Source organism: Kitasatospora phosalacinea (genome assembly GCF_000716545.1).
Lineage (GTDB): Bacteria > Actinomycetota > Actinomycetes > Streptomycetales > Streptomycetaceae > Kitasatospora > Kitasatospora phosalacinea.
In genome coordinates this window covers 1-53,741 of sequence record NZ_JNWZ01000027.1, presented here as the reverse complement: position 1 = coordinate 53,741, position 53,741 = coordinate 1, and the positions used below count along the sequence as shown (strand labels likewise).

61 protein-coding genes, 1 pseudogene and 1 riboswitch (1 of these 63 running past the window's edge) are annotated in these 53,741 nt (G+C 74.8%); of the genes and pseudogenes, 28 read left to right on the top strand and 34 right to left on the bottom strand.

Going from position 1 to position 53,741, the window contains the following annotated elements:
• The 5 genes from OO48_RS15780 to OO48_RS15760 all read right to left on the bottom strand — a co-directional run.
• Window positions 1-296: the 5' portion of a hypothetical protein gene (locus OO48_RS15780; protein WP_033216515.1), read on the bottom strand. Its footprint begins 13 nt before the window's first position; the window shows 296 of its 309 coding nt (coding positions 1-296); its start codon is at window positions 294-296; its stop codon lies off the left edge, out of view.
• Between the two features lie 25 nt (window positions 297-321).
• Window positions 322-528 carry a hypothetical protein gene (locus OO48_RS15775; RefSeq protein ID WP_033216513.1) on the bottom strand — a complete coding sequence of 69 codons (207 nt, stop codon included), beginning with the start codon at window positions 526-528 and terminating at the stop codon, window positions 322-324.
• 45 nt (window positions 529-573) lie between these two features.
• Window positions 574-966 (bottom strand): DUF302 domain-containing protein, encoded by a 393-nt coding sequence (locus OO48_RS15770; protein ID WP_033216511.1) that lies wholly within the window; start codon window positions 964-966, stop codon window positions 574-576.
• 439 nt (window positions 967-1,405) lie between these two features.
• On the bottom strand, window positions 1,406-2,794 hold the full coding sequence (locus OO48_RS15765; protein ID WP_033216509.1) for an FAD-dependent oxidoreductase: 1,389 nt from the start codon (window positions 2,792-2,794) through the stop codon (window positions 1,406-1,408).
• Between the two features lie 213 nt (window positions 2,795-3,007).
• Window positions 3,008-3,256 (bottom strand): SCO4226 family nickel-binding protein, encoded by a 249-nt coding sequence (locus OO48_RS15760; RefSeq protein ID WP_033216507.1) that lies wholly within the window; start codon window positions 3,254-3,256, stop codon window positions 3,008-3,010.
• Between the two features lie 149 nt (window positions 3,257-3,405).
• A riboswitch (FMN riboswitch) is annotated at window positions 3,406-3,533 on the top strand.
• Window positions 3,534-3,714: 181 nt separating this feature from the next.
• On the opposite strand from OO48_RS15760, the gene OO48_RS15755 reads away from it, so the two are divergent.
• The 9 genes from OO48_RS15755 (at window position 3,715) to OO48_RS15715 (ending at window position 11,182) form a co-directional block, all read left to right on the top strand.
• Window positions 3,715-4,374, top strand: coding sequence for a riboflavin synthase (locus OO48_RS15755; protein ID WP_033216505.1), 660 nt, complete (start codon window positions 3,715-3,717; stop codon window positions 4,372-4,374).
• The gene (locus OO48_RS15750; protein WP_033216503.1) at window positions 4,371-5,012 is read left to right on the top strand and encodes a nicotinamide mononucleotide transporter family protein; all 642 of its coding nucleotides are present in this window, start codon (window positions 4,371-4,373) and stop codon (window positions 5,010-5,012) included. Before OO48_RS15755 ends, OO48_RS15750 begins: the two co-directional genes overlap by 4 nt.
• Window positions 5,009-6,292, top strand: coding sequence for a bifunctional 3,4-dihydroxy-2-butanone-4-phosphate synthase/GTP cyclohydrolase II (locus tag OO48_RS15745; protein WP_033216501.1), 1,284 nt, complete (start codon window positions 5,009-5,011; stop codon window positions 6,290-6,292). Before OO48_RS15750 ends, OO48_RS15745 begins: the two co-directional genes overlap by 4 nt.
• A gap of 49 nt (window positions 6,293-6,341) precedes the next feature.
• The gene (ribH, locus tag OO48_RS15740) at window positions 6,342-6,833 is read left to right on the top strand and encodes a 6,7-dimethyl-8-ribityllumazine synthase (RefSeq protein ID WP_033216499.1); all 492 of its coding nucleotides are present in this window, start codon (window positions 6,342-6,344) and stop codon (window positions 6,831-6,833) included.
• Between the two features lie 83 nt (window positions 6,834-6,916).
• A complete protein-coding gene (locus tag OO48_RS15735; protein WP_033216497.1) occupies window positions 6,917-7,189 on the top strand; it encodes a phosphoribosyl-ATP diphosphatase in 273 nt (90 codons plus the stop codon).
• A 41-nt stretch (window positions 7,190-7,230) separates the two neighbouring features.
• On the top strand, window positions 7,231-8,079 hold the full coding sequence (hisG, locus tag OO48_RS15730; protein WP_033216495.1) for an ATP phosphoribosyltransferase: 849 nt from the start codon (window positions 7,231-7,233) through the stop codon (window positions 8,077-8,079).
• A 55-nt stretch (window positions 8,080-8,134) separates the two neighbouring features.
• Window positions 8,135-8,590, top strand: coding sequence for a PH domain-containing protein (locus OO48_RS15725; protein WP_425338545.1), 456 nt, complete (start codon window positions 8,135-8,137; stop codon window positions 8,588-8,590).
• 208 nt (window positions 8,591-8,798) lie between these two features.
• The gene (locus tag OO48_RS15720) at window positions 8,799-10,136 is read left to right on the top strand and encodes a hemolysin family protein (RefSeq protein WP_033216493.1); all 1,338 of its coding nucleotides are present in this window, start codon (window positions 8,799-8,801) and stop codon (window positions 10,134-10,136) included.
• A complete protein-coding gene (locus OO48_RS15715; protein WP_033216492.1) occupies window positions 10,133-11,182 on the top strand; it encodes a hemolysin family protein in 1,050 nt (349 codons plus the stop codon). The genes OO48_RS15720 and OO48_RS15715 overlap by 4 nt, the downstream gene beginning before the upstream one ends.
• A 43-nt stretch (window positions 11,183-11,225) precedes the next feature.
• On the opposite strand, the gene OO48_RS15710 is transcribed toward OO48_RS15715, so the two are convergent.
• The 4 genes from OO48_RS15710 to OO48_RS15695 all read right to left on the bottom strand — a co-directional run bounded on the left by OO48_RS15710 (window position 11,226) and on the right by OO48_RS15695 (window position 15,319).
• Window positions 11,226-12,002 carry a DUF4230 domain-containing protein gene (locus tag OO48_RS15710; RefSeq protein ID WP_081952153.1) on the bottom strand — a complete coding sequence of 259 codons (777 nt, stop codon included), beginning with the start codon at window positions 12,000-12,002 and terminating at the stop codon, window positions 11,226-11,228.
• Entirely contained in the window at window positions 11,999-13,837 is a 1,839-nt protein-coding gene (locus OO48_RS15705) for an AAA family ATPase (protein ID WP_106970334.1), read from the bottom strand. The genes OO48_RS15710 and OO48_RS15705 overlap by 4 nt, the downstream gene beginning before the upstream one ends.
• Window positions 13,838-14,143: 306 nt before the next feature.
• Complete coding sequence (locus OO48_RS15700; RefSeq protein WP_051732175.1) at window positions 14,144-14,803, bottom strand: uridine kinase family protein; 660 nt, start codon at window positions 14,801-14,803, stop codon at window positions 14,144-14,146.
• Window positions 14,804-14,926: 123 nt separating this feature from the next.
• Window positions 14,927-15,319: a hypothetical protein gene (locus OO48_RS15695; protein WP_033216491.1), complete on the bottom strand. Its 393-nt coding sequence runs from the start codon at window positions 15,317-15,319 to the stop codon at window positions 14,927-14,929.
• A gap of 209 nt (window positions 15,320-15,528) precedes the next feature.
• Here OO48_RS15695 and OO48_RS15690 point away from each other — a divergent pair, with 209 nt between their 5' ends.
• On the top strand, window positions 15,529-15,969 hold the full coding sequence (locus tag OO48_RS15690; RefSeq protein WP_033216490.1) for an Lrp/AsnC family transcriptional regulator: 441 nt from the start codon (window positions 15,529-15,531) through the stop codon (window positions 15,967-15,969).
• A 31-nt stretch (window positions 15,970-16,000) separates the two neighbouring features.
• Window positions 16,001-17,614: an amidohydrolase gene (locus OO48_RS15685; RefSeq protein ID WP_033216489.1), complete on the top strand. Its 1,614-nt coding sequence runs from the start codon at window positions 16,001-16,003 to the stop codon at window positions 17,612-17,614.
• 59 nt (window positions 17,615-17,673) lie between these two features.
• Here OO48_RS15685 and OO48_RS15680 read toward each other — a convergent pair whose 3' ends face one another.
• Entirely contained in the window at window positions 17,674-18,891 is a 1,218-nt protein-coding gene (locus OO48_RS15680; protein ID WP_051732174.1) for a serine hydrolase domain-containing protein, read from the bottom strand.
• Window positions 18,892-19,528: 637 nt separating this feature from the next.
• On the opposite strand from OO48_RS15680, the gene lnt reads away from it, so the two are divergent.
• Window positions 19,529-21,172 (top strand): apolipoprotein N-acyltransferase, encoded by a 1,644-nt coding sequence (lnt, locus tag OO48_RS15675; protein ID WP_051732173.1) that lies wholly within the window; start codon window positions 19,529-19,531, stop codon window positions 21,170-21,172.
• A 150-nt stretch (window positions 21,173-21,322) separates the two neighbouring features.
• Window positions 21,323-21,901 (top strand): FxsA family membrane protein, encoded by a 579-nt coding sequence (gene fxsA / locus OO48_RS15670; protein WP_245194663.1) that lies wholly within the window; start codon window positions 21,323-21,325, stop codon window positions 21,899-21,901.
• A gap of 102 nt (window positions 21,902-22,003) precedes the next feature.
• Here the strand turns inward: fxsA and OO48_RS15665 are convergent, their stop codons facing one another.
• The 3 genes from OO48_RS15665 to OO48_RS15655 form a co-directional block, all read right to left on the bottom strand.
• On the bottom strand, window positions 22,004-22,378 hold the full coding sequence (locus OO48_RS15665; RefSeq protein ID WP_014134296.1) for an RNA polymerase-binding protein RbpA: 375 nt from the start codon (window positions 22,376-22,378) through the stop codon (window positions 22,004-22,006).
• A 233-nt stretch (window positions 22,379-22,611) separates the two neighbouring features.
• Window positions 22,612-24,219 (bottom strand): FtsK/SpoIIIE domain-containing protein, encoded by a 1,608-nt coding sequence (locus OO48_RS15660; protein WP_033216483.1) that lies wholly within the window; start codon window positions 24,217-24,219, stop codon window positions 22,612-22,614.
• A 133-nt stretch (window positions 24,220-24,352) separates the two neighbouring features.
• Window positions 24,353-24,547 (bottom strand): hypothetical protein, encoded by a 195-nt coding sequence (locus OO48_RS15655; RefSeq protein ID WP_014134294.1) that lies wholly within the window; start codon window positions 24,545-24,547, stop codon window positions 24,353-24,355.
• A gap of 426 nt (window positions 24,548-24,973) precedes the next feature.
• Between OO48_RS15655 and OO48_RS15650 the strand changes: the two genes are divergently transcribed.
• The 5 genes from OO48_RS15650 (at window position 24,974) to OO48_RS15630 (ending at window position 29,551) form a co-directional block, all read left to right on the top strand.
• The gene (locus tag OO48_RS15650; RefSeq protein WP_051732171.1) at window positions 24,974-25,393 is read left to right on the top strand and encodes an ankyrin repeat domain-containing protein; all 420 of its coding nucleotides are present in this window, start codon (window positions 24,974-24,976) and stop codon (window positions 25,391-25,393) included.
• A gap of 107 nt (window positions 25,394-25,500) precedes the next feature.
• The gene (locus OO48_RS15645; RefSeq protein WP_033216480.1) at window positions 25,501-26,019 is read left to right on the top strand and encodes a GNAT family N-acetyltransferase; all 519 of its coding nucleotides are present in this window, start codon (window positions 25,501-25,503) and stop codon (window positions 26,017-26,019) included.
• A gap of 241 nt (window positions 26,020-26,260) precedes the next feature.
• Complete coding sequence (locus OO48_RS15640; RefSeq protein WP_033216478.1) at window positions 26,261-27,709, top strand: glycoside hydrolase family 10 protein; 1,449 nt, start codon at window positions 26,261-26,263, stop codon at window positions 27,707-27,709.
• Window positions 27,710-27,963: 254 nt separating this feature from the next.
• Window positions 27,964-28,824, top strand: coding sequence for a DUF4037 domain-containing protein (locus OO48_RS15635; RefSeq protein ID WP_245194662.1), 861 nt, complete (start codon window positions 27,964-27,966; stop codon window positions 28,822-28,824).
• A gap of 193 nt (window positions 28,825-29,017) precedes the next feature.
• Window positions 29,018-29,551: a GNAT family N-acetyltransferase gene (locus OO48_RS15630; RefSeq protein ID WP_033216476.1), complete on the top strand. Its 534-nt coding sequence runs from the start codon at window positions 29,018-29,020 to the stop codon at window positions 29,549-29,551.
• A 4-nt stretch (window positions 29,552-29,555) separates the two neighbouring features.
• Here the strand turns inward: OO48_RS15630 and OO48_RS15625 are convergent, their stop codons facing one another.
• Together OO48_RS15625 and OO48_RS15620 are read right to left on the bottom strand one after the other, a co-directional pair.
• Window positions 29,556-30,344, bottom strand: coding sequence for an alpha/beta fold hydrolase (locus OO48_RS15625; protein WP_081952152.1), 789 nt, complete (start codon window positions 30,342-30,344; stop codon window positions 29,556-29,558).
• Window positions 30,341-30,844, bottom strand: a complete 504-nt coding sequence (locus tag OO48_RS15620; RefSeq protein ID WP_051732170.1) for a MarR family winged helix-turn-helix transcriptional regulator — start codon at window positions 30,842-30,844, stop codon at window positions 30,341-30,343. The genes OO48_RS15625 and OO48_RS15620 overlap by 4 nt, the downstream gene beginning before the upstream one ends.
• Window positions 30,845-30,976: 132 nt before the next feature.
• On the opposite strand from OO48_RS15620, the gene OO48_RS15615 reads away from it, so the two are divergent.
• On the top strand, window positions 30,977-31,807 hold the full coding sequence (locus OO48_RS15615) for an SDR family NAD(P)-dependent oxidoreductase (RefSeq protein ID WP_033216474.1): 831 nt from the start codon (window positions 30,977-30,979) through the stop codon (window positions 31,805-31,807).
• Between the two features lie 83 nt (window positions 31,808-31,890).
• On the opposite strand, the gene OO48_RS15610 is transcribed toward OO48_RS15615, so the two are convergent.
• Window positions 31,891-32,661 (bottom strand): SDR family oxidoreductase, encoded by a 771-nt coding sequence (locus tag OO48_RS15610; RefSeq protein WP_051732169.1) that lies wholly within the window; start codon window positions 32,659-32,661, stop codon window positions 31,891-31,893.
• Between the two features lie 71 nt (window positions 32,662-32,732).
• Between OO48_RS15610 and OO48_RS15605 the strand changes: the two genes are divergently transcribed.
• Window positions 32,733-33,680 carry a LysR family transcriptional regulator gene (locus OO48_RS15605; protein WP_051732168.1) on the top strand — a complete coding sequence of 316 codons (948 nt, stop codon included), beginning with the start codon at window positions 32,733-32,735 and terminating at the stop codon, window positions 33,678-33,680.
• Between the two features lie 104 nt (window positions 33,681-33,784).
• On the opposite strand, the gene OO48_RS15600 is transcribed toward OO48_RS15605, so the two are convergent.
• From OO48_RS15600 to thrS, 4 genes are all read right to left on the bottom strand, one after another.
• A complete protein-coding gene (locus OO48_RS15600; protein WP_033216472.1) occupies window positions 33,785-34,387 on the bottom strand; it encodes a vitamin K epoxide reductase family protein in 603 nt (200 codons plus the stop codon).
• Between the two features lie 4 nt (window positions 34,388-34,391).
• Window positions 34,392-35,198: a DsbA family protein gene (locus OO48_RS15595; RefSeq protein ID WP_033216470.1), complete on the bottom strand. Its 807-nt coding sequence runs from the start codon at window positions 35,196-35,198 to the stop codon at window positions 34,392-34,394.
• Window positions 35,199-35,369: 171 nt separating this feature from the next.
• Window positions 35,370-36,008, bottom strand: coding sequence for a hypothetical protein (locus OO48_RS15590; RefSeq protein ID WP_033216468.1), 639 nt, complete (start codon window positions 36,006-36,008; stop codon window positions 35,370-35,372).
• A 200-nt stretch (window positions 36,009-36,208) separates the two neighbouring features.
• A complete protein-coding gene (gene thrS, locus OO48_RS15585; protein WP_081952151.1) occupies window positions 36,209-37,477 on the bottom strand; it encodes a threonine--tRNA ligase in 1,269 nt (422 codons plus the stop codon).
• A gap of 430 nt (window positions 37,478-37,907) precedes the next feature.
• Between thrS and OO48_RS15580 the strand changes: the two genes are divergently transcribed.
• Together OO48_RS15580 and OO48_RS15575 are read left to right on the top strand one after the other, a co-directional pair.
• The gene (locus OO48_RS15580) at window positions 37,908-39,191 is read left to right on the top strand and encodes a cytochrome P450 (protein WP_033216466.1); all 1,284 of its coding nucleotides are present in this window, start codon (window positions 37,908-37,910) and stop codon (window positions 39,189-39,191) included.
• Window positions 39,192-39,246: 55 nt separating this feature from the next.
• Complete coding sequence (locus OO48_RS15575; RefSeq protein ID WP_033216464.1) at window positions 39,247-40,023, top strand: SDR family oxidoreductase; 777 nt, start codon at window positions 39,247-39,249, stop codon at window positions 40,021-40,023.
• Between the two features lie 26 nt (window positions 40,024-40,049).
• Here the strand turns inward: OO48_RS15575 and OO48_RS15570 are convergent, their stop codons facing one another.
• The 3 genes from OO48_RS15570 to OO48_RS15560 form a co-directional block, all read right to left on the bottom strand.
• Window positions 40,050-40,778, bottom strand: coding sequence for a hypothetical protein (locus OO48_RS15570; protein WP_033216462.1), 729 nt, complete (start codon window positions 40,776-40,778; stop codon window positions 40,050-40,052).
• Window positions 40,779-40,907: 129 nt separating this feature from the next.
• Window positions 40,908-42,050, bottom strand: coding sequence for a Cmx/CmrA family chloramphenicol efflux MFS transporter (locus tag OO48_RS15565; protein WP_033216460.1), 1,143 nt, complete (start codon window positions 42,048-42,050; stop codon window positions 40,908-40,910).
• A 276-nt stretch (window positions 42,051-42,326) separates the two neighbouring features.
• A complete protein-coding gene (locus OO48_RS15560; RefSeq protein WP_033216458.1) occupies window positions 42,327-43,820 on the bottom strand; it encodes a SulP family inorganic anion transporter in 1,494 nt (497 codons plus the stop codon).
• Window positions 43,821-43,970: 150 nt separating this feature from the next.
• Here OO48_RS15560 and OO48_RS15555 point away from each other — a divergent pair, with 150 nt between their 5' ends.
• Window positions 43,971-44,375 (top strand): MerR family transcriptional regulator, encoded by a 405-nt coding sequence (locus OO48_RS15555; protein ID WP_033216558.1) that lies wholly within the window; start codon window positions 43,971-43,973, stop codon window positions 44,373-44,375.
• Window positions 44,376-44,511: 136 nt separating this feature from the next.
• On the opposite strand, the gene OO48_RS37440 is transcribed toward OO48_RS15555, so the two are convergent.
• The 8 genes and pseudogenes from OO48_RS37440 to OO48_RS15515 all read right to left on the bottom strand — a co-directional run.
• Window positions 44,512-44,841, bottom strand: a complete 330-nt coding sequence (locus OO48_RS37440) for a DnaJ family domain-containing protein (RefSeq protein WP_033216456.1) — start codon at window positions 44,839-44,841, stop codon at window positions 44,512-44,514.
• 161 nt (window positions 44,842-45,002) lie between these two features.
• The gene (locus OO48_RS15545; RefSeq protein ID WP_245194661.1) at window positions 45,003-45,374 is read right to left on the bottom strand and encodes a hypothetical protein; all 372 of its coding nucleotides are present in this window, start codon (window positions 45,372-45,374) and stop codon (window positions 45,003-45,005) included.
• 44 nt (window positions 45,375-45,418) lie between these two features.
• Window positions 45,419-45,793 (bottom strand): fluoride efflux transporter CrcB, encoded by a 375-nt coding sequence (gene crcB, locus OO48_RS15540; RefSeq protein WP_033216454.1) that lies wholly within the window; start codon window positions 45,791-45,793, stop codon window positions 45,419-45,421.
• The gene (locus OO48_RS15535) at window positions 45,790-46,143 is read right to left on the bottom strand and encodes a DUF190 domain-containing protein (protein ID WP_033216452.1); all 354 of its coding nucleotides are present in this window, start codon (window positions 46,141-46,143) and stop codon (window positions 45,790-45,792) included. The genes crcB (OO48_RS15540) and OO48_RS15535 overlap by 4 nt, the downstream gene beginning before the upstream one ends.
• Window positions 46,140-46,568, bottom strand: a complete 429-nt coding sequence (crcB, locus tag OO48_RS15530) for a fluoride efflux transporter CrcB (RefSeq protein WP_051732181.1) — start codon at window positions 46,566-46,568, stop codon at window positions 46,140-46,142. The genes OO48_RS15535 and crcB (OO48_RS15530) overlap by 4 nt, the downstream gene beginning before the upstream one ends.
• A gap of 327 nt (window positions 46,569-46,895) precedes the next feature.
• Window positions 46,896-47,861 carry a hypothetical protein gene (locus OO48_RS35170; protein WP_051732167.1) on the bottom strand — a complete coding sequence of 322 codons (966 nt, stop codon included), beginning with the start codon at window positions 47,859-47,861 and terminating at the stop codon, window positions 46,896-46,898.
• Complete coding sequence (locus OO48_RS15520; protein WP_033216450.1) at window positions 47,858-48,223, bottom strand: PadR family transcriptional regulator; 366 nt, start codon at window positions 48,221-48,223, stop codon at window positions 47,858-47,860. The genes OO48_RS35170 and OO48_RS15520 overlap by 4 nt, the downstream gene beginning before the upstream one ends.
• A 121-nt stretch (window positions 48,224-48,344) precedes the next feature.
• Window positions 48,345-48,836 (bottom strand): annotated as a pseudogene (locus OO48_RS15515) (M4 family metallopeptidase); the annotation flags it as partial.
• On the opposite strand from OO48_RS15515, the gene OO48_RS36290 reads away from it, so the two are divergent.
• The gene (locus OO48_RS36290) at window positions 48,761-48,994 is read left to right on the top strand and encodes a response regulator transcription factor (protein WP_425338546.1); all 234 of its coding nucleotides are present in this window, start codon (window positions 48,761-48,763) and stop codon (window positions 48,992-48,994) included. The pseudogene OO48_RS15515 and the gene OO48_RS36290 sit on opposite strands and share 76 nt — an antisense overlap.
• Here OO48_RS36290 and OO48_RS15510 read toward each other — a convergent pair.
• Both OO48_RS15510 and OO48_RS15505 read right to left on the bottom strand, forming a co-directional pair.
• Window positions 48,950-49,180 carry a DUF397 domain-containing protein gene (locus OO48_RS15510; RefSeq protein ID WP_051732166.1) on the bottom strand — a complete coding sequence of 77 codons (231 nt, stop codon included), beginning with the start codon at window positions 49,178-49,180 and terminating at the stop codon, window positions 48,950-48,952. The two genes, OO48_RS36290 and OO48_RS15510, sit on opposite strands and share 45 nt — an antisense overlap.
• A gap of 229 nt (window positions 49,181-49,409) precedes the next feature.
• Entirely contained in the window at window positions 49,410-50,408 is a 999-nt protein-coding gene (locus OO48_RS15505; protein WP_167346447.1) for a helix-turn-helix domain-containing protein, read from the bottom strand.
• A gap of 217 nt (window positions 50,409-50,625) precedes the next feature.
• Between OO48_RS15505 and OO48_RS15500 the strand changes: the two genes are divergently transcribed.
• The 4 genes from OO48_RS15500 (at window position 50,626) to OO48_RS38330 (ending at window position 52,236) form a co-directional block, all read left to right on the top strand.
• Window positions 50,626-50,994 (top strand): hypothetical protein, encoded by a 369-nt coding sequence (locus tag OO48_RS15500; RefSeq protein ID WP_033216446.1) that lies wholly within the window; start codon window positions 50,626-50,628, stop codon window positions 50,992-50,994.
• On the top strand, window positions 50,991-51,308 hold the full coding sequence (locus OO48_RS15495) for a hypothetical protein (protein WP_033216444.1): 318 nt from the start codon (window positions 50,991-50,993) through the stop codon (window positions 51,306-51,308). Before OO48_RS15500 ends, OO48_RS15495 begins: the two co-directional genes overlap by 4 nt.
• Window positions 51,301-51,780: an NUDIX domain-containing protein gene (locus OO48_RS15490; protein ID WP_051732164.1), complete on the top strand. Its 480-nt coding sequence runs from the start codon at window positions 51,301-51,303 to the stop codon at window positions 51,778-51,780. Before OO48_RS15495 ends, OO48_RS15490 begins: the two co-directional genes overlap by 8 nt.
• Window positions 51,781-51,978: 198 nt before the next feature.
• Window positions 51,979-52,236, top strand: a complete 258-nt coding sequence (locus tag OO48_RS38330) for a hypothetical protein (protein ID WP_081952154.1) — start codon at window positions 51,979-51,981, stop codon at window positions 52,234-52,236.
• Between the two features lie 61 nt (window positions 52,237-52,297).
• Here OO48_RS38330 and OO48_RS15485 read toward each other — a convergent pair whose 3' ends face one another.
• Window positions 52,298-53,323, bottom strand: a complete 1,026-nt coding sequence (locus OO48_RS15485; RefSeq protein WP_245194660.1) for an ROK family protein — start codon at window positions 53,321-53,323, stop codon at window positions 52,298-52,300.
• Window positions 53,324-53,741: the final 418 nt, after the last annotated feature.

Below are 53,741 nucleotides of genomic sequence, written 5' to 3'. Positions count from 1 at the left end.
CCGGTACCGGTCGTCGGGTTCGTCGGCGGACGCCTGCGCGAGGACCAGGTAGCGGGGACCACCCACTCGGTGAAGAACTCCTCGACGCCGTCGGCGATCCGCTCCAGGCGGCGGCCGGTGTACCGGACGAAGCCCTCCTCGGGGACCAGCCACACGCTGCCGTCGGTGCGGTCGTACGGCAGCGGGTCGTCCTGGACCAGGCCGAAGAGGTGGAGGTGCGAGGCGTCCGCGAGGGTGCCGCCGCCGGGGGCCGGCCCGTCGGTCAGCTCCAGCAGCGCCGCGACCGGCCCCGGCACCTCGGGACCGACCGACCCGGCGGCGTCAGTTCCGGCGCCACAGCCGGGAGAACCAGGAGCCGGATCCGGACCCGGCGGACCCGGCCGACCCGGACGCCTTCGCGGCTCCGGCGTCCGCCGCGCACGAGCAGCGCTGGGACTTCGGGACGCCGGCCAGGACCTGTTCGACGTGCATGCCGCAGCCGGCGAAACTCGGCCGGCCGCAGGACTTGCAGGTGACGCGACGACACATGGGGGCGGGTTCCTTCCGTGGTGGGGGTACGGGGTGCGGGGGCGGTCAGCCGGTCAGCGCGGCGAACGCCGCGCGCAGGCGGGCGGTCGCCGCGTCGGCGACGTCGGCGAGTTCGGGGCGCTCGGTGAACCGCACCATCAGCTCCGGGTCCATGGCCTCGACCAGGACGCCCTCGGGGACGGCGCGCAGCACCACGTTGCAGGGCAGCAGCAGGCCGATCCGGCGGTCCGCCTCCAGGGCGCGGTGGGCGAGCGGGGGGTTGCAGGCGCCGAGGACCAGGTAGTCCTCCAGCTCGACGCCGAGTTTGGCGCGCAGGGTGGCGGTCATGTCGATCTCGGTCAGGATGCCGAAGCCCTGCCCGGCGAGGGCCGCGCGGACCCGGTCGGCGGCCTCCGCGAAGGGGATGCCGGTCAGTGTGGCGGTAATGCCGTTCGCCATGTCCTCGAACCTCTCTCGCTGATACCCCCCTGGGTATTCAACCGTACGTCGGCTGCAACCCGGACGCCCGCAGGCGCATTCCCCGGCGCGGCGCGGGCCGCCCGTGACCTGCGTCGCCCCCGGTCCTCGGCGCCGTCGCCGGGGTGGCGATCAGTGGGAGGAGCGCGACCGGGAACCCGGCGACGGCGGGGGGCCATGGCGGGTGTCTCCGAGGCGGTGCCCGGCTCCTCGCCGAGCGGTTCGGCCGCGCCCGGCCGAGGGCCTGCCCCACGACCCGGTCGTCGCCCACGACCCGGTCGCCGACGCCGCCGGAGCGACCGTCGCGAGGTGAGGTGGAACCGGGAGCACGGGAACCCGCCCGGCCGAGGACGCGCCGCGGGACCGCGCGGGCAGTGCCCGGCGCGGTCCCGCGGTGCGTCCTCGGCCGTCTTCGGGCCCGCTACTGCGGGTTGCGCTCCGCCGCCCGGTCGCTGTGCGAGGCGTCGAGCATGCCCACGCGCTCGACGACCTTCACCCGCTCGCGGCCCTCGGCCGCACCGAGGGCCTTCTCGTGGGCGTCCAGGCGGTGCCACCCCTCCCAGGTGGTGAAGTCGACGCCGCGGGCGCGCAGGAAGTCGACGACCGCGTCCTCGGCGGGTTCGACGGCGGGGCGCAGCAGGCCGGCGGCGTGGTCGGCGACCAGGCAGGCGACGGTCTCGTTGGCGTCGCCCTTGGTGTGGCCGATCAGGCCGACCGGGCCGCGCTTGACCCAGCCGGTGACGTAGACGGAGGGCAGGTGGGTGCCGTTCTCCTGGACGCGGCCGGCCTGGTGCGGGACGGTCGCGGTGAGGGTGTCGAAGGGCAGCTTGGGCAGCTCGTCGGAGCGGTAGCCGACCGCCCGGTAGACCGCCTGGACGGGCCACTCGCGGAAGGTGCCGGTGCCCACGGTGTTGCCGGTGCCGTCGAGTTCGGTGCGCTCGGTGCGCAGCGCGACGACCTTGCCGTCCTCGCCGAGCACCTCCACCGGGTTCTCGAAGAAGTGCAGGTGGATGCGGTGCGGCCGGTCGCCGACGTCGCGGATGGCCCAGTTCTCCAGGGTGGAGGCGACCATGTCGGCCTGCTTGTTGGCGCGCCGGGTGGCGATCGAGCCCTCGTCGTAGTCGATGTCCTCGGGGTCGACGATCACCTCGATGGTGGGGGAGTGGTCGAGCTCGCGCAGCTCCATCGGGGAGAACTTGGCCTGGGCGGGCCCGCGCCGCCCGAACACGTGCACCTCGACGGCCCGGTTCGCGGCCAGGCCCTCGTACACGTTCGGCGGGATCTCGGTGGGCAGCAGCTCGTCCGCGGTCTTGGCGAGGACGCGGGCGACGTCGAGCGCGACGTTGCCGACGCCGAGGACGGCGACCTGCTCGGCCTCCAGCGGCCAGGTCCGCGGGACCTCGGGGTGGCCGTCGTACCAGGAGACGAAGTCGGCGGCGCCGTACGAGCCGTCCAGCTCGATGCCGGGGATGTTCAGGTCGCGGTCGGCCTCGGCGCCGGTGGCGAAGACCAGGGCGTCGTAGAAGCGGTGCAGCTCGTCGAGGGAGAGGTCGCCGGGGTAGTCGACGTTGCCGAGCAGGCGGACCTGGGGCTTGTCGAGGACCTGGTGCAGGGCGGTGATGATGCCCTTGATCCGGGGGTGGTCGGGGGCGACGCCGTAGCGGATCAGGCCGAAGGGGGCGGGCAGGCGCTCGATCAGGTCGATGGAGACGCCGGGGGCGGCGGCCAGCTCGGACTTCAGCAGCGCGTCGGCGGCGTAGATCCCGGCGGGGCCGGAACCGACGATGGCCACCCGGACGGGGCGGGGCATGGGCAGGTACTCCTGTTCGGCTGGGGTGTGCGGCTGGGGGCGCGTACCGCTCAGCCTTCCGGCCGGCGGGCGCGCCCGGTACGGGGCTCCGGCTTATGCCGTCATAAGCCGGAGCTATGGCCCCCCAAAGTTCCGCCTATGCGGAGTTCCCGTGCCTTCCAGCATGCACCAGCCCCGGCGGAACCCCTCCCGCCCCCCGGCCGGCCGCCGGCCTCAGACCTGCAGCGGCACCGGGTGCACCTCGTCCGCCGGGTGCCCGGTGCGCTCGTGCACGCGCTGCACGGCCTCGCGGGACGGCGCGGAGGACAGGCAGTAGACGGTGCCCGAGTCCGGGTCGGCCCAGGCCTGCCGGAACTCGACCCCCTCCTCGCCCTGCGCCGCGAGGTCCGCCTCGTGCGCGGCCCTCAACTGGTCGGCGGTGATGCCCGCCATCCCGTGGTGGACGTCCATGAACATCGTCATCGCGACTCAACTCCTCGTCCGGGAGCCCTCCGTGCGGAGGACCGTTCCCTCCCACCGTGCGCCGCCGACGTGAACCAGGCCACAGGGCACGTCCTTGCGGCCGGACCACCCGCGCGTGCAAGAATGTGACTGCAGTAGCAGTGACGTTCAGCGCACTCCGGGGTCGGTGAAAATCCGAACCGGCGGTTACAGTCCGCGACCCGTCCGCAGCCAGCGGCCGGTTGACCAGGTGAAATTCCTGGACCGACGGTTAAAGTCCGGATGGGAGGCGTGCGCGGCGGACGAAGCGTGTCAGCACCGCGGCCACCCGAGGCCGGGGTGCGAGAGCAGGACGGCAGCGAACCCGTGCCTCGGCGAGGAAGCCCAGGCGCCCCGGGTCCGCCCCGTCGGGCACGCGTCCGCAGTCAACTCCCACGAGCCGCCCCGGAGTCCGCGCCCCAAGCGCGAGGAGAACCCGGGTGTTCACCGGCATCATCGAAGAGCTCGGCGAGGTCGTCTCCATCGAGGAGATCGGCGAATCCTCGCGCATCCGCCTGCGCGGTCCGGTCGTGACGGCCGACGCCCGGCACGGCGACTCGATCGCGGTCAACGGCGTCTGTCTGACCGTCCTCGACGACAACGAGCAACTGACGGCCCACAGCGGCGAGTTCAGTGCCGACGTGATGCGCGAGACGCTGCGGCGCTCCAGCCTCGGCGTGCTGCGCCCCGGCTCCCGGGTCAACCTGGAGCGGGCGATGGCGCTCGGCGCCCGGCTCGGCGGCCACCTGGTGCAGGGGCACGTCGACGCCACCGGCACGCTGCTCTCCCGGGAGCCCGGCGACCTCGACGCGGACGGGAATCCGCGCTGGGAGGTGCTGCGTTTCAGCCTTCCGCAGCCGATCGCGCGCTACCTGGTGGAGAAGGGGTCGATCACCGTGGACGGAGTGAGCCTCACCGTCGTCGAGGCCGCCCTCGACTCGTTCACCGTCTCGCTGATCCCCGCCACCCTCGCCCTCACCACGCTGGGCGCCAAGCAGGTCGGCGAGCCCGTCAACCTCGAGGTGGACGTCCTCGCCAAGTACGTCGAGCGGCTGCTCGACACCCGTGCGCTGCCCGACACCCTGGGGGGTTCCAAGTGAGTGCGTTCCGCGAACTGACCTTCACCGCCTTCGGCGAGCAGGTGAAGGTCGCCGACATGGTCGGCAACCTGATAGGGCTCGGCGCCCTGGCCCTGGGCTGGCGCCGCTCCGTCCTCACCTGGCCCGCCCAGCTGCTGGCCGGCGCGGTCCTGATCACCGTCTTCCTCGGCGGGCAGGTGCCCGGCCTGATCGGCAAGCAGGTGATCGTCATCGTCGCCGCGCTCTGGGGCTGGACGCAGTGGCACCGCGGCCGCCGCGACACCGGCGAGGTCGAGGTCCGCTTCGCGAACTGGACCGAGCGGGCCGTCCTGGTCGCCGCCACCGCGGCCGGCACCGCCGCCGTCGCCGCCCTGTTCCACGCCGTCCCGAAGCTGTCCTGGAACCCGCTGCTGGACGCGTACATCTTCGTCGGCACGCTGGCCGCGATGTACGCCCAGGCCCGCGGCTGGGTCGAGTTCTGGTTCGCCTGGATCGCCGTCGACCTGGTCAGCGTCCCGTACTCGTACACCCACGGCTACGTCTTCTCGGCCCTGACCTTCACCATCTACTTCGTCCTGGTGGTGGCCGGCCTGGCCAGCTGGTGGACGAAGGCCCGGGCCGCCCGAACCGCCCCGCTCGCCAAGGGAGCCGCCGCATGAGCACCGAGCCCGCAGACCAGCCGCTGCCCGCGGACCAGCCGCTCGCCCTCGACCCGGTCGAGCGCGCCGTCGCCGACATCGCGCTCGGCCGCGCCGTGATCGTGGTCGACGACGAGAACCGCGAGAACGAGGGCGACATCGTCTTCGCCGCCAGTGCCGCCACCCCCGAGCTGCTGGCCTTCACCGTCCGCTACTCCTCCGGCGTGATCTGCGTCCCGATGACCGGCGAGGAGCTCGACCGGCTGAAGCTGCCGCCGATGACCCGGGTCAACGAGGACCGCAAGGGCACCGCGTACGCCGTCTCGGTGGACGCCCGCGACGGCGTCTCCACCGGCATCTCGGCCGCCGACCGGGCCCGCACCGTCAAGCTGCTCGCCACCGCCGGCACCCAGCCCGCCGACCTGACCCGCCCCGGGCACGTCTTCCCGCTGCGCGCCGTCGACGGCGGCGTGCTGGTGCGCCCCGGCCACACCGAGGCCGCCGTCGACCTGGCCCGCCTCGCCGGGCTCCCCCCGGCCGGCGGCATCGCCGAGGTGGTCAACGACGACGGCACCATGGCCCGGCTGCCCGAACTGCACGCCTTCGCCCGCGAACACGGCCTGGCGATCATCTCCATCGAGGACCTGATCGCCTACCGCCGCCGCACCGAACTGCACGTCGACCGTGCGGCCGTCACCCAACTCCCCACCGAGCACGGCACGTTCACCGCCGTCGGCTACCGGGGCACGATCGACGGCACCGAGCACCTGGCCCTGGTGGCCGGCGGCCTGGACGCGGACGGTCGGCTCCCCGAGGGCGAGGACGTGCTGGTGCGGCTGCACTCCGAGTGCCTCACCGGCGACGTGTTCGGCTCGCTGCGCTGCGACTGCGGCCCCCAACTGGAGGCCGCGCTGGCCGCCGTCGCCGAGGCCGGCCGCGGCGTGGTGCTCTACCTGCGCGGCCACGAGGGCCGCGGCATCGGCCTGGCCCACAAGCTGCGCGCCTACCAGCTGCAGGAACAGGGCCTGGACACCGTCGACGCCAACCTCGACCAGGGCCTGCCCGCCGACGCCCGCGACTACTCGATCGCCGCGCAGATGCTCACCGACCTCGGCGTGCGCTCGCTGACCCTGCTCAGCAACAACCCGGCCAAGCAGACCGCGCTCACCGAGTACGGCCTCAAGGTCGCCGCCCGCCGCCCGCTGCCCACCGCCGCCGGTGAGCACAACCTGCGCTACCTGCGCACCAAGCGCGACCGGATGGGCCACGACCTGCCGTGGCTCGACGACGACGGCAAGTAACCGCACCCGCACCAGCGCACCGACACCGAACGAACAGAGGAAGACGACCATGGCCGGCCACGGAGCCCCCGTCCTGTCCCCCGAGAGCCTGGAGAACACCGCCGACCTGCGGGTCGCGGTGGTCGCCGCGCAGTGGCACGAGCAGGTGATGGACGGACTGCTGGACGGCGCGCGCCGCGCCCTGGAGGAACTCGGCGCGGCCGACGGCGCGACCGTGCTGCGCGTCCCCGGCACCTTCGAGCTGCCGGTCGCCGCCAGGCGGCTGGCCGACGCGGGCTACGACGCGGTGGTGGCACTGGGCGTGGTCATCCGCGGCGGCACCCCGCACTTCGACTACGTCTGCCAGGGCGCCACCCTCGGCCTGACCCAGGTGTCGGTGGACACCGGCGTCCCGGTCGGCTTCGGCGTGCTCACCTGCGACACCGAGCAGCAGGCGCTGGACCGGGCCGGCCTGCCCGGTTCCGCCGAGGACAAGGGCCACGAGGCGGTCACCGCCGCGGTGGCCACCGCCGCCGCGCTGCGCTCCCTCGCCAAGGCGTGAGGCCGGTCGGCCGTCCGTCCGACTGTCCACGGTGCGGAACCGTTTACCGCCCGTCAGCCCGCACCCCGTAAGGTGAGCCCATCATGGCTTCCAAGACATTCGAGGAGCTCTTCGCCGAGCTCCAGCAGAAGGCCGCCACCGGCGACCCCGAGTCCTCCCGTACCGCCCAGCTCGTGCAGCAGGGCGTCCATGCGATCGGCAAGAAGGTCGTCGAGGAGGCCGCGGAGGTCTGGATGGCCGCCGAGTACCAGTCGCCCGAGGAGGCGGCCGAGGAGATCTCGCAGCTCCTCTACCACGTTCAGGTGATGATGCTCGCCCGCGGGCTGACGCTCGAAGACGTCTACAAGTACCTCTAGGCCCCACCACATTGATCGCCAACGCGAAGGGTTCGCCACTCATGCTCCGCATCGCCGTCCCCAACAAGGGTTCGCTCTCGGGTCCCGCGGCGGAGATGCTCCATGAGGCCGGCTACCGGCAGCGCAAGGAGGCCAAGGAACTCGTCCTGGTCGACCCGGACAACCAGGTCGAGTTCTTCTTCCTGCGCCCCCGCGACATCGCCGTGTACGTCGGCTCCGGCCGGCTCGACGTCGGCATCACCGGCCGCGACCTGCTGCTGGACTCGGCCTCCGAGGCCGAGGAGGTGCTCGCGCTCGGCTTCGCCGGCTCGACCTTCCGCTTCGCCAAGCCGGTCGGCACCGGGATCTCGGACGTCCGGGACCTGGACGGCCTGCGGATCGCCACCTCGTACACCGGCCTGGTCGAGCAGCACCTCGCCGAGCACGGCGTGAAGGCCACCGTCACCAAGCTGGACGGCGCCGTCGAGACCGCCGTGCACCTGGGCGTCGCCGACGTCATCGCCGACGTGGTGGAGACCGGCACCAGCCTGCGCAACGCCGGCCTGGAGGTGTTCGGCGACCCGATCCTGGTCTCCGACGCCGTGGTGATCCGCTCCAAGGGCGCCGGCGAGGACGCCGCGGTCGAGCAGTTCCTGCGCCGCCTGCAGGGCGTGCTGGTGGCCCGCCGCTACGTGCTGATGGACTACGACATCCGCGCCGAGAAGGTCGGCGAGGCCGTCGCCCTCACCCCGGGCCTGGAGTCGCCGACCGTCTCGCCGCTGCACACCGAGGGCTGGGTCGCGGTCCGCTCGATGGTGCTCCGCAAGGAGGCCCAGCGGATCATGGACGACCTGTGGGCGATCGGCGCCCGCGCCATCCTGGTCACCAACATCCACGCCTGCCGCATCTGACCCGCCACCGGGCGGGGGCCGCCGGCGCGGCCCCCGCCCCACCCTGGAGCCACCCGTGTCCGTGCCCGCACCCGCCGCCGTCCTCCCCGTGACCTGGGCGCCCCGCCGCAACCGCGTCGTCCTCTACGCGCTGTGCGTCGTGCTGGTGGTGCTGTTCTCGGTGCTGGCCGCCGTGCTGCCGGAGAGCTGGCAGTTCAACGACCGGGCGATGATGGTCTGCTCCGGCCTGCTGTTCGCCGCGGTCGGCCTGATGCTGGCCCGCCCCAAGGTGGTCGCCGACGACGCGGGCCTGACCGTGGTCAACTTCGTCCGCAGCCGCCGGCTGGCCTGGGCCGAGGTGGTCCGGGTGAACCTCCGGGCCGGCGACCCCTGGGTGACGCTCGACCTCGCCGACGGCACCGCGCTGGCCGCCGTCGGGATCCAGCCCGGCGGCGGGCGCGCGCAGGCCGTCGCCGCCGCCCGCGCCCTGCGCGCCCTGGTCGAGGAGCGCGGCGCCGGGCAGCCGGCCTGACACGCCCCCGGTCGGACGGGTCGAACAGGGCCAAAGGAGCGTTCGGGTATCGTCTACGCTGGTAAAACCGCGGCAAAGCCCCACGCACGTCCGGGGCTTCCCGCGTCCACCCGCGACCAGAGGAGTGACACCTCCCCTCGATGGACGATCCGTCCGGTAGTACCCGCGCCGCCGCGCACGTTTCCAGCCGGGGAAGGCGGGCGGCCCGATGACCACCGCCTGGCTCCTGCTCCTCGCGGCCTTCCTGCTCATCCTCGCCAACGGCCTGTTCGTGGCCGCCGAGTTCGCGTTCGTGACCGCCGACCGCGGCACCGTGGAACGCGCCGCGGCCGCCGGCGACCGCAAGGCCAGGAGCCTGTCCAAGGCCCTGCGGAAGCTCTCCTTCCAGCTCTCCGGCGCCCAGCTCGGCATCACCATCACCTCGCTGGTGGTCGGCATGCTCGCCGAACCGGCGCTGTCCGTCCTGCTCAAGCCGGTGTTCACCGCCGTCGGACTGCCCGACTCGGCGGCCCGCGGCACCGCGGTGATCGTCGGCCTGGTGCTGGCCACCGTGATCCAGATGGTGATCGGCGAACTCGTCCCGAAGAACTGGGCGATCTCCCGCCCCATGCAGGTCGCCCACGCCGTGGTCGGCCCGCAGCGGGTGTTCTCCGCCGCCTGCCGACCGCTGATCGCCTTCCTCAACGGCTCCGCCGACCGGATCGTGCGCGCCTTCGGCGTCGAACCGCAGGAGGAGCTCGGCCACGCCCGCACCCTCGACGAACTCGCCGCCCTGGCCCGGCACTCCTACCAGGCCGGGGCGATGGACGAGCAGTCCGCGACGCTGTTCGTCCGCACCCTGGGCCTGCGCGAGCTGACCGCCGAGTCCGTGATGACCCCGCGGATCGACGTCGCCGCCCTCCAGGAGGACGCCACCGCCACCGACGTGCTCAACCTGACCCGGGCCACCGGGCTGAGCCGCTTCCCGGTGTACGCCGAGAGCCTCGACGAGGTCACCGGCACCGTCACCCTCAAGGACGCCCTCGCCGTCCCCGCCGGACGCCGCGACCACACCAGGGTCCGCCACCTGGCCGCCCCGCCGCTGCTGGTCCCCGAGACCATGCCCGCCGAGCGGCTGCTCGACCTGCTGCGCGGCCGCGAACCGATGGCCGTGGTGGTCGACGAGTACGGCGGCACCGCCGGCGTCGCCACCATCGAGGACATCGTCGAGGAGGTGGTCGGCGAGGTCCAGGACGAGCACGACCCCGCCGACACCCCCGACCTGCGCCCGCTCGCCCCGCGCGACGGACTGCCGGTCTGGGACGCCGACGGCCGCGCCCGGCTCGACCAGCTCGCCAAGATCGGCCTGAACGCCCCCGACGGCCCGTACGAGACGCTCGGCGGCCTGCTCGCCGACCTGCTCGGCAAGCTCCCCGCCGTCGGCGAACGCGGCCGGCTGCCCGGCTGGGAACTGACCGTGACCGCCGTCGACCGGCACCGCACCAGCCGGGTCGAGGTCCGCCGGGTGCACGAGGACGACCAGGACGACCAGGACGGCACCCGATGAGCGCCCTGCAACTCGCCTTCTCCCTGCTCCTGCTGCTCGGCAACGCCTTCTTCGTCGGCGCCGAGTTCGCCGTCATCTCGGTGCGCCGCAGCCAGATCGAACCGCTCGCCGAGGCCGGCGACAAGCGCGCCCGCACCGTGCTGCACGCGCTGTCCAACGTCTCCGCGATGCTGGCCGCCGCCCAACTCGGCATCACCGTCTGCTCGCTGCTGCTCGGCGCGCTCGCCGAACCCACCATCGCGCACCTGCTGGAGCCCGCCTTCCACGCCTTCGGCGTGCCCGACTCGGCGATGCACCTGCTGAGCTACGGCATCGCGCTGAGCATCGTGGTGTTCCTGCACATGGTGATCGGCGAGATGGTCCCGAAGAACCTCGCCCTGGCAGGCCCGGAGAAGGCCGCGCTCTGGCTCGGCCCGCCGCTGGACCGCCTGGCCCGCCTGCTCACCCCGTTCATCGCCTTCCTGAACGCCTTCGCCAACGGCGTGCTGCGGCTGTTCCGGGTCGAGCCCAAGGACGAGGTCGACTCGGTCGCCACCAGCGAGCAGCTGCTGCTGATGCTCACCGACTCCGGCGAGGCCGGACTGCTCGACGACAGCCGCCGCGAACGCCTGGAGGACGCCCTGGAGATGGGCAGCCGCCCGGTCACCGAGGTGCTGCTCGCCCCCGAGCAGCTGGTCACCGTCGGCCGCGAGGTCACCGGCGAGGAGATCCAGCGCCTCGCGGTGCGCACCGGCTTCTCCCGCTTCCCGGTCGCCGACGAGCAGGGCGCCGTCCTCGGCTACCTGCACCTCAAGGACTCGCTGGAGGCCGACGACCTCACCGCGCCGATCCCGGCCCGGCTGTGGCGGCCGATCACCGTGCTCCGCGCCGGTCTGCCGCTGGACGACGCGCTCGCCGCGATGCGCCGCGCCGCCGCCCACCTGGCCGCCGTGGTCGACCCGGACGGGCGCCAGCTCGGCCTGGTCGCCCTGGAGGACGTGCTGGAGGAGCTGGTCGGCGAGGTGCACGACCCCGACCACCGGCCGCCCGCCACCGCCCAGCGCTGACGACGGGCCCGCCCCCGCGGCCGCACGGCGCGGGGCGGGGGCGCTACACCACGTCGATCGTCACCGAGGTGAAGCCCAGCGAGCCCAGCAGGCCCGACAGCATCGCCTTGGTGTTGTTCTCCGCCGTCTTCGGCAGCTCGGTGTCCTTCGCCGCCTTGTCGATCTTCTCGACCGCCAGCAGCTCGACCTTGTGCTGGTCGTCGGAGGTGCTGGAGGAGAACAGGTCGCCGAGCCGGTCGAACAGGCCGCGCTCCTGCGAGTACATGTAGGAGTTCTTGACGTCCAGCGACGCCCCCGCGAGCTGCCCGTGCGGGATGGTGATGGTCACCGTCCGCCGGTCCTCGGAGACCTTCACCGAGTCCGGCCCGAGCTTGCCGAGGTCCACGTACGCCTCGACGGTGCCCGCGCCCACGTACAGGCTGCGGGTGCCCAGGATCGCCGACGGCAGGAACTTCGCCTCGTTGGCGAGGTCCACGATGACCTGGAAGTTGCCGGTGGCCGCGTTGTAACGGCTCATGTTCTGGATGGACTTGAGCACCACCGGCTGGCTGCGGTCCACGGTCTTCTCGGCGAACGGGTTGGGGATCCCGGGCAGCCAGCCCAGGTTGGCCATCCCCAGGAACAGCGCGAAGACCACCGCCAGCGTGATCGGCAGCGACAGGTACCAGGGCACCCGGCGCCCGCCGCCCGTCCGGCCGAGCGGCTCCCGGTCGTCCCGGTCGTCCCGGGCCCTGCGGAGCTCCCGCGTCCCGTCCTCGGCTCTCGGCGTCGGGTCCTCGTCGTCCGCCCGGCCCGCGCGGGACTTCCCGAGGCCCTTCACTGCCGGCCTTCGATCAGTTCGCCGTAGGCCTGCAGCAGGTCGGGCAGCCGGAGGGTGGACAGGTCCTCCCGGGAGGGCGTGCCGCGCAGCGCGGAGAGCCGCAGGTCCCGGTAGGCGCAGGACTTCTCGTACAGGGTGCGGACGAAGCGGCCGTTGCCGAGCTGGTCGATCCAGCCCTCGGCGACCACGTGCCCGCAGATCGAGGACAGCTCCTCGGCCGCGTCCACGTCCCAGTCGTCGCCGTCGGCCCGCGCCAACTTCACGCCGATGTCGGCCAGTTCGGCGGGCCGGTAGGAGGGGAAGTCGACCCGGGTGGTGAATCGGGAGTTCAGACCCGGGTTCGTTGCCAGTAGTCGATTCATGCCGTCCGGGTACCCCGCGAGGATGACGACCAATCTGTCCCGGTTGTCCTCGGCCCGCTTCAGCAGTACCTGCAGCGCCTCGTCGCCGTACGCGTCACCCTTGCTGTAGCCGGAGTTGGCCAGCGAGTACGCCTCGTCTATGAACAGCACGCCGTCCAGCGCCGAGTCGATCAGCTCGTTCGCCTTCACCGCCGTCTGGCCCAGGAACTCGCCCACCAGGTCGGCCCGTTGGGCCTCCACCAGGTGGTCGCCGGAGAGCAACCCCAGGGCGTGGAAGACCCGGCCGAGGATCCGCGCCACCGTGGTCTTGCCGGTGCCCGAGGGGCCGGAGAACACGAAGTGCCGCTTGGGCGGCTGCACCGGCAGCCCGCGGTCCGCGCGCAGCCGGGCCATCCGCAACTGGGCCGACAGCGCCCGCACCTGGCGCTTGACCGGGTCGAGGCCGACCATCGCCTCCAGTTCGGCCAGCGCCTGGTCCAGCTCCAGCCGGGCGGCCGGCGCCGGGTTCGGGCCCGAGGGCGGGACGGCCTGCGCGGCGGGCCAGCCGCCCGACCGCGGCGACAGCGGCGAGGCGCCGACGGCCCGTTCGGCCAGCTGCGCCCGGCCCGGCTCGGCCGGGGCCGGCTCCTCTTCCTCCTCCTCGGCGCAGGCCTCCTCGCTGACCCCGCCGGAGCCGCCGCGGAACTCCACCAGCTCCAACTCCTCCAGGGCGCCCGGCGGTTGCGCCGTGCCCCGGTAGCCGCCGAACGCCTCGCCGTCCAGCAGCCCGTCCTCGGCGGCGATCGCCGCCAGCCGCTGCTCGGTGTCCATGAACGCCGGGTCCGCCCGGTGCACCGCCCGGTACAGCGGCAGCGCCGCCGCGCTGCGCCCCGCGCCCTCGTACGCCCGGGCCAGCCAGTAGCGCAGCTCCTTGCGCTGCGGCTGCTCGGAGCGGCAGCGCGTCAGCGAGGCCGCCAGCGGGCGCTGGGCCTGCGCGCACATGTCCAGGCGGACCCGGGCCATGCCGGCGAACAGGCCCGCCTCGATGCCCAGCACCGGGTCGTCCAGCAGGCGGTCGGTGTCCCGGATCAGCTGCTCCCAGTCCTTGAGCAGGTAGGAGCGGCAGGCGTGCAGGAAGCGCACCGCGGGCTCCTGCTCGGGCGGCGGACAGGTCGTCAGGGCGTGGTCCAGCTCGGTCAGGTGGCGGCCGTCCAGCCAGTGCGAGGCGTGCGCCAGCGCGAGGTCCCGCGGGGTCTCCAGCACCGGCTGCACCCACCAGCCCAGCCAGTACCAGGAGCTGAGCGGGCGGCGGTGGCGCTCGCGCTGCTCGCCGAAGCGGTCCCGGTGCCGGTGCATCGCCAGCAGCGCGCCCGCGGTGTCGCTGCGCAGCGCGTGCAGCCCGAGCCAGGCGTCGGCCATGCCGGGGTCGACGTAGACCGCGGCGCGGAACTCCTCCTCCGCGCGGGCGTACGAACCGGCCGTGTAGGCGTCCATGGCACGCGACCAGGCGCGGTCGGCGTCCGGATCCGGACCCGCCGCGGCGGGACCCTTGCCGCCGGAACTCTCCACCGTCACTGACGCCCCCCGCCAGACCTCGGGGCGCTCCTCTGCGCGCCTGCGTGGCATGGTACCGGCGCGGCGCTGATCCGTAAGGGTGACGCGCGGCTCGAATGGCGCGAGACGATCGCATCCCGACGGGCGCGGGGGAGGGCAGGACGGCGCCTCCGGCTCACGGGGGAACAAGCCGGAGGCGCCGTGTCTGTGGTTGCGGATTCAACTGCTTTCCGCGACACGCAGAACTTAAATCCTGTCGATGTCGCAGGTCAAGAGGGGTGTGTTCGGTTCACTCAGGGTGCTGCGGAGGATTCGCCCGGTGACCCCGTCGACCCGCAGGTCCGCGTGCGGGCGGCTCGGGTCGGCCGCGAAGTGGGCGTGCTCCGCACGCGACCAACCCGCCCAGAACTCGGCCAGTTCCGGACCGTCCCGCAACTCGCCGCGGGCCCGCGCCGCCGCCTGGTCCAGCTCCATCCACAGCAGCGCCGCCAGGTGCGGGCGCACCGCCCGCCGGCCCGCGCCCACCCCCTCCAGCAGCACCACCGGCGCCGCCGGCACCTCCCGCACGGCGCCGAACTCCCGCGCCGTCCAGTCGTACACCGCGTGCCGGGCCGTGACCCCGCGGGCCAGCGGCTCCAGCACCTGCGCGCGCAGCCGCTCCGTCCAGCCGAACGGCTCCCGGTGGGTGGCCAGGTCGTCCAGGTGCACCACCGGCGCGCCGCCGAGCGCGGCGGACAGCCGCCCCGCGAACGTGGTCTTGCCGGAACCCGCGTGCCCGTCCACCGCGACCAGCCGCACCGGCCCCAGCGAGGGCGGCAGCGCGAGCAGGCCCGCGGCCGTCGCGGACAGGTCGGGGGCGGCGCCGGGGGAGGCGCCGGGAGGAGCGGCGGGGGGGACGGCGTCCATCCGGCCAGGGTACGGGGCCGGGCCCGTCGTCCCGGGGGGTGATCCCGGAGGGCACCGCGTGCGGCGCCCTCACCAGGACGTCGGACCGCCGGGGGCGGCCCGGCTTCTCGGGTGCGCGCGGGCTCAGGCCGCGCGGCGGTCGCGCTGCGCGGGCACGGACGCGCGCACCGCGCGGTGGGCCCCGGCGTGCGAGAACGGCTGGGTGCGCCAGTCCAGCGCCGTCGGCAGCGCCACCAGGTGGGCCGGGCCGTCCCGCTCCGGCCGCTCCTCGCACTCCGGCAGGTCGGCCGTCGGCGCGCCGGTGCCCCGGCAGATCGCCGGCTGGAAGGGGTTCCACGCGGAGGTGAGCACCGCGTGCTGCGGCAGGCGCTCCTCGTCGCCGATCAACGCGATCGGCCGGTCGCAGACCGGGCAGTGCACCCGGACGGTCTCCCAGGTGTCGGTCGCGCCCTGGTCCGCCCCGAAGGGCGCCTCGGGTTCGTCCTCGACGTCGGAACGCTGGTCGGTGGAAGGCATCGTGATCCCCCTAGGATCGGGCCGGAGCCTCTCGTTGTCCGGGCCACCAGCAGCACTTCCCATTGAGGGCGTGTCATAACCCTGCGCTCCGGCGCACGGTGATGCACCGACTGTGTTCCTCGCCACATTCCCCTGGCACGTGCCCCCCGGATGCGCCCCCCGGTGAGCTGTCTGCACAGCCCGGCCGCGATCGAGTAGGTTGACGCCTTGTGGAGGAACTCGACCAGCGCATCGTCCAGCTGCTGCTGCAGGACGGACGGATGAGCTACACCGACCTGGGCAAGGCCACCGGCCTGTCCACCTCGGCCGTGCACCAGCGGGTGCGCCGCCTCGAACAGCGCGGTGTCATCCGCGGCTACACCGCCATCGTCGACCCCGAGGCGGTCGACCTGGCGCTCACCGCGTTCATCTCGGTCAAGCCCTTCGACCCCAGCGCCCCCGACGACACCCCCGAGCGCCTGGTCGGCCTGTCCGAGATCGAGGCCTGCCACAGCGTCGCCGGAGACGAGAACTACATCCTCAAGGTCCGCGTCCCCGGCCCCGGCGACCTGGAGGACCTGCTCGCCCGGATCCGCTCCGCCGCCGGCGTCTCCACCCGCACCACCGTCGTCCTCTCCACCCCGTACGAGGCCCGCCCCCCGAAGCTCTGACCGGGCCGTCCAGAGTGCGAGACTGGACGCCATGACCGAACGCACCGACCGGACCGTGCTGCTGCGCGGCGGCAACGTCTACAGCCCCGCCGACCCCTTCGCCACCGCCATGCTGGTCGAGGGCGAACACGTCGCCTGGGTCGGCAGCGACGGAGCCGCCGAGGCGTACGCCGACACCGCCGACGAGATCGTCGAACTGGACGGCGCCCTGGTCACCCCCGCCTTCGTCGACGCCCACGTGCACGCCACCTCCACCGGCCTCGCCCTCACCGGCCTCGACCTCACCGACTGCGCCTCGCTCGCCGGAGCACTGGACCGGATCGCCGCGTTCGGCGCGAGCCGCACCGGCGGCGCCCTGATCGGCCACGGCTGGGACGAGACCCGCTGGCCCGAGCACCGCGCCCCCGCGCTCGCCGAACTCGACGCCGCGGCCGGGCCCGTCCCGCTCTACCTCTCCCGCACCGACGTGCACTCCGCGCTCGCCACCAGCGCGCTGCGCGCCCTCGTCCCCGGCCTGGACGCGCTCCCCGGGTACGACGCCACCGGCCCGCTCACCCGCGACGCCCACCACGCCGTGCGGCAGGCCGCCCTCGCCCACCTCACCCCCCTCCAGCGCCGCGACGCCCAGCACGCCACCCTGCGCCGGGCCGCCGAACTCGGCATCGGCACCCTGCACGAGTGCGCCGGGCCGCAGATCTCCTCCGCCGAGGACCTCGCCGCGCTGCTCGCCCTCGCCGCCGAGACCGACGGCCCCGAGGTGTACGGCTACTGGGGCGAACTCGGCCCCGAGGGCATCGAGACCGCCAAGCGCCTGGGCGCGGTCGGCGCCGGCGGCGACCTCTTCGTCGACGGCGCCCTCGGCTCGCACACCGCCTGCCTGCACGACCCCTACGCCGACGCCGCGCACACCGGCACCGCCTACCTCACCGCCGCCCAGATCGCCGACCACGTCACCGCCTGCACCGAGGCGGGCCTGCAGGCCGGCTTCCACGCCATCGGCGACGCCGCGATCGGCGCCGTGGTGGAGGGCGTGCGCGCCGCCGCCGACAAGCTCGGCCCGGACCGCGTCAAGGCCGCCCGGCACCGGGTCGAGCACGCCGAGGCGCTCACGTACGAGACGCTCGCCGCGTTCGCCGAACTCGGCCTCACCGCCTCCGTCCAGCCCGCCTTCGACGCCGCCTGGGGCGGCCCCGACGGCATGTACGCCGCCCGCCTGGGCGCCGAGCGCGCCGCCGCGCTCAACCCCTTCGCGGCGATGCTGCGCACCGGCCTCCCGCTGGCCTTCGGCTCCGACGCGCCGGTCACCCCGCTCGACCCCTGGGGCACCGTCCGGGCCGCCGCCTTCCACCGCACCCCCGAGCACCGGATCTCGGTGCGCGCCGCCTTCACCGCCCACACCCGCGGCGGCCACCGCGCGCTCGGCCACGACGCGGACGGCGTCCTCGTCCCCGGCGCCGTCGCCTCCTACGCGATCTGGGCCACCACCGACCTGGTCGTCCAGGCCCCCGACACCCGGATCGCCGGCTGGTCCACCGACCCCCGCTCCGGCACCCCCGGCCTGCCCGACCTCACCCCCGGCGAGCCCCTGCCGGTCTGCCTGCGCACCGTGGTCCGCGGCCGCACGGTCCACCGGCGCACCGCCTGACGGCCCCGGCCCGGTGCCGGGCGGGGCCGTCAGGCGTCGTCACCGGGCCGGGGCAGGCATCAGGAGGCGCCGGTCGGGCCGCAGAAGGCCAGGTCCACCAGCGAGATCGCGGTGGGGGTCAACTGGGCGCCCTTGACGGGGTCGTACGGGTTGACCGAGACCGCGAGCTGGCGGCGTCCGGCGCGGTCGCCGAACAGGTAGGTGGAGTAGCCGTAGATCCCGCCGGGGTGGCCCCAGACGCTCCCGCAGGACAGCTTCAGCTCCATCAGGCCGAGCCCGTAGGAGGTCGGCGGCTCCGCGTCCGCCGGGACCGTGGTGGTCATCTGGGCCAGCTGCGCCGGGGCGAGCAGCCGACCCCCGAGCAGGGCGGCGTCGAACCGGGCCAGGTCGTCGAGGCTGGAGACGAGTTCGCCGGCCGCGCCCGCCACCGAGGGGTTGAGGTCGGTGACGTCCGCCGGGCCGTCGGAGAGCGCCAGGTAGCCGTGGCTGTGCGGGCCCGGAACGGTGGTGGAGGTGCCCGGCAGCGAGGTGCGGCGCAGCCCCAGGGGCTGGATCACCCGGTGGCGCACCTCGCTCCGCCAGTCGTGGCCGGTGACCCGGTCGACCAGCTCGCCGAGCAGCAGGTAGTCGGTGTTCGAGTAGTGCCAGCCCCGGCCGGGCGCGAAGTACGGCGGGTGCGAGACGCCGATGCCGATCAGCTCGGACGCCGACCAGGTGCGCCAGCGGTCCCGGTCGAGCAGCCGGCGCAGGTCGGCCTCGGTGTCGTAGGCGAACCGGCTGTCCTCGGTGTAGTCGAACAACCCGGCGGTGTGGTTCATCACCTGGCGCACCGTGATCGCCGCGCCGTTCGGCACCACGCCGGGCAGGTAGCGCTCGATCGGCTGGTCCAGCCCGACCCGGCCCTCACCGACCAGTTGCAGGACCACCGTGGCCAGGAACGGCTTGGTGACGCTGCCGGCCCGGAACCCGCCCTCCACCGGCGCGGGCCGCCCCGTGGCCAGGTCCCCGACGCCGGACGTGCCGCGCCACACCACCCGCCCGTCCTGCCGCAGCTCACCGATCGCCCCGCTGGCCCCGGCCCGGCCGGTCAGCGCGTCCAGCCCCTGTTGCAGCAGGCCCGGCCGGGCCTCCGCCCCGGGCCGGGACCCGGGGCCTTCGGGAGCGCCGGTGGGCGGCTCCGCCGCCGCGGCCCCGGCGGACGCGGCCGGGACGAACACCGAGGCGCCCGCGAGCAGTGCGGCGGCCAGTCGCAGTGCGCCCGTTCGGTACTGCTTCACGCGATTCTCCTTCTTCGGAAGTACGGGACGGCCGGGGTTCGTCGCAGCCCAGCTTCACCGCTCCGGGCGGCGGGGGCGTCCCTCGCCGGGAGGAGGAGGCCGGGCACGGGGGTCGTCCCGGGGGAGGAAGGCGCGCCGGCGCCGTTCCGACCATCGGGGGGTGGCGCGGCGGCCCGGCCCCGGTCGGCCCTGACGTCCGTTCAGGACCGGGGGCTGCGCGAGGCCGCGCACGCCGCCGACTCCCCGGGCCCGCGCGCAGGCCGCGCAGCACGCCCAGCGGCTCCCCCGCCCCTGGTCGAGGGCCTCCCGGCCGGCTCGGCCTGCCGGTCGTCCCGACCACGGCCGGCCTGCCGCCCCGGGACGAGGCCACCGGCCTGCCGCTCGGCGTCCGGCCGGTCGTCGCCCCCCTGGCGCGGGGACCTGCTCCTCCGGGACGCCCGCACCCCGGAGGAGGCGCCGCCCGCCGCCGGGCGCCGCCCGCCGCCGGGCACCGCCCGCTGGCCTGCCGCTGACGGGCCGTCGGCCGGACGGTGCGGCCGGGGGAGTGAGGTACCTTTCCTGGGACGTCGAACGAGGTGGGACAGCCGTGCCCCTCGCACGCGCGGAGACGATCCCGAGGTAGAGAGGTGGTGCGCAGGTGGCACTGCCGGTTTCGCACGAGCAGCAGGAGCGCCCGGTGGCCGAGCAGGACGCGGAGCCGGTGGCCCCCGCGCGCGGGCGCCGCCGGGTCTGGTGGGCCAGGACCGGGCTGGCCGCGCTGTCCGGCCTCGCCCTGGCCCTCGCCTTCCCGCCGTTCGACCTGTGGCCGCTGTCCGTCCTCGCGGTCGCCGCCCTGGCCCTGCTCACCCGCGGCCGCACCGCCCGGCACGGCGCCTGGATCGGCTTCGCGTTCGGGGTGCCGTTCTTCGTGGTGCTGCTGTCCTGGCTGCGCCCGGTCGGCTGGGACGCCACCGTCGGCCTGTCGCTGATCGAGGCGCTGTTCCTGGCGCTGATGGGCGCCGGCCTGGCGCTGACCTCGAAGCTGCGCGGCTGGCCGCTGTGGGGCGCGGTGCTGTGGGTCACCCAGGAGTGGATGCGCGACCGGCTGCCGTTCGGCGGCTTCCCGTGGGGCCGGCTGGCGTTCGCCAACACCGCCAGCCCGTTCACGCCGCTGGCCGCGCTCGGCGGCGCCCCGCTGGTGACCTTCGCGGTCGCCGCCGCCGGCGCCCTGCTGGCCTGGGCCGCGCTGAGCGCGGTGCGGGCCCGGCGCACCGACACCGAGATGCCCTGGCGCACCGCCGCCGGCGCGGTGGGCGCGCTCGCGCTGGCGCTGGCCGGCTACGCCGTGCCGGTGCCGACCTCGGCCGACGACACGGTGAAGGTCTCCCTCGTCCAGGGCAACGTGGACCGCCCCGGCATGGACTTCCTGGGCCGCCCGATGGAGGTGCTGGACAACCACGCCACCGCCACCGAGAAGCTCGCCGCCGACATCGCGGCCGGCAAGGTCGCCAAGCCCGACATCGTGATCTGGCCGGAGAACGCCTCCGACCTGGACCCGTTCACCGACCCGGCCGCGTACGCCCGGATCGACGAGGCGGTCAAGGCGGTCGGCGTGCCCACCCTGGTCGGCGCCCTGGTCGACGGCCCCGACGAGCAGCACGTCCAGAACGAGGGCATCGTCTGGGATCCGGCCACCGGCCCCGGCGCCTCCTACACCAAGCAGCACCCGGTGCCGTTCGGCGAGTACGTGCCGTTCCGCGAGGAGCTGTCCAAGGTGATCAGCCGCCTGCAGCGGGTCGCCCGGGACTTCTACCCCGGCACCCACAACGGCGTGATGCAGCTCGGCCCGGCCCGGATCGGCGACGTGATCTGCTTCGAGGTCGCCTACGACGAGATCGTCCGGGACGCCGTCGACCAGGGCGGCCGGGTCATCGTCGTGCAGACCAACAACGCCACCTACAACCGCACCGGGCAGACCGAGCAGCAGCTCGCGATGTCCCGGCTGCGGGCCGTCGAGCACGGGCGGGCGGTGCTGATCGCGGCGACCAGCGGCGTCTCCGCGGTGATCGCCCCCGACGGCACGGTGCAGCAGCGCACCGGCGAGATGGAGCAGGCCGTGCTCAACGCGGTGGTGCCGCTGCGCGACGGCAGGACCGTCGCGGACCGGGTCGGCGCCGCCCCGGAGTGGGTGCTGGCCCTGGGCGGCGTGCTGGCGTGCGCGTTCGCGGTGGCCGGCGCGGTGCGCCGGCGCCGGGCGGAGGGCCGCGCCGCGGCCGAGCGGGAGGCCGGGACCACCGCCTGAACCGGAGCCGGGCCCCGCGGCCCCGGGCGCGCGCCGAGGGAACCCCGAGGAACACGGCGCCCCCCGGGGCCGTTGTGCTGGGTGGTGCCGTGGACGCGGCCGGGCAGGCCGGCCGCCGCGGAGAGCACCGCGATGGAGTGGATCCGTACCGTGTCCCAGCAAGCAACCCCGGCCCGCCCGGCCCGCCGAGGCAGGCTCGCCCGCACCGTGCCGCTGCTGGTCGTCGCCTGGCTGGTGCTGGAGATCTGGCTGGTCACGGTGGTGGCCGGCTGGATCGGCTGGTTCCTGACGCTCCTGCTGCTGGTCGGCGGGGTGTTCCTCGGCGGCACGGTGATCAAGCGCGCCGGGGCGCGGGCGTTCCGGGCCGCCGTCGAGCTGTCCAAGGACCCGCAGTCGGCGCAGCCGCAGACCGGCACCTCGATGACGGTGCTGGCGGGCGTCCTGCTGATGATCCCCGGCTTCCTGTCCGACCTGCTGGCCGCGACCTTCCTGCTGCCGCCGACCCGCGCGCTGTGGCGCGTGGCCGGCCGCCGGATCACCGGCTCGGCGCTGCGCTCCACCTCCCCGCTCGGCGCCGACCGGTTCGCCGACGCGATGCGGTTGCAGGAGCAGCTGCGCATCCACCGGCCCGACGGCAAGGTCGTCCAGGGCGAGGTCGTCGACCCGCCGGCCGGCCCGCGCGGCCCGTCCGGCCCGGACACCGGGCACCGCCCGCCGATCGCGCCCTGACGGCCCGTGAGGAGCGCACCGCCGCGGGTGAGGTGAGCGGGAACGCCGAAGGGCCCCGGTGGGGGAACCGGGGCCCTTCGGCGGTGGTGCGGGGTGTGCGTGTCAGGCCGACTTGCGCGAGTCACGCGGGTGGATCGCCAGGTTCATCCCGCCGGAGCGCAGGACGGCCAGGCGCTCGGCCAGGACCTCCTCCAACTCCTCGCGGGTACGGCGCTCCATCAGCATGTCCCAGTGGGTGCGGGTGGGCTTGGTCTTCTTCTCCTCCGGCTCCTCGCCGTCGAGGAGGGCGGCCTCCTGACCGCAGAAGCGGCACTCCCACACCACGGGAATCTCCGCCTCGACCGAGAACGGGACCTCGAAGCGGTGTCCGTTCTGACATGCGTACTCGACGGTCTGGCGCGGTGCCAGGTCAATGCCGCGGTCGGTCTCGTAGCTGGTCGCCCCGAGTCGCGTGCCGCGGAGAGCTCGCTCGCTCATGAATCGTGCCTCCCGGGCTTCTTGCCCACAGGACTAGTGGTCGCTGTCTTCGTCGCTGGGTCCAACGCTCGACCTCCGACGAAGATTCCCGTCCGGGACATACGTCGCCTGTCGTGCCGCCCCTGTTTGTACCCATGGTCGCCCGTTTTGTCACATCTGAGCGGTGTTATCACCCGGCGTGTCACATTTTGTGCACTTCTGGTCGGCCGGAAAGCGCAGGTCGGACGGGCCTCCTACCAGGCCGGGCTCGGGTCGACCCGGGCCGCCTCCTTGGTCAGATCCGCCGGGCCCGGTTCGGCGGCGGTCGGTTCGGCGGGCTCGGCCGCCCCGGCGACCGGCGGCGCCGGCTCGGCCGCCCCGGTGCGGGAGTCGCGGTGCGGCAGCAGCGCGACCACCGCGTCCCGCAGCGGGGCCGGGGCGTCCTCGTCCAGCGGGTCGACGGTCACCGGGACCTGCAGCCGGACCGGGGCCGCGGTGCCGATCCGGGCGTAGCCGCGCCCGGGCGGGGTGTGCGCGGCGGGCGCGATGTCCAGCGGGCCGCCGAGCGCGGCCGGGCCGGACTCCGTGTTCACCGGGCCGAGCACCACCCGGGCGCGGGTGCAGGTGCGCACGGTGGCGGAGATCCGGTCCCGGGCGTCCAGCGCGTCCGCGAACACCACCGTCACCCGGGCCGCCCGGCCGTGCCGCAGCGGCACCTCCAGCAGCTCCTGCGGATCGGTGCGGCCCTCGGCGCGGGCCAGCTCGGACAGCTCGGTGAGGCGGTCGAGCAGGATCCACAGCGGACGGGTCACGTCGGCGGGCGCCGCCATCCCGTGGTGCCGGGCCGCGTTCAGCGCCACCAGCCGCCGCTCGGTCTCCTGCGCGCACCACTCCAGCGCGGCCAGCGCCCCGTGCAGGCTGGTCTCCACGGTGTGCACGCCCGGACGGTTCACCAGGCAGGCGTGCTCGCCGGTGCTCGCCCCGTCCACCACCACCAGGTCGCCGTGCGGCAGCGCCTGCAGCGCGATCGAGCGCAGCAGGGTCGAGGTGCCGTGGCCGGACGCGCCCAGCGCCAGCAGGTGCGGCTCGGCCGAGCGCGGCCCGACCCGCCAGATCACCGGCGGCTGCTGGTCGGTGACGCCGCCCTGCTCCACCGGGATGGTGCGGTGGCTGCCCGCGTCGTCGGTGAAGCCGAGCACGATCTCGCCCGGCGCGGTGACGAAGCGCTGCGCGGCGATGTCGGCGGGCAGCGGGGAGAGCGCCGTCACCCGCAGCCGGTTGGACTCCTCGTCCCAGTCGAAGCGGTACTCCCGCGAGCGCCCCGCCTTGCCCTGCACCACCTGCTCGATCCGGGCCCGGGCGGTCGGCTCGGTGTCGGTGAAGTACGCCGGGTAGGCGATCTCCAGCGCGGCCAGCCGGCCGTCCGGGTCGAACGCCCAGTCGGAGAGCGCCGACTTCCACTCGCCGTCCACCCGGTACAGCGCGCCCGGGTCGGCGTAGCCGCCGAAGTACGGGGTGAGCGCCGCGTACAGGGCGGGCAGTTTGACGTCCGCCGGGTCCGGCTCGGGCTCCGCCGGGGTCCTGGGGGTGCGGCCGACCCAGGCGGCCGAGGCGACCAGGGCGACGATCGCCAGCAGCGGGCCGTGCGGCAGCAGGAAGACGCCGAGCACCACGGCCGCGCCGACCAGCAGCGTCGGGCCGCGCCGCTCCTTCGGGGTGGCCGACCAGTGGGACCTGGCCCAGTCGACGTGGCGGCGCAGGCCGCGGCCGATCAGCGCCAGCGGGGCGAACACGTCGGCGGCGTGGTCGCCGGCGCTGCGGGCGAGGTCGCGGCCCCGGGTGAAGTGGCGGGTGAGGGACATGCGGGCTCCGGAGGGCGGGGAGGGGGGAATGGGAGCGGGACGGCGGGGCCGGCGGGGGACGGGCCGGCGGGGGCTGGCAGAAGGCCCGGGGCGGTGGGATCTCCGCGCCCGGGCCGTGAGGAGCAGGGACCGCTCAGAACTTCAGGCCGCCGATCAGGCTGGCCAGGCTCGCGCCGCCCGCCTGGATGCTCGGGGCGATCGAGGAGCCCGCGACGTAGAAGCCGAACAGGGCGCACACCAGGGCGTGCGAGATCTTCAACCCGTCCCGGCGGAAGAAGAGGAAGGCGATGACGCCGAACAGGACGATGCCGGAGATGGAGAGAATCACGGGATTGCTCCTCACGAGGGGCGGGGACGGTGTTACGGAAAGTGCCTCAATGGTGACAAGAAGTAATAGATGATGAGGTGCGGCAAACGGGTGGATCTCACCCGGACACCCGGATCGGCGGTATACGTCCGGGGTGCGGGACGCCGGTCGCCGGTGCACAGGGCCAGTGGACCGCACCGGCGCGGTCAGGCGTCCCCGCGCCGGGCGCGCCCGTGCCCCGCGCACCCGGAATTCGCCCGAACGGCGGCGCCGCGGGGCGCCCGGGCCGGGTCGCGGCACGTCCGGGCGGGGCCCCGGGGGCGTCCGGGCGGTGCCGCGGGGGCGTCCGGGCGGGGCCGCGGGGGCGTCCGCTAGCGTTCGCGGTGACACGACCAGGACGAGACCGGCGGCCCTGTGCGGCCGCCCACCGGAAGGCGGAACACCCCGATGACCGACCCCACCCGGCAGACCGACTCCGCCCCGCGGCCGGACGAGGAGGTGATCGCGCTGGCCGGGCGGCTCTTCGACGCCGCCCGCACCGGCGACGCCGCGCTGCTCGCCGCGTACCTCGACGCGGGCACCCCCGCCGACCTGACCAACGACCGCGGCGACACCCTGCTGATGCTCGCCGCCTACCACGGCCACGCCGCCGCCGTCACCGCGCTGCTGGAGCGCGGTGCCGAAGCCGACCGGGCCAACGACCGGGGGCAGACGCCGCTGGCCGGCGCCGTCTTCAAGGGCGCCACCGAGGTCGTCGAGGCCCTGCTCGCCCACGGCGCCGACCCGCTGGCCGGGACGCCCTCCGCGCTGGACGCGGCCCGGATGTTCGGCAAGGACGACCTGGTGGCCCGCCTCACCCGGGCCTGAGACGGGCCCAGGCCAGGCGGGCGCGAGACAGGCGCGGGCCGGCCCCCGGAGCGGGTCGCGCGGGGTCCGCTCCGGGGGCCGGGGGGCGGGACCGTAACCTGGGCGCCATGGAGATCCGCACCACCGGCTTCGGACACCCCGACGCCCAGCAGCTCGCCGCCGACGTCCAGCAGGAGTACGTCCGCAGGTACGGCGACGGCGACCAGACCGCCATCCACACCGACCACTTCGACCCGCCCGCCGGGCTGTTCGTGATCGGCTACCAGGACGGCCGGCCGGTGGCCTGCGGCGGGTGGCGCGCCAAGGAGCGGGACGCGGACGGGCTGCGCGACGGCGACGCCGAGCTCAAGCGGATGTACGTCGTCCCCGAGGCCCGCGGCAGGGGCTACGCCCGTGCCGTGCTGCGCCACCTGGAGGCCGCCGCCGTCGCGGCCGGCCGCACCCGGCTGGTGCTGGAGACCGGCACCCTGCAGCCCGAGGCGATCGCGCTCTACGCCTCCGAGGGCTACGCCGAGATCCGCAAGTTCGGCTACTACAAGGACCACGAGCAGAGCATCTGCATGGGCAAGGAACTCGCCCCCGTCGCGGTCCCCGCCGCCGCCGTGCAGGGCGCTGACGTGCGGTAGCTGTAACTTTCTTGCCCGCGAACCGGATCGGGGCGGTCGCGGACCCGGGGTGCCGGGTCCACGGCCGCCGCGCCGTTTCGGGATCCCTCCGCAGGTCGGGGCGGTGGGCGTCGAAGGACAGTCGAACGCCCGTCGAAAATTTCGGAGTTCGCCCGGTGGCGGACGGCCCGGCGCTCCGTTGCCGGGGCCGCGCGGGCCGCCGTACGGTCCGTGCACCCCACCCACCCCGGAAGGACCCACCATGGCTGTACAGTTGCGGGCAGCACACCGGCCCGGGCGCGCCCTCGCGGCGCTCGCCCTCGCCGCCGCCGGCGGACTGCTGGCCGCCGCCACCGTCGGCAGCGGCCCGGCCGGCGCGGCCGGCACCACCCTGCGCGACCTGGCCGAGGCCAAGGGCAGCTACTTCGGCACCGCCCTGACCCAGTCCAACCTGAACAGCTCCACCATCACCGCCATCGCGGGCACCCAGTTCGACGTGGTCACCCCCGGCAACGAGATGAAGTGGGACACCACCGAACCCTCCGCCGGGAACTTCAACTTCGGCCCCGGCGACCAGATCGTCTCCTTCGCCAAGGCCCACAGCATGCGGGTGCGCGGCCACACCCTGGTCTGGCACAGCCAGCTGCCCAACTGGGTCAGCAGCCTGCCCACCAGCCAGGTGAAGGCCGCGATGGAGAACCACATCACCACCGAGGCCACCCACTACAAGGGCCAGGTCTACTCCTGGGACGTCGTCAACGAGCCGTTCAACGAGGACGGCACGCTGCGCACCGACGCCTTCACCAACGCGATGGGCTCCGGCTACATCGCCGACGCGCTGCGCACCGCGCGCGCCGCCGACCCGAACGCCAAGCTCTACCTGAACGACTACAACATCGAGGGCCTGGGCGCGAAGAGCGACGCCATGTACCAGCTGGTGTCCTCGCTCAAGCAGCAGGGCGTGCCGATCGACGGCGTCGGCTTCGAGAGCCACTTCATCGTCGGCCAGGTGCCCAGCAGCCTGAAGGCCAACATCCAGCGCTTCACCGCGCTCGGCGTGAACGTCGCCATCACCGAGCTGGACGACCGGATGCCCGTCCCGGCCAGCGCCGCCAACCTCGCCCAGCAGGCCACCGACTACGCCTACGTGGTCAACTCCTGCCTGGCGGTGACCGGTTGCGTGGGCGTCTCGCAGTGGGGCGTCGGCGACCCGGACTCCTGGATCCCGGACTTCTTCTCCGGCTACGGCGCGGCCACCATGTACGACGACAACTACCAGCCGAAGGCCGCGTACAACGCGGTGGTGACCGCGCTCGGCGGCTCCTCCTCGCCGTCCCCGTCGGTCTCCGCCTCGCCGTCCTCGTCCGCCTCGCCGTCGGTGCCGCCGACCGGCGCGGCGTGCAAGGTCAGCACCCAGGTCAGCGCCTGGAACACCGGGCTGACCGAGAACGTGACGATCACCAACACCGGCGGCAGCGCCGTGAACGGCTGGACGCTGGCCTTCGCGCTGCCCGGCGGGCAGAGCGTCACCAACGCCTGGAACGCGACCGTCAGCCCGGCCACCGGCCAGGTCGGCGCGAGCAACCTGTCGTACAACGCGGCGATCCCGGCCGGGGGCTCCACCACCTTCGGCTTCCAGGCCAACCACACCGGCAACGCGGCCGCCGCGAGCGGCTTCACCCTCAACGGGGTGGCCTGCGCGGCGGGTTGATCCGGACCGACTGACCCGGGGCGGGCGGCCCCGGTCGGTTGAACCGGGGCCGGGCGGGACCGGGGCCGCGCCACGGGTGCGGCCGGGAACCGCCCGGCCCCGAGCCGGCCGCCTCGCGGGTGGCGGCCGGCGGCGCGGTGGGGGCGGTGCGGCGCCCCCACCGCGCGTCTTCGCGTCTTCGTGTCCGGGCGTCGCGGGGCGTCCGGCGGGAAATGCCTGGCGGCGGGCGGCGCGGTGCGGCATCGTGGCGGGTGATGACTGAGGACAGCGGTGGTGCGGCGGCGGAGCTGGGTGAGGCCGAACTCGGCCGGATGGCGGGGCGGCTGGCCCGGGTGGGCGGGATCGTCGGGGTCTGCCTGGGCGGCAGCCGGGCGCGCGGCGCGCACGCTCCCGGGTCCGACTACGACCTCGGCCTCTACTACCGCCCCGGCGAGCTCGACACCGGCGCCCTGCGCGAGCTGGCCGCCGACCTGTGCGGCAGCCCGGTCGAGGTCACCGAACCCGGCGGCTGGGGCCCCTGGGTGGACGGCGGCGCCTGGCTGGACATCGGCCCCGCCCGGGTCGACTGGCTGTACCGGGACGTGGAGCGGGTGCGCCACTACGCCGCCGAGGCCCGCCGCGGCCGGTACGAGAGCGGCCAACAGCCCGGGCACCCGTACGGCGTGCCCTCCTACTCCTACCTCGGTGAACTCGCGCTCGCCCGAGTGCTGGCCGACCCGGCCGGGGAGCTGACCGCGCTGCGGGCCGAAGTCGCGCAGTTCCCGGAGGAGTTGAGGCGGACGCTGGAGGCGGACGCCGCCTGGGAGGCGCCGTTCGCGCTGGCCAACGCGCGCAAGGGCGCCAAGCGCGGGGACGCCGCCCACGTCGCCGGGTGCCTGTTCCGGGCCGTCGGCCTGCTGGTGCACGCGCTGCACGCGCGGGCCGGGCGGTGGGTGGTCAACGAGAAGGGGGCGATCGCCTCGGCCGGACGACTGCCCTGCGCGCCACCGGAGTTCGAACGGCGCGCCCAGGAGCTGTTCCGGTTCGCCGGCACCGACCCGGTGAGCCTGGCCGCCGCGCTGGACTCGGCGGACGCCCTGACCGCCGAGGTGCTGGCCGGGGCGGGGCGCGGCTGATGGGCACCGGGATCGAGCCGTACCCGGAGCGCCCGCACCGCCGGGCCCGGCCGCTGCGCAGCCCGTACGGGCAGCGGGAGGCCGTCCGGCAGCCGGGCCGGACCCTCGCCGACCGCACGGCCACGCCCGGCGGTCGGCTGCTGTCCGTCGGAGACCGAACCGTGCGGTTGCGACCGGGAAGGAGCGTGCGGCCATGACGGTCGCCGAACTGACGACGTCCAGGCTGCTGTTGCGCCAGTGGCGGGACACCGACCTGGAGCGCTGGGCGGAGCTCAACACCGATCCGGAGGTGCGCCGGTACTTCGGGACGCTGCTCGACGCGGCGCAGGCCGCCGCTTCGCTGGAGCGGTTCCGGGCGGAGCTGGCGGAGCGCGGCTGGGGCTGGTGGGCGGTCGAACTCCGTTCCGAGCGGAGGTTCCTGGGCTTCGCCGGGCTGGACCCGGTGGACGAGGAGATGCCCTTCGACGGGGTCGAGGCCGGTTGGCGGCTGCACCGCGACTCCTGGGGGCACGGGTACGCCACCGAGGCGGGGCGGGCCGTACTCCGGTACGGGTTCGAGGAGTTGGGGCTGCCAGAGATCCTGGCGGTGATCGCCGAGGACAACGCGCCCTCGCGGGCCGTCGCGCGGCGGCTGGGCATGGCGCACGACCCGGCGGCGGACTTCCTCGATCCGAGCGTGCCGTCCGGCCCGGGGCGGCGCGCGGTGGTGTACCGGCTGCGCGGCTGAGCGGTCAGCCGGCCGTCGGGAGCAGTTGGCGGTGGGCGCGGCGCAGCAGGGCGGCGAAGCGGTCCGGGTCGGTGAGGCTGAGCAGGTGGCCGCCGGGGGTGTGGAAGAGCCGGGCCGGGGTGCCGGCGGCCCGGACGGCGGCCAGGAAGCGGCGTTCGTCGGCCCGGAACGGCAGGTCGGAGCCGCCGTTGAGGAACAGCGTGGGCGTGGTCAGCCGGCCGGCCAGGGCGAGGAAGTCGTGGCGGCGCAGCTCGGCGACGCCCTCGGTGAGCGCGGGCAGGTGGAAGCCCCCGGCGAGGACCGCCTCGGCGGACTCCGGCGGGAGCATCCGGCGCATCGCCCAGGCCTGGAAGCGGGCCGAACGCTCGTACCCCATGCGGTCGTTCAGCCGTCCGGCGGCGGCGTACGCGGCGGCCCGGCGGCCGGTGGTGCGGGCGGTGCAGCCGTGCAGCAGGAGCGCGGCGAGGTCCTCGGGGTGGCGGGCGGCGTGGGCGAGCGAGACGTACCCGCCGAGGGAGAGGCCGACCAGCAGGGGGCGCCGCCCGGTCGCCTCGTACGCCTCCCGGACGGCCAGGCGGACGGTGGCGACGGCCGCGTCCAGGGTGAACGGGCGGTCGGTGAGGGCGCCGTGGCAGGGCAGGTCGGGGGTGCTGACCCGGAACTCGGGGGCGAGGCGGCGGGCGTGCGGGCGCCACATGGCGGCGGACAGCCGGATGCCGTGCACCAGGACCAGCGGGGGAGCGGTGTCCGGGCCGAACACGGACAGGCCCGGGGCGGGCCGGCGGGAGGTCACTTCGCCTCCGCCGCGCGGTCGAGGACGGGGGAGGCCGCGAGCATGTGCTCCTGGACCAGGCCCAACACGTCGGCCGCGCGGGCGAGTTGGTCGGGCGGTGTGGCGCCGAACGCCACGGCGAGCAGCTCGCAGCGGGCGGCCCGGACCTTCGCCAGCACCCGGCGGCCCTCCGCGGTGATCGCGATGACGCCGGAGCGCCCGTCCGCCGGATCGGTGCGGCGGACGACCAGCGCGTCGGCGCGCAGCCGGCGCAACTGCAGGGAGGCCGTCGAGATGTCGATGCGCAGGCACTCGGCGATGTCGGAGACCCGCATCGGGCCCGCCGCCTCGAAGTGCTCCAGTAGCCGCAGTGCGCTGGACGGCATGTCGTACCCGGCCAGGCGGGCCACCTCGGCGCGGACGTGCTTGCTCTCGCTCCACCGGACCAGTGCGGACAGCGCCAGCTCCAGCCGCGCCAGCTCCGGCGCGGCGGTGGACGGTGGGGTGGGGGTCGCGGTCACCCGACCAGCGTACCGGGCCGGGTCGGCTCCCTCTGACGGGTCGGTAACTCGTCCCGTGCGAAGGGAAGTTGCCCTCCGGTGCGGCGAATGCTTTGATGTGTCAAAGCATTCGGTCGGGGAGGGGAACGGACCATGGGCACAGCAGTGATCACGGGCGGGACGGACGGCATCGGCCGCGCCCTCGCCACCGTCTACCTGGAACGCGGGCACCACGTCCTGGTGGTCGGCACCAACCCGGCCAAGGGCGAGGCGTTCCGGGCCGAAGCCGACCGGCGCGGCGCGGGCGGACGGGCCCACTTCCTCGCCGCCGACCTGAGCCTGGTCGCCGAGAACCGCCGCCTGATCGCGCACGTCGCCGACCACCACCCGGCGGTGGACGTCCTCGTCCTGGGCGCCCGCTACCACCGCTCCACCCGGGCCGAGACCGCCGACGGCCTGGAGAGCAACTTCGCCCTCTTCTACCTCAGCCGCTACCTGCTCTCGCACGGCCTGCTGCCCCGACTGCGGCGCTCCGCGAGCCCCGTGGTGCTCAACTTCGGCGGTGCCGGGCTGACCGGCCCCGTCCGCTGGGACGACCTCCAGCTCCGCCGCGACTACCCCGGCACCGGTGCGCTCGGCCACGGCGGCGCCCTGTGCGACCTGCTCGCCGCCCGCCTCGCCCACCTGCACCCCGACGTGCCCCAGGTCGTCAACCACCCCGGGGTGGTCGCCACCAGCTTCGCCGGCGAGTACGACCCCGCCACCGCCGCGCACGTCGACCGGCTGCGCGTCCAGGGCAAACCGGTCACCGAGGCCGTCGCCCAGATCCTCCCCCACCTCGACGCCCCCGCCCCCGGCCTCACCGCCGTCCTGGAGGGCCGCCGCGTCCCCACCGACACCCCGGCCTTCGCCCCCGCCGCCGCCCGGCGCCTGCACACCGCCACCGAACGGCTCCTCGCCGTGCTGCCGGGCTCGGCAGCGTAGCCGCCACCGGAACCGGCACCCCGGGCGGGATGCCGCCGCCGTCGGGGCACGGGGGCGCCGACGGGGCCGGCGCGGTCCCGGCCTCACCAGGGAATCGGGCCGTCCTCGGACCGGAGGGTGCCCGTCGGGCCGTCCTCGCCCGCCGTCGCCAGGTCGACCGCGACGGCCGCGCCCTCCGCCGGCGTGCGGGGCCCGCTGTGGCGGTTGAGGTCGGTCGCGCAGTAGCCGGGGCTCACCGCGTTGACCAGGATCCCTTCGGCGCGCAGTTCGTTGGCGTAGAGCACGGTGATCGCGTTCAGCGCGCTCTTCGAGGTGCAGTAGGGGAGGAGGGCCGAGGAGTAGGAGGACCACGGGCTGCCCGGGTCGGCCAGGTGGCTCACGGAGCCGAGCTCGCTGGACATGTTGACGATGCGCGCGGCGGCGGAGCGGCGCAGCAGGGGGAGCATGGCGTGGGTCACCGCGACGACGCCGAACACGTTGGTCTCGTAGACCTGCCGGAGGGCGGCGGCGGGGGTCTCGCTGGGCTTCTGCTGCCCGGAGGCGATCGCGGCGTTGTTCACGAGGATGTCGAGGCGGCCGAAGGCGGCCTCGATGCGCTCGGCGGCGGCCCGGACCGAGATCTCGTCGGTGACGTCCAGCGGTACGAACCGCACGTCGCCGCCGTCCGCGCGGAGTTCCTCGGCCGCCGCCCGGCCGCGCTCGGCGTCGCGGGCGCCGATCAGCACGGTGATGCCGAGGGCCGCGAGCCGGCGCGCCGTCTCCTTGCCGATGCCCTTGTTCGCCCCGGTGACCAGAGCGGTCTTCTGCGGGGTCGTCGGAGTCGTCGGGGTCGTCGAAGTCGTTGGAGTCGTCATGGCGGCCAGTCTTCCGTCGCCCACAGGCGGCGGGGAAAGACCGGAAGGCTCTGGACCTATAGTCCACGGGTATGAATGAGCTGGAGGTGCGGGAGCTGAGGTACTTCATCGCGGTCGCCGAGGAACTGAACTTCAGCCGGGCCGCGCAGCGCCTGGGGATGGCGCAGCCCCCGCTGTCGAAGGCGATCGCCCGGATGGAGTCCCGGCTCGGTGCGCGCCTGCTGGAGCGCACCACCCGGCAGGTGCGGCTGACCGCCGCCGGCCGGGTGCTGCTCGACCAGGCCCGGATCGCGGTCGACGCGGTGCACGCGGCGGCCCGGCGGGCCAGCCGGGCCGGTCAGCCGACGCCCCGGCTCGTCGTGGCGGTCAAGCCGGGGGGCGACGCCGGGCTGCTGCGGGAGATCCTCGCCGCCTACCGGGGAACGGGCCCGGACCTGCCGCCGCCCGAAGTCGTCGTCGGCGGCAGCGGCGAGCCGGTCGCCATGCTGCGGGACGGCCGCGCCGACGTGGCGCTGCTGCGCAGCCCGTTCGACGGCCGGGGGCTGGATTCCGAGACGCTCGTGGTCGAGCCGCGACTGGCCGTCCTGCCCGCCGCGCACCCCCTGGCCGGGCGCCGGCGGCTGCGGCCGGGCGACCTCCGGGGCGAACCGGTCCCGCGCTGGAAGGGGGCCCTCCCCTCCGCCACCGCCTACTACACGGGCCGCGACGGAGCGGAGGCGGACGGCGACCAGGCGGGCCGGGCGCCGGCCGACACCCCGGAGGGGCCGCTCGTGGCCGGCGTCGAACAGCTCCTGGAGGTGGTCGCGCTGGGCCAGGGGGTGGCGTTCCTGGCGCGCTCCACCACCAGGCTGCACCAGCGCCCGGACATCGCGTACCGGCCGGTCGACGGCCTCAGCCCCAGCGCGGTCGTGGTCGCCTGGCCGGAGACCTCGCGGTCCGCGGCCGTCGCCGCCTTCGTCCGGGCCGCCCACGACGTCGCCGCCCAGCACCCCGACCACGCGGCCGCGCTGGCCCGCTGACCGGGGCACCCGCCCCGGCCGGGCGGCCCGGGAACGGCCCGGAGCGCGCACGCCGACGGCCCCCGGCCGCGAGAGCGCGGCCGGGGGCCGTCGTGCACGGCGGGTCAGAGCAGGGTCGACCAGTAGTACCAGAAGCGGTTGAGGATCAGCAGGAGGATCACCAGGTAGGCGGCGACGGGGACGAGCCACTGGAGGGGGAGGGCGGCGAGGCGGCGCAGGGCGGCCGGGGCGGGGAGGACGCCGGTGCGCAGGTTGTGGACGGTGGTGTACCAGAAGGCGGTGATCACCACGGCCCAGACCACCATGCAGTACGGGCAGAGGGCGCCGATCTCGTACAGGGCCTGGTCGATCAGCCAGCAGACGAAGCCGAGGCCGAGCAGGGTGCCGGACTGCAGGGCGAGCCAGAACCAGCGGCGGTGGGCGGCGCCGGCGACCAGGCCCGCCCCGATGGCGGCGAGGGCGCCGAACGCGGCCAGGCCGATCAGCGGGTTGGGGAAGCCGAAGGCCTCGGCCTGGGCGGTGCGCATGACCGAGCCGCAGCTGATGATCGGGTTGATGTTGCAGCTGGGCTGGTAGGACGGGTTCTCCAGCAGCTTCAGCTTGTCGAGGGTGAGGACGGCGGAGGCCGCCAGGCCGATCAGGCCGGTGACCAGCAGGAGCCAGGAGTAGCCGCGGGAGGCGGGGACGGGGGTGCGGGCGGGGGTCACCGGGTCACCCGCCGACGGTCTGCCGGACCAGGGCGGTGAACTGCTCGCCGGTGACCGGCTTGCCGTCCTGGCCGATGACGGCGAGCGTCCTGCTGTCCAGCTTGACGGTCGGGGTGCCGGAGACACCGCTCTTGTTGAACGCGGTGGAGACCTTCGCCGCCCAGCCCTTGTAGGTGCCCTCGGTGACGGCCTTGGTGAACGCGTCGGTCTTCAGTCCGGGCACCTGCCCGGCCAGGTCGAGCAGGTGGTTGACGTCGCCGAAGCCGTCCTCGGACTCGGCGGGCTGGTTGGCGTACAGCACGTCGTGGAACGCCTTGAACTTGTCGACGCCCTCGTCGAGCGCCGCGCCCGCCGCGGCCAGCGCGGTCTTCGAGCCCTTGCCGCCCAGGTTGCCGTCCAGGAACGTGGCCAGGTGGTACTCGATCTTGTAGTCGCCCTGGTCGGCGAGCTGCTGGACGGTCTGGCCGGCCGAGGTCTCGAACGCCCGGCAGACCGGGCAGCGGAAGTCCTCGTACACGGCCAGGGTGTGCGGGGCGTCGGCCTTGCCGTACACGACCACGGTGTCGTCGGTGGCCGAGGTGTTGGCGGGGGCGACGGCCGCCGCCGTCGGGGTGCCGTCGTCCTTCGAAGCGCTGGAGACGGCGAGCGCGGTGCCGCCGGCGATCACGGCCACCGCGGCGGCGACCGAGACGGCCACGGTCAGGCCGCGGCGGCGCTTGGCGGCCCGGGCCTCGGCCTGCTGGGCCTGCTTGAGGCGCTCGCGGGCGGTGGCGCGCTGGTTCGGGTTCTGGTTCTTCGGGGTGCTGGTCATGGTGATCCGTCGTCTCCTCGGCACCCGGCGGCGGCCCGGCGCCCGTGGCCCGTACGAGGGTGTGCGGGGGCGGGGCGGGGCGCGGCACGGCCGGGGTGCTGGTTCAGGGAAGGGGAGGGGCGGGCGCGCGCAGGGGCGCCCGGGACGGAACGCGTCCGGGTCGGCGGTCCGTCAGGCGGCGAGGGCCGGCTGCGGGGGGCCGCGACGCGGAGCGGGAGCGAGGAGGAGGACCTGCGGACGGTGCGGTGCGGGCCCGGTGCCGGGGGGCGGCAGCAGCTCCGCCGGGCAGCCCGGGCGGGCGGTCGGCAGCAGGGCGCGCCACGGCGCGGGCAGCAGCCGGGCCAGTGCGTCCAGCGCCTCGGTGACGCCGCAGAGCGCGGCGTCCGCCAGCCGCAGCCAGGCCGCGGCGGCCAGCGCCAGCGCCAGGTGGACGGCCAGCACCAGCAGGCGCAGCAGGCCCGCCGAGTCGTGCGTCCACTGCGCGAACAGCTCCGAGCCGCCCACCGAGTCGCCGCCGCAGACCAGCAGGTCCACGCCCCGGACGGGCCGCGCACAGGCGTCCTGGCCGAGGTTGAACGCGGTGTTCAGCAGCAGCTCCACCGGCACCAGCACGGAGGACAGCAGCAGGAAACGGCGGCGCGCCCCGTCGAGGACCACCGCCAGCAGGAAGACCGCGACGCTCGCCGCCGCGACCAGGGTGAGCGGCAGGGCGCGCCCGGTGATCGCCACCTGGCCGAACGCGGCCAGCGGCACGGCGAGCGCGGTGAACACCGCGCCCCGCAGGGCCTTGGTCGCGTGAATGCCGGTCATGGTGAAGGAGTATGGCACGCCGAACGTCCCGGGGACGAGGGCCGGACGGCCCCCGCCGCGGGCGCCTGATCCGTGAATAAGCCCTGCATAAAGGGGGTTTCGGGCGGGCGGGGCACGGGCGGGGGACGGGCGGCGGGGGGTCCGGGGGAGCGGCCGCGGACGGCGCGGGGGTGGGGAGCGTCACGCGCCCCGGGTGGCGCTCACCACAGTTCGACGGTGTGCGCCCGGACGCGCTCGGCGATGCCGGACAGCGCCTCGCCGACCGGGAGCGGGTCGAGCCGCCGGCCGTCCCGCAGCCGGAGGGACAGGGTGCCGTCGGCCGCCTCGCGCGGGCCGAGCACCGCCAGGTACGGGGCCGGCCGGGCCGCCCGCACCCGGGCCCCGAGCGAACCGCGCTCCGCGCCCAGCACCTCCGCCCGCAGGTCCAGCTCCAGGCAGCGCCCCGCCAGCGCGGCCGCCCGCTCCTCCTGCTCCGGGCCCAGCGGCAGCACCGCCAGCTGCACCGGCGCCAGCCAGGCCGGGAACGCCCCGCCGTGCCGCTCCAGCAGGTGCGCCACCGCCCGCTCCACGCTCCCCACCACCGACCGGTGCACCATCACCGGCCGGTGCCGCGCCCCGTCCGCCCCCACGTAGTGCAGGTCGAACCGCTCCGGCTGGTGGAAGTCGACCTGCACGGTGGACAGGGTCGACTCCCGCCCCGCCGCGTCCACCACCTGCACGTCGATCTTCGGCCCGTAGAACGCCGCCTCGCCGACCCCCTCCTCGTACGGCAGGCCCAGCTCCGCCAGCACCCGCACCAGGACCGCGGTCGCCCGCTCCCACAGCTCCGGGCGCGCCGCGTACTTGCCGCCCGGGCCCGGCAGCGACAGCCGGTAGCGGGACGGGACCACGCCCATCGCCCGGTACGCCGCCGCGATCAGCTCCAGCGCGCCGCGCACCTCCGCCGCCGCCTGCTCCGGGGTGCAGAACACGTGCGCGTCGTTCAGCCGGATCGCCCGCACCCGGCTCAGCCCGCCCAGCACGCCCGAGCGCTCGGAGCGGTACATGTCTCCCAGCTCGGCCATCCGGAACGGGAGTTCGCGGTAGCTGCGGGATCGGGAACGGAACAGCAGCGCGTGGTGCGGGCACAGGCTCGGACGCAGCACCAACTGCTCCTCGCCGCCCATCTCCAGCGGCGGGAACATGTCCTCCCGGTAGTGCGCCCAGTGCCCCGAGAGCTCGTACAGCTCGCGCTTGCCCAGCACCGGCGAGTACACGTGCCGGTAGCCCGCCCGCCGCTCCAGGGCGTGCACGAAGTCCTCCAGGCTGCGGCGCACCGCCGCGCCGTCCGGCAGCCAGTACGGCAGGCCGGAGCCGATCAGCGGATCGGTGCCGAACAGGCCCAGCTCGCGGCCGAGCCTGCGGTGGTCGGCGGGGGCGGGGCGGTCGGCCGGTTCGGGGCGTTCGGGGCGGTCGATGCGGTCGGACACGGCGGTCTCCTCGGGTCGTTCGGACGAGGGGCCGGGCCGCCGGTGGGGACGCGCGCACGCGAGAGCCCCGGAGCACTCGGCCCCGGGGCTCGCACACGGCTGTCAGCGCGCCGGGACACTCTCCGGCGTCGTCGTCGACATCGCGGCACGCTTCATGCCCGCCACCGTAGCCGCCGGCCCGCCGACCGGCACCCGAATATCCGGTCCGCAGGCGCGGGCACCGCCGTCCTCACCAGGCTGCCCGCTCCCGAGGGCGCTCCCGCCCGGTACCGCGCCTGCGCCCGCTCGCCCCTGCTGCCGCGCCGCGCCGCCGCCTGACGGGGGGTCGGCCGGCGGGGGTCGGCCGGCGGGAAGCCGGGTGGACCGGCCCGGACAGGACCTAAGGTGGTCGGTGTCCGTACGGTGCAGTTCGACCCGGCAGGAGACCGCCTTGGCCACGGCCGCCACCAGTGTTCTTCCCGAACTCGACGCCGAGGCGTTCGCCCGCTGGCGGGCCGGCGGCGGACGGATGGTCGATCTGCTGCGGGCGGTGGGGGAGTTGGGGCCGGTCGCGGGCTTCCGGCTGGGGGACCGGCGGGTCGTGCTGGCGACCGGGGCCGAGGCGGTGCAGCAGGTGCTCGCGAAGCGGACCGAGGTGTACGTGAAGCGCGGGCACCGGGTCAAGCCGCTGCTCGGGGGCGGGCTGCTGTGCGCCGCGGGGGAGCCCTGGCGGCGCCAACGCAAGCTGCTGCAACCGCAGTTCACCGGCCGGGGGATCAAGGCGTACGAGCCGCAGATCCGGGCGGCGGTGGCGGCCACCGCCGCCCGCTGGCGGGCCGCCGCGGCCACCGGGGAGGCCCGGGAGATCGACGCGGACCTGCGGTACTTCTCCCTGGACGTGATCTGGCGCTCGCTCACCGCGCACCCGCTCGACCCGGAGACGCACCGGCGGCTGGTCGCCGCCGGGGAGGGTTTCGCCGCGATCCCGGCGTTCGCGCCGGCGACGGGCGGCGCCGAGACCGATTTCCGGGAGGCCAACGAGCACGTCGACCGGGTCGCCGAGCACGCCATCGCCCTCGCCGGACAGGCGGAGGAACCCGGGCTGGTGCAGGTGCTGCTCCGGGCGGCGGCCGAACTCCCGGACTACACCGAGCGCTTGGTGCGGGACGAGCTGATGACGCTGGTGGTGGCCGGGTACGAGACCACCGCCACCGCGCTGAGCTGGCTGTTCCTGCTGCTGGACGCGCACCCCGAGCAGCGCGACCTGGCGCTGGCCGCCGGCCCGGCCGGCTCCGCCGAGCGGACGGCCGCGATCCGGGCGCTGGTGGACGAGACGCTGCGGCTGTACCCCGTGGCCTGGCTGATGCCCCGGTACGCGGCCGAGGACGACGTGCTGGAGGGCTGCCCGGTCGAGGCCGGGACGACGGTGCTGGTCTCCCCCTACCTGACGCACCGGGACGGGCGGCTGTGGCCGGACCCGGAGGAGTTCCGCCCGCAGCGCTTCCTGGACGCCGGGCGGCGGCCCGCCACCGGCGCGTACTTCCCGTTCGGCCTCGGGCCGCGGGCCTGCCTGGGGGCGCAGTTCTCGATCCGCGAGACGGTGCTGCTGCTGGAGGAACTGCTGCCCGCCTACCGGGTGCGGGTCACCGAGGCCCCGGCCGGAGCCGGGTACGGGCTCACCGTGCACCCCGACGGGCCGATCCGGGCCGTGCTGCACGCCGAGGGGGACAAGTAGCGGGTGGGGAAAAGGGTTTGTGGGGCGGGCTGACCGGCTGACAGGGTCGGGTGCTGTGACGAGAACAGCGGAGACCCGTCCCGAGCGCCCCGTCGCCCTGGTCACCGGCGTGGGCCGGACGGTCGGCATCGGCGCCGCCATCGCCGAGCGGCTCGCCGCCTCCGGGTGGGACGTCGCGTACAGCTACTGGACGCCGTACGACAGCCGGATGAGCTGGGGCGTCGAGGAGGGCGCGGCGGAGGCCGTCGGCGCGCTGCTCGCGGGCCACGGCGCGCGGCACCTGGCGGTGCCGGCCGACCTGGCCGACCCGGCGGCGCCCGCCCGGCTGTTCGAGCGGGTGGAGGCCGGGCTGGGGCCGGTCACCGCGCTGGTGATGAGCCACGCGGAGTCCGTCGACTCCGGGCTGCTGGACACCACGGTGGAGAGCTTCGACCGGCACTTCGCGGTCAACGCCCGGGCGAGCTGGCTGCTGGTCCGCGAGTTCGGCCTGCGCTTCACCGGCGAGTTCGGCACCGGCCGGATCGTCGCCCTGACCAGCGACCACACCGCGGGCAACCTCCCGTACGGGGCCAGCAAGGGCGCGCTGGACCGGATCACCCGGGCCGCCGCCCGCGAACTCGCCCACCTCGGGGTCACCGCCAACGCGGTCGACCCCGGCCCCACCGACACCGGCTGGATGAGCGAGCAGCACCGGGCCGACATGATCCGGCACACCCCGCTGGCCCGGCTCGGCACCCCGCGGGACGCCGCCCACCTGGTCGACTTCCTCTGCTCGCCGCAGGGCCAGTGGATCAACGGCCAACTCCTGCAGAGCAGCGGCGGCTTGAAGTAGCGGGGGCCGGGGGCCGGCGGACCGGGCTACTCGGGCTGCTCGGTCAGGGCGCGCAACTCGCGCGTGCGGTCGGCCAGTTGCTCGTGGGTGAGCTCGCCGGTCAGGTCGGTCAGGCTGCCCATGGTGTTGCCGTCCGCCCAGGCGCAGACGCCGTACTCCTGGCCGGGCTCGCCGACGGTCGCGCAGGCGAGCGCGCCCTTCAGCGGGCCCGGCGGGTAGGTCTGCATGTCGTGGACCGGGGTGCCGTCCTCCAGCGAGCCGCCGTCGGGCGAGTAGCCGCCGAGCATCTTGGTCGCGGCCTGCGCGGCGTCCGGCACCGAGCCCTTGCTGTCCATCGCCACGGCCACCAGTTCGCTGTCCCACAGCCCGGTGGCGCCCGGCTGCCCGTACCCCTGCACCTGGGTGCTCCACGGGACGTGGAACCCGGCTTTCTGCCTCTCGTAGGAGGTCCGGAGGGTGGTGAGGCCCTGGTCGTCGGCGGCCCGGGTCAGACCCGCGAAGTCGGTCGGCAGCGCGACCCTGTGCCGGGTGGCCTCGGAGTCCACCGACCGGATCGCCAGGTACGCGGCGAGCAGCACCGCCAGGCAGGCCGAGACGGCGCCGACCTGCTTGCGCGTCACCTTCCGGTACCAGGGCAGGACCGGCTGCGGCTGGTCGCCGGCCGCCCAGAACGACCGCAGGCTGTCGATCGACCGCGGTTCCGGCCGCTCCTGCGGTCTCGGCTGCGCCTGCTGCTCCTGCGCGGGGTCCGGCACCGGCTCTCCTCGGGTGGTGGAATCTGATCTTCCGGTTGTCGTGCGCGAGCACTTTACCGACAGCCCCGCCGGGGCCGGCACCGGCCCCGGCGTTCACGAACCGCCCCGGTTCAGGGGGGAGGCGGGGCGTCAGTCACGGACCCGGAGCCGGGCGCGGCCGAGCACCCCGAGCAGCAGGGCCACCCCGACCAGCACCGCGGCCGAACGGAACGGGCCGGTCGCGGACGGCAGCGTCCCGGCCGCCAGCAGCGGGCCGACGGCGGCGCCCAGGTTCAGCGCGGCCGTCGCGTACGCGCCCGCCATCGTGGGCGCACCCGAAGCCTCGTACAGCGCCCGGGTGATCAGCGTCGCGCCGACCGCGAAGGACAGCGCCCCCAGCAGCGGCACCAGCGGCAGCAGCACCGCCGGACGCCCCGCGCCCGCAGCCAGCGCCGGCCAGCCGAGCAGCAGCAGCGGCCCGCCCACGGCCAGCACCCACCGGGAGCGAGTGTCGGCCAGCCGCCCCGCCGCGCTCACCCCCAGGAAGGTGCCCGCCCCGAACAGCACCAGCACCACGGGCACCCAGCCCCGCCCCAGCCCCGCCGGGCCGGTCACCACCGGGGCCAGGAAGGTGAACGCGCCGAACGTCCCCGCGTTCACCAGCGCCGCCAGCACCAGCGTCAACCACACCCGGGGACGGGCCAGTTCGGCCAGCTCGGCGCGCAGCGGCGGCCGACCCGAACCGTCCGCCCCCGCCGGGACGCCCAGCAGCACCCCGACCGCCGCCGGGACGCACAGCACCGCCACCGCCCAGAACGCGGCCCGCCAGTCCAGCAGTTGGCCCAGCAGCGCGCCGGCCGGCACCCCCACCACGGTCGCCGCCGTCGTCCCCGACAGCAGCACGCCCAGCGCCCGGCCCTTCCGGTCCGGCGCCACCAGCGCGGCCGCGGTGGCCACCGCCAGCGCCAGGAACCCGGCGTTCGCCAGCGCCGCCACCACCCGGGTGGCGAACAGCACCGCGAACGACCCCGTCACCGCGCCGACCGCGTGCGCCAGCGCGAACACCGCCACGAAGGCGAACAACCCGGCCCGGCGCGGCCACCGCCGCGCCCAGGCCGCCATCAGCGGCGCGCCCGCCACCATCCCGAGCGCGAAGCCGGACGCGAGGGTGCCCGCCGTCCCGACGGACACGCCGAGGTCGGCGGCGAGGTCCGGCAGCAGGCCGGCCGGCATGAACTCCGAAGTGCCCGTGGCGAACACGGCCAGGGCGAGCAGATACAGGGGGAGGGGCATCGAAGGTGACTCCGGGCGAAGTGGGGAACGAGAACGGACTCCGTCTCGGCCACCACGGCCAACCCCGCCACGCGCACGCGCCCGGCCGCCGCACGGCGGCACGACAGCCGCGCGGTCACACTCCGGGCATCAGGCGCTCAGGACGTCTCGGGGGCTGACGGCGTGACCGAAAGCCCCCACCTCGTCCGACTCGGGACTCACCACGCCCCCACCCTACCGACCCGGCGCGCAGGAGGACGTCGAAGGGGGCGCCGGATCGACCGACCGTCCCACCGGTCAGTGCGCGGTGGCGAGTTCGCCGCTGAGGCGGTCGTGCAGGGCGGCGCTCGGGTGGTTGAGGCCGGTGATCTCGGCGGTCTTGCCGCGCTGGGCGTACTTGGCGCGGACGGTGTCGAGGGCGGCGACCGAGGAGGCGTCCCAGACGTGGGCGGCGGTGAGGTCGATGACGACCAGGTCGGGGTCGCCGGCGTAGTCGAAGCGGGTGGTGAGGTCGTTGGCGGAGGCGAAGAAGAGCGCGCCGGTGACGGTGTAGACCGTGCGGGTGCCGTCCGGGTCGGGGGCGGCGGTGACCTCGGCGTGGTGGGCGACGCGCTTGGCGAAGACGGCCATGGCGAGCAGCGAGCCGACCACGACGCCGATCGCCAGGTTGCCGGTGGCGACCACCACGACCACGGTCACCGCCGTGACGGCGAGTTCGCCGGCCGGGAGGCGGCGCAGGGTGGCCGGGGCGATCGAGTGCCAGTCGAAGGTGCCGAAGGAGACCATCACCATGACGGCGACCAGCACGGCCATCGGGATCCGCGAGACCACCGGCCCGAAGACCAGGCAGAGCAGCAGCAGGAACGCGCCGGCGCAGAAGGTCGACACCCGGGTGCGGGCGCCGGACACCTTCACGTTGATCATCGTCTGGCCGATCATCGCGCAGCCGCCCATCCCGCCGAGCAGCCCGGTCACGATGTTGGCGACGCCCTGCCCGATCGACTCGCGCCGCTTGTCGGACCGGGTGTCGGTGATCTCGTCCACCAGCTTCGCCGTCATCAGCGACTCCATCAGCCCCACCAGCGCCATCGCCAGCGCGTACGGCGCGACGGTGGCCAGGGTGTCGAGGGTGAACGGCACGTCCGGCAGGCCCGGGACGGGCAGCGAGGACGGCAGCGCGCCCTTGTCGCCGACGGTGGGCACCGCGATGCCCGCGCCGACCGTCACCAGTGTCAGCGCCACGATCGACACCAGCGGCGCCGGGACGACCCCGGTCAGCTTCGGGAACCCCACCATCACCGCGAGGGCGCCCGCCAGCAGCGGGTAGACCGCCCACGGGACGTGCGTCAGCTCCGGCAGCTGGGCCAGGAAGATCAGGATGGCGAGGGAGTTGACGAACCCGACCATCACCGAGCGCGGCACGAACCGCATCAGCTTCGCCACGCCCAGCGCGCCCAGCACGATCTGGAACACCCCCGCCAGGATCACCGCCGCGACCAGGTGGCCGAGGCCGTGCTCCCGGTTCAGCGGGCCGATCACCAGCGCCACCGCGCCGGTCGCCGCCGAGATCATCGCCCGCCGGCCGCCCACCACCGAGATGGTCACGGCCATCGTCACCGACGCGAACAGGCCGATCTTCGGATCGACCCCGGCGATCACCGAGAACGAGATCGCCTCCGGGATCAGCGCCAGCGCGACCACCAGGCCCGCCAGGACTTCGGTGCGCCACACCTTGGGATCGGAGCACCAGGCGGGCAGCCGGAGGGACCGGGACACGGCGGAGGAGGACAAGAGGCGGCAACCCGTCGGGACGTGGGGATGGGCGGGGGAGAATGGAGGGAGGACCCGAACCCTACCCTAACGTGAGGGTAGGGTTCGTTCGGGGAGCGGAGGGAAGGGCACAGCGTGGACGAGGGCAGCGGCGGGCGCGAGGACGGGCACATGCAGATCGGCGAGGTCGCCGCCCGCACCGAACTCTCCCTGCGCACCATCCGCCACTACGAGGAGACCGGCCTGGTCGTCCCCTCCGCCCGCTCCCGGGGCGGCTTCCGCCTCTACACCGAGCGCGACGTCGCCCGGCTGATGGTGATCCGCCGGATGAAACCGCTCGGCTTCACCCTCGACCAGATGCGCGAACTCCTCGACGCCACCGACCGGCTGGACGCCGACGGCCCCTACGACCGGGCGGCCGGCGGACGACCCGCCCTGCTCGACCTCGTCCGCACCTACGAACGCGCCGCCGCCGAACAGGTCGACCGCCTGCGCGTCCAACTCGCCCGCGCCGAGGACTTCGCGCACACCCTGCGCACCCGCCTGGAGGGGGAGGACGCGGCGGAGCGGGCGTAGGTCAGGGCCGGGTGGGCCGGACGAAGCCGAGCCGCGCCGCCGCGGCCCGCGCCCGGTCCGAGTCGCCGTCACCACCCGGGTCGAACCGTTTTCCGAAGGCGGCCTTCCGAACGTGACGCGCGGTGGGCGACCGGCCTCAGGAGCGGGCGTCGCGCCACTCGGCGACGACCGACTCGACGTGGACGTCCACCCGCGCCGGGCGGCGCAGCGCGGCCGCGATCCGGGCGTCGGCCTCGGCGCGGCGGCCGGGCGGCAGCGGTCCGGCCGGCGCCAGCCGGGCGGTGTCCAGCGCCGCGCGCAACTCGGCCCGCAGCGCCGGTGGCGGCGGGTGGGGCAGGGCCGCGCGCTCCGCCCTCGCCCCGGTCCACCACGGCTCGTGGCACGGCCGTCCCTCCCCGGGCAGCGGCTCCCCGGCCCCCGGCAGGCCGTCGAACGCGGCGCGCCCGGCGGTCTCGCGTTCCGTCATGCGGTGAGGTCCTCCCGTGCCGAGGGGGCTGGCGTCGGCCTCGATCCTACGGGAGCCCTCCGCCCGCCCGGGGGCCCGGAGCCGGGGAGCGCGGAGGACGGGGGAGGGGGCACGGATGGCGGGGGAGCGCCCGCGAGGGGCGGGGGGCGCCGCCCGCCGGGTCACAGTTCCACGCGCCGCTCCGGGGTGGCCGGGTCCAGGGCGGGCCCGTACCGCAGCAGCACGCTCGCCGGGCGGAACGGCAGCCTCCGCAGGGTGGGTTCGGCGACGGCGAACAGGGCGTCGGCGTCCGGGCCGTAGGCGAAGAGCAGCACCTCGCCGCCCCCGAACTCGTTGCCGTCCCACTCGCCGACACCGGCCCGTTCGACCAGCTCGGCCACCAGCCGCTCGGCCGCGCGGACGGTCGCCCGGTCGCCCGGCGTGCCGTCACCGCCGCCCGGGAGCCGGAACCGCGCGATGACGGACTGCTCGACGGGCTGTTCGGCGGCCCGCCGGACGCGGTGGTGAGTGATGTCGTCAGCTTCGTCGGTCACCCGTGAACGCTCTCACCCCGCGACGACAACCGGCCCCGGCCGGCTCAGGACCACAGGGCGCGGGCGAGCGCGCTGCCGGTGAAGGCCGCGCCCAGGCCGGCGGCCAGACTGGCGGCGACGTTGGCCAGGGCGTAGGAGCGGGCGCCGCCCTCGGCGAGCCGGAGCGTCTCGTAGGAGAAGGTGGAGTAGGTGGTCAGGGCGCCGCAGAAGCCGGTGCCGATCAGCAGTCGGAGATGGGGGGAGACCGCGCCGGCGGTCGCCGCGCCGGTGAGCAGGCCCAGCACCAGCGAGCCGGAGACGTTGACGGCGAAGGTGCCCCAGGGGAAGACGGTGTCGTGGCGGGACTGCACCGCCCGGTCGGTCAGGTAGCGGAGCGGGGCGCCGACGGCAGCCCCGGCGATCACCAGCAGCCAGTTCACTTCCGGCCCTCCGCGCCGCCGCCGACGTAGCGGATCACCTCGCAGTCGTCGAGGATCACCAGCCCTTCGGTGACCAGTTCGTCCAACTGCGGCAGGAACGCCCGGACGCGCTCCTCGCTGTCCACGATCACGATCGCCACCGGCAGGTCGTCACCGAGCGACAGCAGCCGGGCGGTGTGCACCCGGGAGGACGCGCCGAAGCCCTCGACGCCCCGGAAGACGCTCGCCCCCGCGAGGCCGGCGGCGTGCGCGCGGTGCACGATCTCGCTGTACAGCGGCCGGTGGTGCCACAGGTCGTCCTCCCCGACGAACACCGTCACCCGCAGCGCGCGGCCGGTGAGCCTGGTCATCGTGCCGCCCTCCGCCCGATCGCCCGGCGGGCCGCCGCCGCGCCCGCCCACACCGACAGCAAGGCCGCGCCCAGCGTCGCGGCCAGGTAGCCCAGCGCCGTCGCGGCGTGCCCGCCGTCGAGCAGTCGCTGGGCGTCCACCGCGTAGGTGGAGAAGGTGGTGAACCCGCCCAGCACGCCGGTGCCGAAGAACGGCCGCACCAGCGGGGGCGCCGCCCACGCCTCGGTGACCACCACCAGGAAGACGCCGATCACCGCGCAGCCCACCGCGTTCACCACCAGCGTGGTCCACGGGAAGCCGTCCGGTTCGGTCGGCCACGCCAGCCCCGCCGCGTAGCGGGCGCACGCGCCGAGCGCACCGCCGACGGCGATCACGCCGAGCGTCGCCCGGGCCCGGTGCGGTGCGGGCGCCGGTGCCGCTGTCACGGGGGCCGGCTGTTCGGCCGGCCGCTCGGCCGGGAGGCGTTCCACGGACACACTTCTCCTACTCGCGAGGCACCCGGGCAGGCGGGCGCGACAGCCGAGTAGGGACCGTCGGCGGCGATCGCCGCGGTTCGGGTCCGGCGGGCCCCACCGCCGTCCGGCGCCAGGAGGCGCCGAGGAACCCCAGTTTATCCGCCACTCCGTCCCGGGGGGACATCCGGGCGGCGGTGCCGCCCGGTCCTCGCGGCCGGGCGGGCCCCTCGCGGACGTGCGCGAGGGGCCCGCGTCCGGACGGTGCCGGGGCCGGAAGAGGTTCCCCCCGGGGGCGGGTCAGGCGGAGGGGGACGGCCGGCCCGCCCGGGCCCGGCGGACGAGTTGGACCACTCCCGCCCCCGCGGCCGCGGCCCCCAGCGGGACGAGGCAGGCTCCCCCGTACTGGGCCAGCAGGAACAGCGGCTCCGAGCCGTCCAGGGCCGCGAACGCGAGGGGGAGCAGCCAGGGCAGGGGGCCGAGGGCCACCCCGGCCGCCCGGAGCACGTCCGGCCGCCGGCCCGACAGGCGCAGCAGCAGCACGACGGCCGTCGCCGTGTACAGCCAGAACGTCCCGTCCCACAGGAACAGGCTCTCAAGGAGCGGGATCTGGTAGTGGGCCACCGCGAGCATCGGAACGGCGATGCCCAGCGCGAGGCCCGCGGCCTCCCACCTCCCCCGGGCCGTCACGTCCACCAGCCCGGACGGCGCGAGCAGGAGCAGCGCGCCGACGGCTGCCAGGCTCACCATGGGGCCGACCTCCCACAGCATGAACACCCCCAGCGACCACAGGACGCCGACGCCGACGAGCGCGGCGAGCGCGCCGGTGATCCGGGCCGCCTTCCAGCGGCCCGTGACGGCGAACGCGAGGGCCAGTAGCCACGGCAGGTTGCCGGCCAGCAGCAGGATCGCGCCCTGCACGGCGTAGCCCAGGCCGAGGTTGGGGTACGGGTACCGGAGCCGGTGCACCATCGGGTGCAGCTGCGGCAGCAGGAAGAACAGGCAGCGGCCGGCGACGATGGCGAGGGCGACGGGCGCCGCGCCCGCCAGGACCCGGCCGGCCGGGTCGGTGGGGCCGATGCGCAGCCGCAGCCGCAGGGCGTGCGCGGCGAGGTCGAACCGTTCCCGGAGCACGGCGCGCCCGGGCAGCCCCTCGGTGGTCTCGGCGAAGACGGCGGCGATGTCCTCGCCGTGGGCGGCCCGGTAGTGGACCGGGTAGAGGTTCATCAGCAGGCGCCCGGCCCGTGGCGCGTCGGGGGTGGTCATGCGCGGGCTCCGTTCGGACGCAGGCGGGCGGCGGGTCGGCGTTCGCCCTCGGCGAGCCGGCGTTCGGCCTCGGCGACGGCCAGGCGGAGCCGCCGGGCCTCCTCGCGGAGCAGGTCCTGCCCCTGCTCGGTGAGGGTGAAGGTGCGGCGCAGCCGTCCGCCGACCACCTCCTCGCTCTCGATCCCGACCAGCCCTTCCTGCAGCAGCCGGTCGAGCGCGGTGTAGAGGGTGCCCGTGCTGAGCCTGGTGCGGCCTCCGGAGATGGCCAGCACCTCCTGGATGATCGCGTACCCGTGCCGGGGGGCGTCGGCCAGTGCCGTGAGCACGAGCCTTGTGGGTTCCCGTAGTTGACGTTCGGTCATGGGGCGAGCATAGGGCTACTGTCGCCATATGTCGATTGCTTACCTATCGCGGTCCGGTCCGGACGCCCGGCCGGCCGGCGGCACGCGGAGGCCCTGCGGTCGGGCCCGACCCCCGAAGCGGGCCCGAGGTCCAGCAGCCGAGGCTGCTGCCGTCGGCGGCCGGGTTGTCCATCCGGCGCAGGCAGCCGTTGCCCATCCGGAGCTTCTCGCCGACGTAGTAGTCGCCGGGGTCGGTGCTGTTGCCGGCGTAGAACTCGACCATGGTGCCGAAGATGTCGGACGTCGCCTCGTTGAGGCCGCCGGACTCGCCCGAGTAGTTGAGGTTGGCGGTGGCGGCGGTGACGCCGTGGCTCATCTCGTGACCGGCCACGTCGAGCGCGGTGAGCGGGGTGTTGCCGTTCTGCGAGGAGCCGTCGCCGAAGGACATGCAGAAGCAGGAATCGTCGTAGAAGGCGTTCAGCAGCTGGTTGTCCACGTGCACGTACGCCGGGGCGCCGCGGCCGTCGTTGCGGATGCCGGAGCGGTTGAAGGCGTCCACTGCGGCGCTCTCGCGGCTCGAAGTGGAGCCGTTGCCGCAGGAGTTGGTCGGCTTGGAGGACGTCCGGGCGCTGCGCCCGCCTCGCCGCCGGTGGGGCGAGCAACCGCGACATCGCCGCGACCCTCACCGTCAGCGTCAAGACGGTCGAGGCCACCCTCACCCGGGGCTACCGGAAACTCGGCCTGCACTCACGCGTCCAACTCGCCTACGCCGTCACCCCCGTACGCGAATGACCGGCCGGTGGCGGTGGCGGCGACGAAGGCCGCCCAGGCGGCAGGGGTGAACTCCAGGACGGGGCCGCCCGGGTCCTTGGAGTCGCGGACGCGGCCCGGGTGGGCATCGTCCACCTCGATGCACTGGCCACCGTTGCCGTTGCTGTAACTGCTCCTGCGCCAACGGGCGCTGTCGGGCGCGGTCATGGTGGATCCTTTCGGCGCGGGCGTGATCGTTGCTCTCGGGAACTGCCGCAACATCATCGGCTGATCCGACCTCAGATGGCAGGGCGCACCGGGGCGTTCGGGGGGCGCCCTCCGCCGGTGCCGAGCCGGGTCGGGCTGGGCTGGGCTGGGCTGGGCTGGACTGCCGGGAACGACATCGGCCCCGGCCCGCCGGTGAGGGCGGAGCGGGGCCGAGGCGGTTGGTGGCGGGTCAGACGGTGCCGAACTCGCCGGTGACGGTGGCGGAGACGAAGGAGGACCAGGCGGCGGGGCTGAACTCCAGGACGGGGCCGCTGGGGTCCTTGGAGTCGCGGACGTGGCCGGGGTGGGCGTCGTCCACCTCGATGCAGTCACCACCGTTGCCGTTGCTGTACGTGCTCTTCCGCCAAGAGCGAGGTTCGGTGGAGGCGAGGGAAACATTGGGCTGCATCGGGGCTAGTCCTTCCAGCGCGGATCTGATCATGAGCTCAGACTCCTCGAAAGACAGCGCCTGAGACCGCAGTCGATTGTAGAGCGCCTGCCGTTCAGTGACCTCTTGTGTTTCCTCGAAGATCGTTCCGATGCGGCTGCTCTCCTCGTAGGCGAGCCGCTCACCGTCCGGCATCGTCAGCAACGACAGTGAGGCGTACTCGGAGTGGGCGCCGGCGGAGAAGGGCAACACCTGGACTTCCACGTTGGGTTGTTCTGCAACGTTCAGAAGCACCTGCAACTGCTCCATCATTTCCCCCGGAGTGCCGATTCGGCGGCGGAGGGCTGATTCATCCAGGATGAACGAGTACCGACACTCCTGGCTGTGCAGCCTCAACTGCCGCCCCATCCGGGCCTTCACCAGCTCTTCCACTTCCTCCGCAGGCGAGAACGGGTTGGCTGCGCGAAGCAAGTGCCGTGCGTGAGAAGGAGTCTGGAGCAGGCCGTGAACGATGGGGCTGTAGCACTCGTACAACATGGCCTGATCGACTGTTGCCAGGATTTCCTGGTACCGCGCCGGGTGCGCCTCCTGCCGGGCGAGCGGGAGGACGCGGGCGAAGAAGCCGTCCGTTTCGAAGATCTCGTCCAGGCGCTCGGAGAGGCCGTTGGGCACCTTGATGTCGCCGGTCTCGACTCGGGAGAGCGTGCTCGGGGAGAAGTGCACCAGGGCGGCGAGCTTTTCCAGGCTCAGCCCCCGCTTCTCCCGCATCAGTCGCGCCTCGGACCCGTAGTAGTGCCGCATGCTTTGCATCGGATTCACCTTGCGTGACTTCCCGGCCACCTCCGCCCCTTTCCCCGCGCCTTCGACTGCCCGGTGCCCTTCGTGCGTGACCCGCACGGTCCTTGCAGATTCCGGCGATCATGGACTTTCCGCTTCTCAAGCCTAGTCCCGAACCGTGAGGATGGGGGCACGGAAAGTGACATCCGTGACGGTCGAACGGCAGTACGGAGCAGGCGATATGACGTTCAGTCAACCGATGGATTCCAGCCGGGCGGGCACCCCGCCGCCCACCGGCCGCGAGCAGCGGACGCTGGGGCGGCGGCTCGGGATCACGCCGTTGCGGACGGCGCAGGAGCGGGTGAACCACATCGCGGCCGAGTTGAACAGGCTGACGGGGGACCGGCCCTCGGTGACGTGGGGGGACGGCGGGGTGCTGCGGGTGTCCGTCCGGGTGCTGGGGCTGCACGACGCGGAGCTGGCGACGACGGTGCTGGCGGTGCTGGGGCAGGGGGACAGGTACGGACACCGGCGGACGGCGCTGGGGGAGTACGTGTGGGCGGAGATCGGTGGGAAGCGCGTGACGGACCCGAACGGGAGTCGGAAGTGAGCGAGTTGGTCGAGTTCTACCCCCACGGCGTGTTCGGCCTGCACTGGGAGGCGACCGCGGAGGACGCGGACGAGGAGGTCCGGGGGGTCGTGCTGGCGGAGGCGGAGGACGGCCGGATCGCGCTCGCGCACATCGACGACCCGAGCCAGGTCCTGTTCCTCACCTCGGGCGAACTCGCCGCGCTGCGCGACGCGTTGGCGGGCGGCGAGCTCGACTACCTGCTGGCCGGCGGCAAGGGGCACCTGCACCCGCCGCTGGCCCGCCCGCCGCGCGACCTGCCGGAGGGCGCCGGGCGCGGGGCGCTCGATGGCTAGCGCGGCCGGGCGCCCCGTCGCCTCGTACGTGCTGTGCACCGACCCCGCCTCCCGGCTGCTGATCGTCCGGGCGACCGGGGGCGGGCCCGGGGGCTGGCAGCTGCCGGGCGGGGCGGTGGAGGAGGGCGAGTCGCCGCTCGACGCCGTCCGCCGCCAGGTGCGCGAGGGGCTGGGCCTGGTGCTCGACCTGCTGCCGGACGACCTGCTCGGGGTGGAGTGGGCCGAGGCCCGCCGCGCGGGGGAGCGGGCCGGGCTGGTGTTCCTGTGGAGCGGGCCGATGCTGAGCAGCGCCGAGACCGAACGGATCGCCCTGGCGGAGGGGGAGTCGGCCGCCTGGCGCTGGGCCGCTCCCGAGGAGGCCCGGCGCCTGCTGCCCGCCGGCGCGGCCGCCCGGGTCGGGTCCCGGTCGCAGTGGCCGGGTGCCGTCACCTACCGGGAGGTCCGCTTCCCGGCGGCGGCCGAATCCCGCTGACGGCCGGTCGGCGGCCTGCGCGGCGTCCGCCCCCGAGGCCGTGGCCGACGCGGAGGAGGCGTTCGGGCGGCTGTGGTGGGGGAGTCGGTCCCGTCAGCGGAGGGCCGGTTGGGCGGGTGCGGGCGCGGTGGTGGGGGCCCGGCGGGTCTCGCGGAGCAGCAGCAGCCCGGTGACCGCGATGAACGCCGAGGTCAGGCCGTGGATGCCGAACGCGGCGGTGCTCCAGCCGGGCGGGGAGGGCCACCGGACGGGGAGGGCCACCGGGCGGGTGCGGCCTTCCTGCTGGCGTACGTCCCGGACGAGGATCCGGCGGCGGAGCCCACCGTCCGCGTCCCCGGCCGCGACGGGCGGGTGGTCCCGGACGAGATCGCGCGCCGGTTCACGGAGCTGGCCGCCGACCAGGTGGAACGCTGCCGGGCCGCCTACGCGCTGGAGGCCGCCGAGGAGGCGGGGTGATCTCGCGTGCGCGCGGCGGCCCGGCGGGGGCGTCCGGCTGGGACGGTCGGTGGTGGGACGGTCAGTGGTGGGTGGGGAGCTGGTGGCGGGCCAGGGCGGCGGCGCCGATCAGGCCGGCGTCGGTGCCGAGGCGGGCGGGGTGGAGGGTGAGGTGGCGGGTGAAGGAGAGGGTGGCGTAGTCGGCGAGGTGCCGGGCCAGCGGGTCGAACAGGACGCGGCCGGCCCTGGCGACGCCGCCGCCGACGACCGCCGCGTCGAGTTCGACCAGGGTCGCGGTGGCGGCGATGCCGGCGGCGAGGGCGCGGGCGGCGTGGTCGAAGGCGGCCAGGGCGAGCGGGTCGTCGGCGTGGGCGGCGCGGGCGACGGCGGTGGCGGTGGCGTCGCCGTCGGGGCCGGGGCGCCAGCCGAGTTCGGCGGCGGTGCGGGCGATGGCGGTGCCGGAGGCGAGGCCCTCCAGGCAGCCGCGTGAGCCGCACGGGCAGGGGCGGCCGTTGTAGTCGACGGTGATGTGGCCGAGGTGACCGGCGTTGCCGGTGGCGCCGGCGTGCAGGGCGCCGTCGAGGACGAGTCCGGCGCCGACGCCGGTGGAGACGACCAGGCACAGGGCGTTGCGGTAGGGGCGGGCGGCGCCCTGCCAGTGCTCGGCGGCGGTCATCGCGACGGCGTCGCCGCCGAGGGTGACGGGCAGGTGGGCGGCGGCGGGGTGGCGGCCGGTCTCGTCCCGGAGCGGGAACTCGCGCCAGCCGGGGATGTTGACCGGGCTGACGGTGCCGCGCGCGGTGTCGACGGGGCCCGCGCTGCCGATGCCCAGGGCCCGGACGTGCTGCCACCCGGGGTGGCGGGCGAGGTCGTCGAGGACGTGGTCGACGGCGGTCATGAGTTCGTGGTGGTCGCCGTCGGCGGGGGTGGGCACCTGGAGCTGGTGGTGCAGGGTGCCGTCGGTGCCGACCAGGCCACCGGCGATCTTGGTGCCGCCGATGTCGAGGGCGGCGATCAGCGGTCCGGACGGGGCTTCGGACCGGGGCCCGGTGCCGGACTGGGCGCTGGGCCCGGGTGCGACGGCGGTACCGGCCATGTCGTAACTCATCGTGACGTCTCCGCAGGTGTGGCAGGGGAGCGCCACGGTGCTGGGCAGGGCGCTGCCGGGTCGTACCCGGTGATTCTGACTCGCTCTGACAACGTTGTCCAGCGATTCCCGGTCGCGGTCCGATAACGAACCTGATCCACTAGTGAGTTAGGCAAAGTTTTAGTAAATCCAGCCTTGTTCGGCAACAAAACTCATGGATATCAATGTTGACCGCTCTATGGACATGGCCGGGATGTGACGTCTACGTTAAGCAGCCGAGCAGCCCGGAAGGTCGATCACGCCCTGTCGGCTGCCGCTTCCCCCGTGTCACACGGACGATCAGCGTGAAGGATGAGCGAGATGCGCAGAGGATGGCTGGCCGTCGGGGCCGCTTCCATGGTGGTGCTCACTGCCTGTAGCAGCGGTGGCGGCGGGGCGA

What these genes read in the sequence shown, in the direction of transcription:
- hisG (WP_033216495.1), top strand. Translation starts at nt 7,231, where the DNA reads ATGCTCCGCATCGCCGTCCCCAACAAGGGTTCGCTCTCGGGTCCCGCG.
- OO48_RS15735 (WP_033216497.1), top strand. Translation starts at nt 6,917, where the DNA reads ATGGCTTCCAAGACATTCGAGGAGCTCTTCGCCGAGCTCCAGCAGAAG.
- OO48_RS15775 (WP_033216513.1), bottom strand. Translation starts at nt 528, where the DNA reads ATGTGTCGTCGCGTCACCTGCAAGTCCTGCGGCCGGCCGAGTTTCGCC.
- OO48_RS15720 (WP_033216493.1), top strand. Translation starts at nt 8,799, where the DNA reads ATGACCACCGCCTGGCTCCTGCTCCTCGCGGCCTTCCTGCTCATCCTC.
- OO48_RS15760 (WP_033216507.1), bottom strand. Translation starts at nt 3,256, where the DNA reads ATGACGATGTTCATGGACGTCCACCACGGGATGGCGGGCATCACCGCC.
- OO48_RS35170 (WP_051732167.1), bottom strand. Translation starts at nt 47,861, where the DNA reads ATGACCACCCCCGACGCGCCACGGGCCGGGCGCCTGCTGATGAACCTC.
- OO48_RS15595 (WP_033216470.1), bottom strand. Translation starts at nt 35,198, where the DNA reads ATGACCAGCACCCCGAAGAACCAGAACCCGAACCAGCGCGCCACCGCC.
- OO48_RS15590 (WP_033216468.1), bottom strand. Translation starts at nt 36,008, where the DNA reads ATGACCGGCATTCACGCGACCAAGGCCCTGCGGGGCGCGGTGTTCACC.
- OO48_RS15650 (WP_051732171.1), top strand. Translation starts at nt 24,974, where the DNA reads ATGACCGACCCCACCCGGCAGACCGACTCCGCCCCGCGGCCGGACGAG.
- OO48_RS15500 (WP_033216446.1), top strand. Translation starts at nt 50,626, where the DNA reads ATGACGTTCAGTCAACCGATGGATTCCAGCCGGGCGGGCACCCCGCCG.
- OO48_RS15520 (WP_033216450.1), bottom strand. Translation starts at nt 48,223, where the DNA reads ATGACCGAACGTCAACTACGGGAACCCACAAGGCTCGTGCTCACGGCA.
- OO48_RS15490 (WP_051732164.1), top strand. Translation starts at nt 51,301, where the DNA reads ATGGCTAGCGCGGCCGGGCGCCCCGTCGCCTCGTACGTGCTGTGCACC.
- OO48_RS15610 (WP_051732169.1), bottom strand. Translation starts at nt 32,661, where the DNA reads ATGACGACTCCAACGACTTCGACGACCCCGACGACTCCGACGACCCCG.
- OO48_RS15555 (WP_033216558.1), top strand. Translation starts at nt 43,971, where the DNA reads ATGCAGATCGGCGAGGTCGCCGCCCGCACCGAACTCTCCCTGCGCACC.
- OO48_RS15685 (WP_033216489.1), top strand. Translation starts at nt 16,001, where the DNA reads ATGACCGAACGCACCGACCGGACCGTGCTGCTGCGCGGCGGCAACGTC.
- OO48_RS15635 (WP_245194662.1), top strand. Translation starts at nt 27,964, where the DNA reads ATGACTGAGGACAGCGGTGGTGCGGCGGCGGAGCTGGGTGAGGCCGAA.
- OO48_RS15615 (WP_033216474.1), top strand. Translation starts at nt 30,977, where the DNA reads ATGGGCACAGCAGTGATCACGGGCGGGACGGACGGCATCGGCCGCGCC.
- OO48_RS15510 (WP_051732166.1), bottom strand. Translation starts at nt 49,180, where the DNA reads ATGACCGCGCCCGACAGCGCCCGTTGGCGCAGGAGCAGTTACAGCAAC.
- OO48_RS15535 (WP_033216452.1), bottom strand. Translation starts at nt 46,143, where the DNA reads ATGACCAGGCTCACCGGCCGCGCGCTGCGGGTGACGGTGTTCGTCGGG.
- OO48_RS15765 (WP_033216509.1), bottom strand. Translation starts at nt 2,794, where the DNA reads ATGCCCCGCCCCGTCCGGGTGGCCATCGTCGGTTCCGGCCCCGCCGGG.
- OO48_RS15705 (WP_106970334.1), bottom strand. Translation starts at nt 13,837, where the DNA reads ATGGACGCCTACACGGCCGGTTCGTACGCCCGCGCGGAGGAGGAGTTC.
- OO48_RS15700 (WP_051732175.1), bottom strand. Translation starts at nt 14,803, where the DNA reads ATGGACGCCGTCCCCCCCGCCGCTCCTCCCGGCGCCTCCCCCGGCGCC.
- OO48_RS15695 (WP_033216491.1), bottom strand. Translation starts at nt 15,319, where the DNA reads ATGCCTTCCACCGACCAGCGTTCCGACGTCGAGGACGAACCCGAGGCG.
- OO48_RS15630 (WP_033216476.1), top strand. Translation starts at nt 29,018, where the DNA reads ATGACGGTCGCCGAACTGACGACGTCCAGGCTGCTGTTGCGCCAGTGG.
- OO48_RS15485 (WP_245194660.1), bottom strand. Translation starts at nt 53,323, where the DNA reads ATGAGTTACGACATGGCCGGTACCGCCGTCGCACCCGGGCCCAGCGCC.
- OO48_RS15505 (WP_167346447.1), bottom strand. Translation starts at nt 50,408, where the DNA reads ATGCGGCACTACTACGGGTCCGAGGCGCGACTGATGCGGGAGAAGCGG.
- OO48_RS15715 (WP_033216492.1), top strand. Translation starts at nt 10,133, where the DNA reads ATGAGCGCCCTGCAACTCGCCTTCTCCCTGCTCCTGCTGCTCGGCAAC.
- OO48_RS37440 (WP_033216456.1), bottom strand. Translation starts at nt 44,841, where the DNA reads ATGACGGAACGCGAGACCGCCGGGCGCGCCGCGTTCGACGGCCTGCCG.
- OO48_RS15665 (WP_014134296.1), bottom strand. Translation starts at nt 22,378, where the DNA reads ATGAGCGAGCGAGCTCTCCGCGGCACGCGACTCGGGGCGACCAGCTAC.
- OO48_RS15605 (WP_051732168.1), top strand. Translation starts at nt 32,733, where the DNA reads ATGAATGAGCTGGAGGTGCGGGAGCTGAGGTACTTCATCGCGGTCGCC.
- OO48_RS15745 (WP_033216501.1), top strand. Translation starts at nt 5,009, where the DNA reads ATGAGCACCGAGCCCGCAGACCAGCCGCTGCCCGCGGACCAGCCGCTC.
- OO48_RS15770 (WP_033216511.1), bottom strand. Translation starts at nt 966, where the DNA reads ATGGCGAACGGCATTACCGCCACACTGACCGGCATCCCCTTCGCGGAG.
- OO48_RS15660 (WP_033216483.1), bottom strand. Translation starts at nt 24,219, where the DNA reads ATGTCCCTCACCCGCCACTTCACCCGGGGCCGCGACCTCGCCCGCAGC.
- OO48_RS15565 (WP_033216460.1), bottom strand. Translation starts at nt 42,050, where the DNA reads ATGCCCCTCCCCCTGTATCTGCTCGCCCTGGCCGTGTTCGCCACGGGC.
- ribH (WP_033216499.1), top strand. Translation starts at nt 6,342, where the DNA reads ATGGCCGGCCACGGAGCCCCCGTCCTGTCCCCCGAGAGCCTGGAGAAC.
- OO48_RS15640 (WP_033216478.1), top strand. Translation starts at nt 26,261, where the DNA reads ATGGCTGTACAGTTGCGGGCAGCACACCGGCCCGGGCGCGCCCTCGCG.
- OO48_RS15645 (WP_033216480.1), top strand. Translation starts at nt 25,501, where the DNA reads ATGGAGATCCGCACCACCGGCTTCGGACACCCCGACGCCCAGCAGCTC.